At 71.2% G+C, this 54869-nt stretch carries 52 protein-coding genes (2 of these 52 only partly in view); 16 read left to right on the forward strand and 36 right to left on the reverse strand.

All coding sequences use genetic code 11. The features are described from left to right. Positions 1–531 carry the 3' portion of an Hsp33 family molecular chaperone HslO gene (gene hslO / locus KAK03_RS09475; protein ID WP_210853724.1) on the forward strand. 426 nt of this gene lie to the left of the window's left edge, so only the last 531 of its 957 coding nucleotides appear in the window; the start codon falls outside the window, past its left edge; its stop codon occupies positions 529–531. Here hslO and KAK03_RS09480 read toward each other — a convergent pair whose 3' ends face one another. The 13 genes from KAK03_RS09480 to KAK03_RS09540 form a co-directional block, all read right to left on the reverse strand. Continuing rightward, positions 532–1224: an AAA family ATPase gene (locus KAK03_RS09480; RefSeq protein ID WP_210853725.1), complete on the reverse strand. Its 693-nt coding sequence runs from the start codon at positions 1222–1224 to the stop codon at positions 532–534. Beyond that, positions 1211–1837: a nicotinamide riboside transporter PnuC gene (gene pnuC / locus KAK03_RS09485; RefSeq protein ID WP_210853835.1), complete on the reverse strand. Its 627-nt coding sequence runs from the start codon at positions 1835–1837 to the stop codon at positions 1211–1213. The genes KAK03_RS09480 and pnuC overlap by 14 nt, the downstream gene beginning before the upstream one ends. A 22-nt stretch (positions 1838–1859) precedes the next feature. Next, on the reverse strand, positions 1860–2138 hold the full coding sequence (ftsB, locus tag KAK03_RS09490) for a cell division protein FtsB (RefSeq protein WP_210853726.1): 279 nt from the start codon (positions 2136–2138) through the stop codon (positions 1860–1862). A gap of 28 nt (positions 2139–2166) precedes the next feature. Beyond that, positions 2167–3450: a phosphopyruvate hydratase gene (gene eno, locus KAK03_RS09495; RefSeq protein WP_210853727.1), complete on the reverse strand. Its 1284-nt coding sequence runs from the start codon at positions 3448–3450 to the stop codon at positions 2167–2169. Between the two features lie 91 nt (positions 3451–3541). Continuing rightward, positions 3542–3838, reverse strand: a complete 297-nt coding sequence (locus KAK03_RS09500; protein WP_210853728.1) for a DUF1330 domain-containing protein — start codon at positions 3836–3838, stop codon at positions 3542–3544. 5 nt (positions 3839–3843) lie between these two features. After that, complete coding sequence (gene kdsA / locus KAK03_RS09505) at positions 3844–4701, reverse strand: 3-deoxy-8-phosphooctulonate synthase (RefSeq protein WP_210853729.1); 858 nt, start codon at positions 4699–4701, stop codon at positions 3844–3846. 3 nt (positions 4702–4704) lie between these two features. After that, on the reverse strand, positions 4705–6366 hold the full coding sequence (gene pyrG, locus KAK03_RS09510) for a CTP synthase (RefSeq protein ID WP_210853730.1): 1662 nt from the start codon (positions 6364–6366) through the stop codon (positions 4705–4707). 109 nt (positions 6367–6475) lie between these two features. Then, a complete protein-coding gene (locus KAK03_RS09515; RefSeq protein WP_210853731.1) occupies positions 6476–7297 on the reverse strand; it encodes a hypothetical protein in 822 nt (273 codons plus the stop codon). A 33-nt stretch (positions 7298–7330) separates the two neighbouring features. Next, entirely contained in the window at positions 7331–8209 is an 879-nt protein-coding gene (locus KAK03_RS09520) for an alpha/beta fold hydrolase (RefSeq protein ID WP_210853732.1), read from the reverse strand. 201 nt (positions 8210–8410) lie between these two features. Beyond that, the gene (locus KAK03_RS09525) at positions 8411–10429 is read right to left on the reverse strand and encodes an AfsR/SARP family transcriptional regulator (protein WP_210853733.1); all 2019 of its coding nucleotides are present in this window, start codon (positions 10427–10429) and stop codon (positions 8411–8413) included. 21 nt (positions 10430–10450) lie between these two features. Next, complete coding sequence (locus tag KAK03_RS09530) at positions 10451–11275, reverse strand: proteasome-type protease (RefSeq protein WP_210853734.1); 825 nt, start codon at positions 11273–11275, stop codon at positions 10451–10453. Next, positions 11272–13818: a DNA mismatch repair protein MutS gene (gene mutS / locus KAK03_RS09535; protein WP_210853836.1), complete on the reverse strand. Its 2547-nt coding sequence runs from the start codon at positions 13816–13818 to the stop codon at positions 11272–11274. Before mutS ends, KAK03_RS09530 begins: the two co-directional genes overlap by 4 nt. Before the next feature lie 73 nt (positions 13819–13891). Then, a complete protein-coding gene (locus KAK03_RS09540) occupies positions 13892–14827 on the reverse strand; it encodes an inositol monophosphatase family protein (RefSeq protein WP_210853735.1) in 936 nt (311 codons plus the stop codon). A 141-nt stretch (positions 14828–14968) separates the two neighbouring features. On the opposite strand from KAK03_RS09540, the gene KAK03_RS09545 reads away from it, so the two are divergent. Both KAK03_RS09545 and cysE read left to right on the forward strand, forming a co-directional pair. Then, positions 14969–15739 carry an RNA methyltransferase gene (locus KAK03_RS09545; RefSeq protein WP_210853736.1) on the forward strand — a complete coding sequence of 257 codons (771 nt, stop codon included), beginning with the start codon at positions 14969–14971 and terminating at the stop codon, positions 15737–15739. Between the two features lie 71 nt (positions 15740–15810). Beyond that, on the forward strand, positions 15811–16590 hold the full coding sequence (gene cysE, locus KAK03_RS09550) for a serine O-acetyltransferase (RefSeq protein ID WP_210853737.1): 780 nt from the start codon (positions 15811–15813) through the stop codon (positions 16588–16590). A 27-nt stretch (positions 16591–16617) separates the two neighbouring features. On the opposite strand, the gene KAK03_RS09555 is transcribed toward cysE, so the two are convergent. From KAK03_RS09555 to yjgA, 3 genes are read right to left on the reverse strand one after another with little or no spacing between them, the layout of a single operon-like run. Continuing rightward, positions 16618–18234 carry a FecR domain-containing protein gene (locus tag KAK03_RS09555; protein ID WP_210853738.1) on the reverse strand — a complete coding sequence of 539 codons (1617 nt, stop codon included), beginning with the start codon at positions 18232–18234 and terminating at the stop codon, positions 16618–16620. Further along, complete coding sequence (gene mog, locus KAK03_RS09560; protein ID WP_210853739.1) at positions 18231–18821, reverse strand: molybdopterin adenylyltransferase; 591 nt, start codon at positions 18819–18821, stop codon at positions 18231–18233. Before mog ends, KAK03_RS09555 begins: the two co-directional genes overlap by 4 nt. Continuing rightward, entirely contained in the window at positions 18814–19395 is a 582-nt protein-coding gene (yjgA, locus tag KAK03_RS09565; RefSeq protein ID WP_210853740.1) for a ribosome biogenesis factor YjgA, read from the reverse strand. Before yjgA ends, mog begins: the two co-directional genes overlap by 8 nt. Before the next feature lie 95 nt (positions 19396–19490). On the opposite strand from yjgA, the gene pmbA reads away from it, so the two are divergent. Next, positions 19491–20861 (forward strand): metalloprotease PmbA, encoded by a 1371-nt coding sequence (gene pmbA, locus KAK03_RS09570; protein WP_210853741.1) that lies wholly within the window; start codon positions 19491–19493, stop codon positions 20859–20861. A 146-nt stretch (positions 20862–21007) separates the two neighbouring features. Further along, positions 21008–22090, forward strand: coding sequence for a TRAP transporter substrate-binding protein (locus tag KAK03_RS09575; protein ID WP_210853742.1), 1083 nt, complete (start codon positions 21008–21010; stop codon positions 22088–22090). A gap of 189 nt (positions 22091–22279) precedes the next feature. Here the strand turns inward: KAK03_RS09575 and KAK03_RS09580 are convergent, their stop codons facing one another. The 5 genes from KAK03_RS09580 to lysA form a co-directional block, all read right to left on the reverse strand. Beyond that, positions 22280–23995 (reverse strand): TRAP transporter large permease, encoded by a 1716-nt coding sequence (locus tag KAK03_RS09580; protein ID WP_210853837.1) that lies wholly within the window; start codon positions 23993–23995, stop codon positions 22280–22282. Then, positions 23995–24588, reverse strand: coding sequence for a TRAP transporter small permease subunit (locus tag KAK03_RS09585; RefSeq protein WP_210853743.1), 594 nt, complete (start codon positions 24586–24588; stop codon positions 23995–23997). Before KAK03_RS09585 ends, KAK03_RS09580 begins: the two co-directional genes overlap by 1 nt. 225 nt (positions 24589–24813) lie before the next feature. Further along, positions 24814–25155 carry a protein tyrosine phosphatase family protein gene (locus KAK03_RS09590; RefSeq protein ID WP_210803301.1) on the reverse strand — a complete coding sequence of 114 codons (342 nt, stop codon included), beginning with the start codon at positions 25153–25155 and terminating at the stop codon, positions 24814–24816. Between the two features lie 10 nt (positions 25156–25165). Continuing rightward, entirely contained in the window at positions 25166–25612 is a 447-nt protein-coding gene (locus KAK03_RS09595; protein WP_210853744.1) for a GatB/YqeY domain-containing protein, read from the reverse strand. 51 nt (positions 25613–25663) lie between these two features. After that, the gene (gene lysA, locus KAK03_RS09600; protein WP_210853745.1) at positions 25664–26902 is read right to left on the reverse strand and encodes a diaminopimelate decarboxylase; all 1239 of its coding nucleotides are present in this window, start codon (positions 26900–26902) and stop codon (positions 25664–25666) included. A gap of 71 nt (positions 26903–26973) precedes the next feature. Between lysA and KAK03_RS09605 the strand changes: the two genes are divergently transcribed. Beyond that, positions 26974–27882, forward strand: a complete 909-nt coding sequence (locus KAK03_RS09605) for a LysR family transcriptional regulator (protein WP_210853746.1) — start codon at positions 26974–26976, stop codon at positions 27880–27882. Between the two features lie 2 nt (positions 27883–27884). Here KAK03_RS09605 and KAK03_RS09610 read toward each other — a convergent pair whose 3' ends face one another. The 3 genes from KAK03_RS09610 to rpsU all read right to left on the reverse strand — a co-directional run bounded on the left by KAK03_RS09610 (position 27885) and on the right by rpsU (position 30458). After that, positions 27885–28946 carry an alpha/beta hydrolase family protein gene (locus tag KAK03_RS09610; RefSeq protein WP_247661058.1) on the reverse strand — a complete coding sequence of 354 codons (1062 nt, stop codon included), beginning with the start codon at positions 28944–28946 and terminating at the stop codon, positions 27885–27887. A 106-nt stretch (positions 28947–29052) separates the two neighbouring features. Next, a complete protein-coding gene (locus tag KAK03_RS09615; protein WP_210853747.1) occupies positions 29053–30159 on the reverse strand; it encodes an AraC family transcriptional regulator in 1107 nt (368 codons plus the stop codon). A gap of 86 nt (positions 30160–30245) precedes the next feature. Continuing rightward, positions 30246–30458: a 30S ribosomal protein S21 gene (gene rpsU, locus KAK03_RS09620; protein ID WP_012346814.1), complete on the reverse strand. Its 213-nt coding sequence runs from the start codon at positions 30456–30458 to the stop codon at positions 30246–30248. Between the two features lie 243 nt (positions 30459–30701). Here rpsU and KAK03_RS09625 point away from each other — a divergent pair, with 243 nt between their 5' ends. Further along, complete coding sequence (locus KAK03_RS09625) at positions 30702–31550, forward strand: 3-hydroxybutyryl-CoA dehydrogenase (protein WP_210853748.1); 849 nt, start codon at positions 30702–30704, stop codon at positions 31548–31550. An 8-nt stretch (positions 31551–31558) separates the two neighbouring features. Here KAK03_RS09625 and KAK03_RS09630 read toward each other — a convergent pair whose 3' ends face one another. Together KAK03_RS09630 and queF are read right to left on the reverse strand one after the other, a co-directional pair. Next, entirely contained in the window at positions 31559–31987 is a 429-nt protein-coding gene (locus KAK03_RS09630) for an SET domain-containing protein (RefSeq protein ID WP_210853749.1), read from the reverse strand. 11 nt (positions 31988–31998) lie between these two features. Next, positions 31999–32496, reverse strand: a complete 498-nt coding sequence (gene queF, locus KAK03_RS09635) for a preQ(1) synthase (protein WP_210853750.1) — start codon at positions 32494–32496, stop codon at positions 31999–32001. Between the two features lie 228 nt (positions 32497–32724). On the opposite strand from queF, the gene KAK03_RS09640 reads away from it, so the two are divergent. From KAK03_RS09640 to KAK03_RS09675, 8 genes are all read left to right on the forward strand, one after another. After that, on the forward strand, positions 32725–34209 hold the full coding sequence (locus tag KAK03_RS09640; RefSeq protein ID WP_210853751.1) for a DUF1800 domain-containing protein: 1485 nt from the start codon (positions 32725–32727) through the stop codon (positions 34207–34209). 11 nt (positions 34210–34220) lie between these two features. After that, positions 34221–35426 carry a DUF1501 domain-containing protein gene (locus tag KAK03_RS09645; RefSeq protein WP_210853752.1) on the forward strand — a complete coding sequence of 402 codons (1206 nt, stop codon included), beginning with the start codon at positions 34221–34223 and terminating at the stop codon, positions 35424–35426. A 175-nt stretch (positions 35427–35601) separates the two neighbouring features. Beyond that, positions 35602–39114, forward strand: coding sequence for a chromosome segregation protein SMC (smc, locus tag KAK03_RS09650; protein WP_210853753.1), 3513 nt, complete (start codon positions 35602–35604; stop codon positions 39112–39114). 16 nt (positions 39115–39130) lie between these two features. Beyond that, positions 39131–40192: a cell division protein ZipA C-terminal FtsZ-binding domain-containing protein gene (locus KAK03_RS09655; protein WP_210853754.1), complete on the forward strand. Its 1062-nt coding sequence runs from the start codon at positions 39131–39133 to the stop codon at positions 40190–40192. Positions 40193–40286: 94 nt separating this feature from the next. Continuing rightward, positions 40287–40901, forward strand: coding sequence for a c-type cytochrome (locus KAK03_RS09660; protein WP_210853755.1), 615 nt, complete (start codon positions 40287–40289; stop codon positions 40899–40901). Between the two features lie 27 nt (positions 40902–40928). Beyond that, entirely contained in the window at positions 40929–43025 is a 2097-nt protein-coding gene (gene ligA, locus KAK03_RS09665; RefSeq protein WP_210853756.1) for an NAD-dependent DNA ligase LigA, read from the forward strand. 2 nt (positions 43026–43027) lie between these two features. Beyond that, complete coding sequence (gene def / locus KAK03_RS09670) at positions 43028–43576, forward strand: peptide deformylase (RefSeq protein ID WP_210853757.1); 549 nt, start codon at positions 43028–43030, stop codon at positions 43574–43576. A 77-nt stretch (positions 43577–43653) separates the two neighbouring features. Further along, a complete protein-coding gene (locus tag KAK03_RS09675; protein WP_210853758.1) occupies positions 43654–45651 on the forward strand; it encodes a DUF6600 domain-containing protein in 1998 nt (665 codons plus the stop codon). A gap of 30 nt (positions 45652–45681) precedes the next feature. On the opposite strand, the gene KAK03_RS09680 is transcribed toward KAK03_RS09675, so the two are convergent. Further along, positions 45682–46341, reverse strand: a complete 660-nt coding sequence (locus tag KAK03_RS09680; protein ID WP_210853759.1) for an arylesterase — start codon at positions 46339–46341, stop codon at positions 45682–45684. Between KAK03_RS09680 and KAK03_RS09685 the strand changes: the two genes are divergently transcribed. Then, positions 46340–47014 carry an ABC transporter ATP-binding protein gene (locus KAK03_RS09685; RefSeq protein WP_210853760.1) on the forward strand — a complete coding sequence of 225 codons (675 nt, stop codon included), beginning with the start codon at positions 46340–46342 and terminating at the stop codon, positions 47012–47014. The two genes, KAK03_RS09680 and KAK03_RS09685, sit on opposite strands and share 2 nt — an antisense overlap. Positions 47015–47036: 22 nt before the next feature. Here KAK03_RS09685 and KAK03_RS09690 read toward each other — a convergent pair whose 3' ends face one another. The 9 genes from KAK03_RS09690 to KAK03_RS09730 form a co-directional block, all read right to left on the reverse strand. Beyond that, a complete protein-coding gene (locus KAK03_RS09690) occupies positions 47037–48260 on the reverse strand; it encodes a BaiN/RdsA family NAD(P)/FAD-dependent oxidoreductase (protein WP_210853761.1) in 1224 nt (407 codons plus the stop codon). Then, on the reverse strand, positions 48257–49072 hold the full coding sequence (locus tag KAK03_RS09695) for a sulfite exporter TauE/SafE family protein (RefSeq protein WP_210853762.1): 816 nt from the start codon (positions 49070–49072) through the stop codon (positions 48257–48259). The genes KAK03_RS09690 and KAK03_RS09695 overlap by 4 nt, the downstream gene beginning before the upstream one ends. Then, positions 49072–49518, reverse strand: a complete 447-nt coding sequence (locus KAK03_RS09700; protein WP_210853763.1) for an EVE domain-containing protein — start codon at positions 49516–49518, stop codon at positions 49072–49074. Before KAK03_RS09700 ends, KAK03_RS09695 begins: the two co-directional genes overlap by 1 nt. A gap of 272 nt (positions 49519–49790) precedes the next feature. After that, a complete protein-coding gene (locus KAK03_RS09705) occupies positions 49791–50114 on the reverse strand; it encodes a cell division protein ZapA (RefSeq protein ID WP_210853764.1) in 324 nt (107 codons plus the stop codon). Beyond that, a complete protein-coding gene (locus KAK03_RS09710) occupies positions 50111–50329 on the reverse strand; it encodes a DUF904 domain-containing protein (RefSeq protein ID WP_210853765.1) in 219 nt (72 codons plus the stop codon). Before KAK03_RS09710 ends, KAK03_RS09705 begins: the two co-directional genes overlap by 4 nt. 34 nt (positions 50330–50363) lie before the next feature. Next, on the reverse strand, positions 50364–51452 hold the full coding sequence (mltB, locus tag KAK03_RS09715) for a lytic murein transglycosylase B (RefSeq protein ID WP_210853766.1): 1089 nt from the start codon (positions 51450–51452) through the stop codon (positions 50364–50366). A gap of 8 nt (positions 51453–51460) precedes the next feature. Then, entirely contained in the window at positions 51461–53488 is a 2028-nt protein-coding gene (locus tag KAK03_RS09720) for a transglutaminase TgpA family protein (protein ID WP_247661059.1), read from the reverse strand. Further along, entirely contained in the window at positions 53485–54441 is a 957-nt protein-coding gene (locus tag KAK03_RS09725) for a DUF58 domain-containing protein (RefSeq protein WP_210853768.1), read from the reverse strand. The genes KAK03_RS09720 and KAK03_RS09725 overlap by 4 nt, the downstream gene beginning before the upstream one ends. Further along, positions 54438–54869: the 3' end of an AAA family ATPase gene (locus KAK03_RS09730; protein WP_375140974.1), read on the reverse strand. The gene runs 498 nt beyond the window's last position; 432 of the gene's 930 nt are visible here — the last part of the coding sequence; the start codon falls outside the window, past its right edge; the stop codon is at positions 54438–54440. The genes KAK03_RS09725 and KAK03_RS09730 overlap by 4 nt, the downstream gene beginning before the upstream one ends.

Here is a 54869-nt window from a genome sequence, read left to right on the forward strand (position 1 = left end):
CAGCGCGAGCCGCTGCAGCAACTCTCGCAGGTGCTGGAGCACTACATGCTGCAGTCCGAGCAGCTCGACACCCGTCTGGTGCTGGCCGCCAATGACGAGATCGCCGCCGGCCTGCTGATCCAGCGCCTGCCGGTGGAAGGCGAGGGCAACCTGGGGGGCCGGCGCAACGAAGACGAGATCGGCCTGTCCGAGGCCTTCAACCGCATCGCCCACCTCAGCGCCACGCTGACCGCCGAGGAGCTGCTGACGCTGGAGGCCGACACCATCCTGCGCCGGCTGTTCTGGGAAGAGACGGTGCGCCGCTTCGAGCCGCTGGCGCCGCGTTTTGCCTGCAGCTGCTCACCCGAGCGGGTGCGCGGCATGCTCAGCTCGCTGGGCCGCGAAGAAGCCGACTCGATCATCGCCGAGCGCGGCGAGATCGAGGTGGGCTGCGACTTCTGCGGCCGCCACTACCGCTTCGATGCGGTGGATGTGGGCGAGCTGTTCACGCCGGGCGCCCACCCGGGCGACGAGGGCGCGACCCGCCACTGATCAACGTGGCGCCAGCTGGCGCAGCGCGTGCTCGCAGGCTGGATCGTCGCAGTGCTCGCAGCGCCAGGCGCGGCCGGCGGGGCCGGCGTCGCGCTCGTCGAGGCGGCTGAACAGGCCGCGCCCCGGCGTGCGGCGCGCGCGCAGCAGCGGTGCCACCGCATCGACCGCCGATTCCAGCCGTTCGCGTCCGCTGCCGCGCACCACCGCGAAGGGCAGGCCAGCACCCACCAGCAGCCGACGCAGCCGGGCATCCACGGGCGCGCGCACCTGCGGGCCGTCGCGCTGCAGGCCGTCGGCCTGCCAGGGCAGGTCGAGTGCGGTCAGCAGCGTCAGCGCACAGTGTGTCTGCCAGGCCTGGGCCGGTGCGTCCAGCGTGTCGTCGCCAAACACCTGGTGGTGGTAGACCGCAGTCATCAGCGGTGTGGTGTCGGCCACCACCACCGCGTGGTTGGAACAGGCCTCGGCCAGACGGCGCGCCTGCTCGGCGGCGATGCCGTCCTGCTCGTGCTGGCGCGGCGTGCGGCCCTCGCGGTCGCACCATTCGCGCAGCACCTCGGCCACATGGGTGCAGGCCAGGCCGGTGTCGTCCACCAGGCGCTGCGCCAGTGCGGCGGCCAGCGTGCTCTTGCCGGTGCTCTCGGCGCCGACGATGGCCAGCAGCACCGCGCCGCGCGGCGGTTCAGGCCAGCGCATCGCGGCGCTCCAGCTGCAGCCAGGCGCGCCAGCCGGCCAGCGCCATCAGGGCGAACAAGGCGTACAGCGCGGTGGTCAGCCACAGCGCCTTGCTGGCGAACAGCAGCACGCTGACCCCGTTCACCGCCACCCACACCGGCCAGTTCTCAAGGGCCTTGCGCCCCAGCAGCAGCGTGCCGGTGATGCTGCCCACGGTGGGCAGCGCGTCCAGCCAGGGCGTGGTGCTGTCGGTGGCCACGATCAACAGGCCCGCCAGCGCCGGCCAGGCCAGCAGCGTGGCGCCAGCCACGCGCCAGCGCTGGCGGACACCGAGCCGGTGCACGCGCAGGGCCGCGCCGTCCTGGCCGGTGCCGCGCAGCCAGCACCACCAGCCCCAGGCAGCCATGCCGACGAAGAACAGCTGCAGCGCGGCCTCGCCATAGAGCTTCGAGCTGGCGAACAGCAGCGCATAGAGCAAGGAGCTGGCCATGGCCAGCGGCCAGGCCGCCGGGTGCACCCGCATGTTCAGCCACACCATGGCCAGCGCCAGCAGGGTGCCCAGCAGCTCGGCGCGGCTGACCGGTGAGCCGGCCAGCGTGAACACCGGTGCCATCAGCGGCGCGGCGGCCTGCATCAGGTCCACAGGACGGCCCGGTTCAGCGGCGGGTGCCGGAGACGACCACCAGGGTCTCGTCAGGGCGCACCATGCCCAGCTCGCGCCGGGCCTTTTCCTCGACCATCTCCAGGCCTTCCTTGAGGTCAGCGACCTCGGCCTGGGTGCGCTCGTTGCGGGCGCGCAGCACGTCGTTGGCCGCCTGCTGGGCGGCCAGTTCGGACTGCAGCGCCATCACGTGCGGCACGCCGCCCTTGCCCAGCCACAGCTCCGCCTGCACCAGCACCAGCAGCGCGGCCAGGACGAAGGGGACGAGTCGCATGGGCAGCTATTGTGCCGTTGAGTGCCGCTTACTTCAGGTTGTAGAAGGCGGAGCGGCCCGGGTAGACCGCGACATCGCCCAGGTCTTCCTCGATGCGCAGCAGCTGGTTGTACTTGGCCATGCGGTCCGAGCGCGACAGCGAGCCGGTCTTGATCTGGCCGGCGTTCAGGCCCACCGCGATGTCGGCAATGGTGGAATCCTCGGTCTCGCCCGAGCGGTGCGACACCACGGCGGTGTAGCCGGCGCGCTTGGCCATCTCGATCGCGGCGAAGGTCTCGCTGAGCGTGCCGATCTGGTTGATCTTGATGAGGATCGAGTTGGCGATGCCCTGGTCGATGCCCTGCTTCAGGATCTTGGTGTTGGTGACGAACAGGTCGTCGCCGACCAGCTGCACCTTCTTGCCCAGGCGCTCGGTCAGGTGCTTCCAGCCGTCCCAGTCGCCTTCGTGCATGCCGTCCTCGATCGAGACGATCGGGTACTTGTCGCACCAGGTGGCCAGGATGTCGGTCCACTCCGGCGCGGTCAGCTGCAGGCCTTCGCCGTCCAGGTGGTACTTGCCGTCCTTGTAGAACTCGCTGGCCGCGCAGTCCAGGCCGATGGCGATCTGCGTGCCGGCGGTGAAGCCGGCCTTGTCGATGGCCTCCAGGATCAGCTGGATCGCGGCCTCGTGGCTGGGCAGGCTGGGGGCGAAGCCGCCTTCGTCACCCACGGTGGTGCTCATGCCCTTGGCGTCGATGATCTTCTTGAGCGCGTGGAAGACCTCGGCGCCGTAGCGCAGCGACTCGCGGAAGCTCGGCGCGCCCACCGGGATGATCATGAACTCCTGCAGGTCCAGGCTGTTGTTGGCATGGGCGCCGCCGTTGATGACGTTCATCATCGGCACCGGCAGCTGCACCGCACCCATGCCGCCGAAGTAGCGGTACAGCGGCAGGCCGCTCTCTTCAGCGGCGGCGCGGGCCACGGCTATCGAGACCGCCAGCATCGCGTTGGCGCCCAGGCGGCTCTTGTTCTCGGTGCCGTCCAGGTCGATCAGGGTCTTGTCCAGGAAGGACTGCTCGGTGGCGTCCAGGCCCAGCACGGCTTCGCTGATCTCGGTGTTGATGTGGTTGACGGCCTTGAGCACGCCCTTGCCCAGGTAGCGGCTCTTGTCGCCGTCGCGCAGCTCGATGGCTTCGCGCGAGCCGGTGGACGCACCCGAGGGCACGGCGGCGCGGCCCAGCGTGCCGCTTTCCAGCAGCACGTCGCACTCGACGGTGGGGTTGCCGCGGCTGTCCAGGATCTCGCGGCCGACGATGTCAACGATGGCACTCATGCTTCATCACTTTCGTTTGCTAGGAATTCGGGTTGGCGGTGCGCAGCATGCCCGTTGCCGGTTACCTGCGCGGATCAATCGCTGCAGGGACTCACTCCGGACCGTCGACAACGATCATGCGCATCACGCCGGCGCCTGCGCGCACACGGCGTGCCTGGGTGTAGATCTCGCTGTCGTAAAACGCCTGGGCGGCAGCCCGGCCGGCAGCGAACTTCAGCACCACGATGCGGGTGGGGGCCCAGTCGCCCTCCATCACCGCGGGGGCGCCGCCGCGCACCACGATCTCGGCGCCGTGCTCGGCCATGGCGCGGCTGCTCCATTGCCGGTATTCGGCCATCTTCTGCTCGTCGGTGACGGTGACGTCGGCGATGATGTAGGCAGCAGGCATGGGTCTCAGGCGCTGAAATCCGTCTCCAGCAACGGCTGGCTCTTGACCACGCGGTCGAGCGCGACCAACTGCTCCAGCAGGGCGCGCATGTGGCGCAGCGGCACCGCGTTGGGGCCGTCGCTCCAGGCCTGCGCCGGGTCGGGGTGGGTTTCCATGAACAGACCGGCCACGCCGGCGGCCACGCCGGCACGCGCCAGCACCGGCACCATCTCGCGGGCACCGCCGCTGGAGCCGCCCAGGCCGCCGGGCTTCTGCACCGAGTGGGTCACGTCGAAGACCACCGGGGCGCCGGACTTTCGCATCTCGGCCAGGCTGGTCATGTCGGCGACCAGGTTGTTGTAGCCGAAGCTCACGCCGCGTTCACAGGCCAGGAAGCGGTCCTCGCTGAGACCCGCTTCACGCGCTGCGGCGCGGGCCTTGTCGATGACGTTCTTCATGTCCCAGGGCGCGAGGAACTGGCCCTTCTTGATGTTCACCGGCTTGCCGGACTTGGCCACGGCGCGGATGAAATCGGTCTGGCGGCACAGGAAGGCAGGGGTCTGCAGCACGTCGACCACGCTGGCCACCTCGGCCACCTGGGATTCATCGTGCACGTCGGTCAGCACCGGCAGGCCGGTCTGGCGGCGCACTTCATCGAGGATCTGCAGGCCCTTGTCCAGGCCCAGACCGCGCTGGGTGCTGCCCGAGGAGCGGTTGGCCTTGTCGAACGAGCCCTTGTAGATCAGCGCAATGCCCAGCGCGGTGCAGGCCTCCTTGAGCTGGCCGGCCACGTCGAGCGAGAGCTGCAGCCCTTCGATCGAGCAGGTGCCGGCGATCAGGAAGAAGGGCCGCTCCAGGCCGACCTCGAATCCGCACAGCTGCATGGCTCAGCCCTTCTTCGCGCGGGCGGCCTGGTGGTCCAGCGCCGCCTTGATGTAGCTCTTGAACAGCGGGTGGCTGCCCCAGGGCGTGGACTTGAACTCGGGGTGGAACTGCACGCCGACGAACCAGGGGTGCACCTCGCGCGGCAGCTCGACCATCTCGGTGAGCTTCTCGCGCTGGGTGATGGCCGAGATCACCAGGCCGGCCTTCTGCAGGGCATCGAGGTAGTGCTCGTTGGCCTCGTAGCGGTGGCGGTGGCGCTCGGTGACGACCGGGCCGTAGATCTCGTGGGCCAGCGTGCCGGGCTTGACGTCGGAGCTCTGCGCGCCCAGGCGCATCGTGCCGCCCAGGTCGGAGTGGGCATCGCGCTTCTGGATCGAGCCGTCCGCGTCCTGCCACTCGTCGATCAGGGCGATCACCTTGTGCGGCGCTTCGGGGTCGAACTCGGTGGAGTTGGCGCCTTCCAGGCCGGCCATGTGGCGGGCGTATTCGATGGTGGCGACCTGCATGCCCAGGCAGATGCCCAGGTAGGGCAGCTTGTGCTCGCGGGCGGCGCGGGCGGCCGAGATCTTGCCTTCCACGCCGCGCTTGCCGAAGCCGCCGGGCACCAGCACCGCGTCGTACTTGCCCAGCTCGGCGGCGGCGTTGTCGTCGGTGAGGGTTTCCGAGTCGACGTACTCGATCTTCACCCGCACGTGGTGCTGAAGGCCGGCGTGGCGCAGCGCCTCGTTGAGCGACTTGTAGGAGTCCGACAGGTCGGTGTACTTGCCGCACATGGCGATGGTCACCTCGCCGCGGGGCTGCTCGACCTCGCTGACCAGGCGGTCCCAGGTCTTCAGATCGGCCGGGCGGGTCAGCAGCTGCAGCTTCATGCAGATCAGCTCGTCCAGGCCCTGCTCGTGCAGCATGCGCGGCACCTTGTAGATGGTGTCGGCGTCCCAGACCGAGATCACGCCGTGCGGCGGCACATTGGTGAACAGCGAGATCTTCTCGCGCTCCTCGGCCGGCACCTCCACATCGGCGCGGCACAGCAGCGCGTCGGGCTGGATGCCGATCTCGCGCAGCTTCTGCACCGTGTGCTGGGTGGGCTTGGTCTTGAGCTCGCCCGCGGCCTTGATGTAGGGCACGTAGGTCAGGTGCACGAAGGCGGTGTTGCCGGCGCCCATCTTCAGGCTCAGCTGACGCACGGCTTCCAGGAAGGGCAGCGATTCGATGTCGCCCACGGTGCCGCCAATCTCGCAGATCGCCACGTCCACCGCCTCAGGGGTGCCGAAGCCGGCGCCGCGCTTGACGTATTCCTGGATCTCGTTGGTGACGTGCGGGATCACCTGCACCGTCTTGCCGAGGTAGTCGCCGCGGCGTTCCTTCTCGAGCACGCTCTTGTAGATCTGGCCGCTGGTGAAGTTGTTGGCCTTGCGCATGCGCGTCGTGATGAAGCGCTCGTAGTGGCCCAGGTCGAGGTCGGTTTCGGCGCCGTCGTCGGTGACGAAGACCTCACCGTGCTGGAACGGGCTCATCGTGCCCGGGTCCACGTTGAGGTACGGGTCCAGCTTGATGAGGGTGACCTTGAGGCCGCGCGATTCCAGGATCGCAGCCAGAGATGCTGACGCGATGCCCTTGCCCAGCGAGGACACCACACCGCCGGTGACGAAGACGAACTTGGTCATGTCGTGGGGCATCCGGCGACCCGCTGAGCAGCGGCCGGAGACGAATGCCGAGGTGGTAAAGCCCGATTATACCGACCGACGGCCCCCGTCTCCCTCCGATGGGGGGAGCTCAGGGCACGGTGCAGGGGCAGGGCAGGCGCCAGTCGACGCCGCTGTCGGTGCTCAGCGTCCAGTTGGTGTAGACCTGTCCAGACCAGTAGTCGCGCAGTTCGACCACGCCGTCCCACAGCAGCCCGCTGGCCGGTGTGCTGGCGCGGCCGGAGCCCGGCGCACCCATGGCGGCCACGCCGGAGCTGGCGGTGAGCGTGGCGGCCAGCCAGAACGGGGCGTCGTTGTTGATCAACAGGCTCACGCTGGCGGTGTCGTTGACGGCCAGGAACACATCGGGGGCGGCGATCTCGGAGCGGATGCTCCACTGGCGGCCGCCCACATGGGCGCCATCGGCAAACACCGCGGCGCCCAGCCCGGCAGACCCCGACAGGCCATGGGCTTCGAGCTGGCCCTGGACCTTCAGCCGCACGGTCAGGAGCAGGGCGGCGCGCGTGTCGACACCCGGCACTGAAATGGTCCAGTGATCGGCGAAGCCGGTCAGGCTGCGGTTGCCCTCGTCGGACAGGGTGCTGCTGCTGGCCAGCACGGCGCCCTTGCCAGCCAGGCTCTTGGCTTTGCCTTTGGAGCTGCCGCCGCTGACGCCGCTGTAGTGGCTCGCCGCCTTGCTGGCCAGTGCCGGCGCCACGCTGGACTCCTTGCACTTGAACTGGCCGGCGACGAAACCGTCCTGCAGGTTGATGCCGTTGTAGCCGTTGCCGTTGCCGCGGCCGGAGCAGCTGTAGGCGAAGTTGCCTGACTGCAGCAGCGACGGCGTGGCGTGGGCAACCTGCAGGCCCAGGGACAGCAGAACAGCGGTGCCGATGTGGGAAAGACGGGGCATGGCAATTTCCTTTGAATCGCGGCCCCGCGGTGTTCACACGGCAGGGGCCTCAGGGTGGGCAGGGGGAAGGGGTGAGGCGCTCAGGGCGCCAGGGTGCTCGAAATCCTGGAACAGCCGCAGGATCAGCTCGGCGGTGGCCTCGGGCCGCTCCATCGGGAACAGGTGGCTGCCCTCGAAACGCACGAAGCGCTCGCCAGCCAGCCGGCGCGAGGCGGCGTCGCCGCCCTGGCGCATCTCGGCGGACTGCGTGCCGGCGATGAAGCCCACCGGGCAGCGCAGCGGATGGCGGCGCAGCAGCGGGCCCAGGTGGTGCGGCAGGCTGTTGTAGATGCGGGTCTCGACCTCGCGCTCGAAGCGCAGGCGCACCTCGCTGCTGCCATGGCCTTCGGTGCCGGCGTCCACGTAGTCGCGCAGCACGCGCGGGTCCCAGCGGGCGAAGACCGGCTTGGACTGGAAGTGGGCCAGCGCCGCGTCGCGGTCCGGCCAGGCGTGGCGGCGGCGGATCGAGACCTGTCCCGGACCCAGGCGCTGCACCAGACCGACGCGCTTGATGGCGTGCAGCACCTGGGCGCGCCAGCCGGTGATGAGCGGTGAGTCCAGCAGCACCACGCCGGCGCACAGCGCGGGTCGGTGGCTGGCGGCCAGCATGCTGAGCAGGCCGCCCAGGGAATGGCCGACCAGCAGTACCGGCGCCTGGCCGGTGCCGGCAACGAAGTCGAGCAGTTCGTCGCGCAGGCCGCTCCAGCGCGGGCCCACCGGGTAGCGCGGGTCGTGGCCGAAACGCTCGGGGGCGTGGACGGTGTAGCCTGCGGCGCGCCAGCGCTCGAACAGCACGCGGTAGGTGCCGGCCGGAAAGCCGTTGGCGTGGGCGAAGACGATGGTGCGCGAAGGCGCAGCGGGGCGCGGGTCCAAGCGGTTTCCTGGGCAGACGGGGCACCCGATGTTGCCATGGGCGGCAGGCGAGGCGGAGGGCGCACAGTCTAGGTCCGGTGGTCGGCGGGTGAGCCCACTGTCGCCCAGCGGCGACCGACCCGCACCAACGGATGACCAACGGTTGGCGCACTTGAACCCCTGGATCCAAGGGGGGCGCGGCGTCTTCTGCAGGCGGACCGTTCAGGCCGGCAACTCAGGGGCGCCCGCTGCGCGGCCCAGCGCCTGGGTCTCGGCGCCGGGGCCCACGCCCAGCGCGCTGCCCAGGGCGTCGCAGCAGCGCCGGTAGGCGCGCAGCGCTTCAGCGCGTTCGCCATGCACCAGCAGGGCGCGCATCAGCGCGCGGTGCAACGGCTCGGCCAGCGGATCAACGCCCACCGCCTGGCGGTACAGCGCCAGCGCGCCCGGCCAGTCGCCGCGCGCCTCCAGTGCCTGGCCCCAGGCCTCGATCGACTGCAGGTAGGTCAGCGACAGGCGCTCGCGTGCCAGGCGCATCGGGCCGGTGAGGGTGTCGGTGCCCAGCAGGCGGCCGCGGTACAGGCCGAACAGGCGCCGGGCATCGTGCGCCAGGGCGTCCAGCGGTGCGTGGCCGGCGGCCAGACGTTCGCGCAGGCGGGCCGAAAGCTGCTCGAAGGCGACGGCGTCGCACCACACCAGGTCGGGGTCCAGGGCCACCGTGCCCTGGCTGACCAGCACCGCCTCGGGACACGCCAGCAGCTTGCGCAGGCGCGAGACGGCCATCTCGAGCGAGGCCTTGGGCGCGTCCGCCTCCAGCGAGGGCCACAGCGCATCGATCACCTGGTCGCTGCCCAGCGGCCCGCCGCCGTGGGCGGCCAGCAGCGCCAGCAGTTCCAGCGGCTTGCGCTGCGCCTTGCCAGCCGAGGCGATCGGCGTGCCCTGGCGGCTCAGGCCCATCGGCCCGAGCACCTGCACCGCCACCGGCCGGGGCCAGTCGGCGCGGGTGGGGTCGGGAGCGCTGAGGTGACGGTCGCGGATCACCGAGTGCACGAACTCGGGCTCGATGCCGGCGTCCAGCGCCAGCTGGCACAGGCGCGCCGACAGCGCCGGCGCGGTCATCAGGAAGCGGGTGTAGCCCAGGCGGGCGGCATCGGCCAGCGCGCTGCCCAGGCGGTCCAGCGCCACATCGGGCTGGGTGTCGAGCCGGGCGGCGACCTCGACGAAGGCCATCATGGCCTCCAGGATCTCGGCCTGGCTGCCCGTCTGGCTGGCGCGCAGGCCCTGCAGCACCCGCAATGCGTCGTCGAAGCGGCCGGTGGCGGCCAGGATGTTGGCGCGCAGGCCGTGGTAGGCGCCCTGGTCGCGCTCGGGCACCTCCAGGTCACCGCAGAGCGCCAGCAGGCGATCGGTCAGGGCCAGCGCCATGGCGTTGTCGCCGCGGAAGGCGCGGTAGCTGGCCTGGGCGCGCAGGCACTGGACCAGGAAGCCCGCGCGCAGCTCGGGCATCAGCCCTTCCAGCTCGCGGTCGATGCGGGCGGCGCGGTCGAGCTGGCGCTCGCGCAGCGCGAGCTGCATCTCGCCGCACAACTCGGCGGTGCGGTAGGCCTTCAGGCCATGGCGCTCCACCAGGGCTTCCAGCCGCTGGCGGGCCTGGCGGGCGGCCTCCATCTCGCCGAAGTACTCGGCATGGCCCAGCACCAGCAACCACCACTGGGCCTGTTCGGCCGGGCTCAGCGGGTCGAGCAGCAGGCGCTCCTGCTGCACCGCCTGCACGCGGCTGACAGCGGTGGTGTCGAGCTGCATCGAGAAGTGGTCGAACAGCACCTTGGCCAGCACCAGGCGCTGCGAGGGCGGCAGGCGCTCGCTGTGGTGCAGGCCGCGCAGCAGCGCCTGGGCCACCTGGTTCAGCCAGGGCGGGGGCAGCAGGGACGGGTCATCGGCGATGTAGGGCAGCACCAGCGCGGCGCCGCAGCGGCGCATCGCCGCGGGGTCGCCGGCGGCGGCGTGTGTCAGCAGCGCGGAGGCCTCGCTGGTGTCCAGGCGCTCGTGCAGGTAGCCGCACCAGCGCTGGCGGCCCCGGAAGTCGACGTAGTTCAGGCCGATGCCCAGCAGGATGCCGACCGCCGCCTCATCGGCCAGCGCGTCGTCGCGCTGCAGGGTGGCCTGGGCGAACAGCGCCTCCAGCGCCGCCCGGGCCCGCAACTCGTCGTCAACGAGCAGGGCGAGGGCGGCCGTCAGGTTCATCGCGCCGGCCCGCTCAGCCTCTCAGACGATCTTGTCTTCCGGCCGGGCGATCTTGCGCATCGGCTCGTAGCGCCCGGTGTCGGTCTTCAGCGGATGAGCGGCTTCGCCGCCGTCCCACTGTGGATCGTCGATGCCTTCGAACACCTCACGCAGCCGCTGGCCCCAGGTCTCGTGGATCATCCGGAAATACGGGTTCTCGTTGTCGATGCAGACGATGCGGTCGCTCTTCAGCCGGCCTTCCTCATAGACCAGCAGGTCCAGCGGCAGGCCCACCGACAGGTTGGACTTCAGCGTGGAGTCCATCGAGACCAGCGCGCATTTGGCGGCCTGGTCCAGCGGTGTGGTGGGGGTGAGCACGCGGTCGAGGATGGGCTTGCCGTACTTGCTCTCGCCGATCTGGAAGAAGCAGGTCTCGCGCGTGGCTTCGATGAAGTTGCCGGCCGAATACACCAGGAACAGGCGCATCGCTTCGCCGGCGATCTGGCCGCCGAAGATCATCGAGCAGTTGAAGTCGATGCCCGCCGCCTTCAGCGCCGGGCCATCCTGCTCGTAAACGCGGCGCACCGCGCTGCCCAGCACGCGGGCGGCGTCGAACATGCTGGTGGCGTTCCAGATGGTGATCGGCTCGTCATCGCCGTTGGCCAGTTTCTCGACCTGCAGGATCTCGCGCACCGACTGGCTGATGCTCAGGTTGCCGGCCGACAGCAGGGTCATGAAGCGCTCGCCCGGCTTCTCGTAGACGATCATCTTGCGGAAGGTGCTGATCGCGTCCAGGCCCGCGTTGGTGCGCGAATCGGAGAGGAAGACGAGACCGGCATTGAGCCGGATGCCGACGCAGTAGGTCATGGCGTAAAGCGGGTGTGGAGTTTCTTCAGCCGGTACAGCGCATCCAGCGCTTCCCGGGGGGTGAGGGTATCCGGATCGATGGCGGCCAGGGCCTCCTCGACCTCTGAACAGGTGACAGCCGGTGCGGCCGGCGGGGCGGCGAACAGGTCGACCTGCGACTCGCCGCTGCGCGACTGTGCCTCCAGCGCCTCCAGTGTGCTGCGGGCCTGGCGCACCAGGGCCGGCGGCATGCCGGCCAGGCGGGCCACCTGCACGCCGTAGCTGCGGCTGGCGGGGCCGGGCTCGATGGCGTGCAGGAAGACGATGTCCTCGCCGCTCTCGGCCGCACTGACATGCCAGTTCTGCGCCCGCTCATGGCGGCGCGGGAACTCGGTCAGCTCGAAGTAGTGGGTGGCAAACAGCGTGAAGGCCTTGTTGCGGTCGTGCAGATGGCTGGCTATCGCCGAGGCCAGCGCCAGGCCGTCGAAGGTGGAGGTGCCGCGGCCGATCTCGTCCATCAGCACCAGCGACTGCTCGGTGGCGCCGTGGATGATCTGCGCCGCCTCGGTCATCTCCAGCATGAAGGTGGACTGGGCATTGGCCAGGTCGTCGGCGGCGCCGATGCGGGTATGGATGGCGTCCATCGGACCCAGGCGGCAGCGCCGCGCCGGCACGCACGAGCCCATCGCCGCCAGCAGCGAGATCAGCGCCACCTGGCGCATGAAGGTGCTCTTGCCGCCCATGTTGGGGCCGGTGACGATCAGCATGCGGGTGCGGGCATCCAGGCGGCAGTCGTTGGCGATGAACTCGCCGCCGCCGGTCTCGGCCAGCCGCGCCTCGACCACCGGGTGGCGGCCGCCCTCGATCTCAATCGCCGGGTGGCGCACGAACTCGGGCGTGCACCAGCCCAGCGTGGCAGCACGCTCGGCCAGCGCGGCCAGCGCGTCCAGGCTGGCCAGCGCGTGGGCCAATGCGCTCAGCGGGCGCAGGTGGGCCTGCAGCTGGTCGAGCAGCTGCTCGAAGAGGAACTTTTCGCGCGCCAGCGCCCGGTCCTGGGCCGACAGCGCCTTGTCCTCGAAGGTCTTCAGCTCCGGCGTGATGAAGCGCTCGGCGTTCTTCAGCGTCTGGCGGCGCTGGTAGTCGACGGGCACGCGGTCCAGGCCGGAGCTGGTGACCTCGATGTAGAAGCCATGCACCTTGTTGAACTGCACCCGCAGGTTGGCGATGCCGGTGCGGGCGCGCTCGCGGGTCTCCAGGTCCAGCAGGAAGGCGTCGCAGTTCTGGCCGATCGCGCGCAGCTCGTCCAGCTCGGCATCGAAGCCGGTGGCGATGACGCCGCCGTCGCGCAAAAGCACGGCCGGTTCCTCGGCGATCGCGCGCAGCAGCAGCTCGGCGATGGCGGGCTCGGGCGACAGGTCGGCCAGGCACTGGTCGAGCAGCGCGGTGCCGAAGGGCACGACCGCGCGCAGCGCCGGCAGCGTGGCCAGCGTGTGGCGCAGGCCGGAGAGCTCCCGCGGGCGCACCTGGCGCAGCGCGATGCGCGCGGTGATGCGCTCGACATCGCTGACCTGGCGCAGCGCCTCGCGCAGCGACTCGAAGCCCGCTTCCTGCAGTGTGCCGATCGCCGCCAGCCGCGCGCTGGCGGTGCTGCGATCGCGCTGCGGGTGGGTCAGCCAGTGGCGCAGCGCGCGGCTGCCCATGCCGGTGCGGCAGGTGTCGAGCAACGACAGCAGCGTCGGCGCGCGCTCGCCGCGCAGCGTCTCGGTCAGCTCCAGGTTGCGCAGCGTGGCGGGGGGCAGCTCGATCAGGTCGGAGCTGCGCTCGACCGTCAGGGTCTGCACATGGGCCAGCGCGCGGCCCTGGGTGTGCTCGGCATAGGACAGCAGCGCGGCGGCGGCGGCGTGGCCGGTGCTCATCTCCTGCGCATTGAAGCCGGCCAGCGTGGCCACGCGCAGCTGCTCGCACAGCTTGCGCAGGCCCAGGCCGGCGTCGAACTGCCAGGCCGGCCGCATCGTGCGGGCGGCGGGGCATTGGCGCACGGCGGGTGGCAGGTCCTCGCGGTCGATCAGGATCTCGGCCGGGGCCAGGCGCGCCAGCCAGCCGGCCAGTTCGCGCTCGCCGCACTCGGCCAGACCCAGCTGGCCGCTGGCCAGACCCAGCCAGGCCAGGCCGAAGGTGGCCTTGTGGCGCGACAGCGCCAGCAGCAGGGTCTCGCTGCGCTCGTCGAGCAGCTCGGCGTCGGTGACGGTGCCGGGGGTGACCACCCGCACCACCTTGCGCTCGACCGGCCCCTTGGCGGTGGCGACATCGCCCACCTGCTCGGCCACGGCGACCGCCTCGCCCAGCTTCAGCAGCCGTGCAAGGTAGCTCTCGACCGAATGCACCGGCACGCCGGCCATGACCACCGGCTCGCCATTGCTCTGGCCGCGGGTGGTGAGGGTGATGTCGAGCAGGCGGTGCGCCTTGCGGGCGTCTTCGAAGAACAGCTCGTAGAAATCGCCCATCCGGTAGAAGAGCAGGGTCTCGGGGAACCCCGCCTTCAGGCGGAAATACTGGGCCATCATGGGCGTGTGGCCCGCGAACTCGTCGGCGCCCGGCGGCGCGTCGGCTGCCCTGCTCACGCTGCTGGGGCGGGCGTCAGAACGGGGCGTCGTCGCCCTGGGTGGGCTCGACGGCCTTCTTGCGCAGGCGGATCGGCTTGCGCTCGGCCGGCTTGGCGTCCGGTTCGGGGACCGGCGCCGGGGCGGGCGCGGCCTCGTCCTCGGTGATCACGCGGCTGAAGGGCGTGAGCAGCTGCACCAGCTGCGCATAGACCTTGGGGTTGCCCGCCACCACCTCGCGCTGGTGCAGGAAGTCGGCCTCGCCGGTGAAGTTGCCGATCAGGCCACCGGCCTCGGTGATGATCAGCGAGCCGGCGGCGATGTCCCAGGGCGACAGGCCGGTCTCGAAGAAGCCGTCGGTGTAGCCGGCGGCCACGTAGCACAGGTCCAGCGCGGCCGAACCGGGCCGGCGCACGCCGGCGCAGTGCGGCAGCACCGCCTCGAACATCTTCAGGTAGCGCTGGAAGTTGTCGCCCTTGCGGAACGGGAAGCCGGTGCCGATCAGGGCGTCGGCCAGACGGGTGCGGCGCGAGACGCGCAGACGCTTGTCGTTCAGGTAGGCGCCACGGCCCTTGGAGGCGATGAAGAGGTCGTTGCGGGTGGGGTCGTAGACCACCGCCTGCTCGATCTTGCCGCGGAAGGACAGCGCGATCGACACGCAGTAGACCGGGAAGCCGTGGATGAAGTTGGTGGTGCCGTCCAGCGGGTCGATGATCCAGACGAAATCGCTGTGCTTGGCGCCGTGGGTGCGGCCCGATTCCTCGGCCAGGATGCCGTGGCCGGGGTAGGCGGTCAGCAGGGTCTCGATGATGGCCTGCTCGGCGGCCTGGTCGACCTCGGTGACGAAATCGTTCGGGGCCTTGGTGTTGACCTTCAGCGAATCCACGTCCAATGACGCCCGGTTGATGATCGAGCCGGCCGCGCGGGCCGCCTTGACGGCAATGTTGAGCATCGGGTGGAGGGATTGCGACATGGGACTTCAGGCGGCAAGGGGACCGGCGCCAGCAGGCGCAGGCAGGACGTGGCGACGAGGATCAAAGAGCGCGGGCCCGCGCGTCCGGTGGCCGGACAGGCGCGACAATGCCCAGGGCAAACCCGCATTCTAGCCGCAGCCATGTCCGAACTGAGCGTTCTTCCGTCACACCCTGCCTGCCCGTCGGGCACCCGCTTCGTGCTGGTGGGCACCAGCCATGCCGGCAACGTGGGGGCGGCCGCACGGGCGATGAAGGTCATGGGCTTCCACGACCTGGTGCTGGTGGCGCCGCGCTGGCCCGATGTGTTGAACCGCGAGGAGACCGTGGCCCTGGCCAGCGGCGCCGACGACGTACTGCGCAGCGCGCGTGTGGTGGACACGCTGGTCCAGGCGCTGGACGGCATCACCTGGGCCTGTGCCACGGCGATGACCCCGCGCGATTTCGGCCCGCCCACCGAGGCGCCGCGCCCGCACCTGGCCGGCCTGGCCGGCAGCGCCCACCGCGTGGCCTTCGTCTTCGGCAGCGAGCGTTTCGGCCTGGGCAATGACGATGTCTACCGCTGCCACGCCTGCCTGAGCATCCCCACCGCGCCCGATTTCGGCTCGCTGAACCTGGCCCAGGCGGTGCAACTGATCGCCTACGAGTGGCGCCAGGCGCTGGGCAGCTTCCCGGTGCAGGCGCGGACCGCCCCGGTGCGCCAGGCCGATGCCACGATGGTGCAGGGCCTGCTGGCCCACTGGCGCGAGATGCTGGTGCAGATCGGCTTTCTGGATCCGGCCGCGCCCAAGAAGCTGATGCCGCGCCTGAACCAGCTGGCCAACCGCCTGCAGCCCACCGAGGAAGAGGTGCACATCCTGCGCGGTATTGCGCGCACCATGCAGCAGCGCGACGGCGGCGGGCGGGGGCGCTGACAGCAGGATTTCCGGCCGCGGGCTACACTGAGTGCGGACACTCACGTCCTACACGTCCGGTCCCCAACGCCATGTTCCACCGCCTGCGCGAAGACATCGCCTGCATCCTCGAGCGTGACCCGGCTGCCCGCAGCACCTGGGAGGTGCTGACCTGTTATCCGGGCCTGCACGCGCTGGTGCTGCACCGCCGGGCGAACTGGTGCTGGCGGCATGGCTTCAAGTGGCTGGGCCGCTTCATCTCGCATGTCTCGCGCTGGGCCACCGGCATCGAGATCCACCCGGGTGCCACGATCGGCCACCGGGTGTTCATCGACCACGGCATGGGCGTGGTGATCGGCGAGATGGCCGAGATCGGCGACGGCTGCACGATCTACCAGGGCGTGACGCTGGGCGGCACCTCGCTGGTCAAGGGCGCCAAGCGCCACCCGACGCTGGAGGCCGGCGTGATCGTCGGCGCCAACGCGGCGGTGCTGGGCGGTTTCACCGTGGGCGCGGGTGCCCGTGTGGGCTCGGGCGCGGTGGTGACCAAGCCGGTGCCGGCGGGCGCCACGGCGGTGGGCAACCCGGCGCGCATCATCCAGGCTGAAAAAGACCAGGAGCGCGAGGCCGCAGCCGCGCGCATGGGCTTCTCGGCCTATGGCGTGACCGCGGGCGATGACCCGGTGGCGCAGGCGATGAAGGGCCTGATCGACAACGCCTCGACCCACGAGCACCAGATCGCCCTGCTGTGGCAGGCGATCGAGAAGCTTTCGGCCCAGGCGCGCGAGTTGCCGGCCGCCGAATGCGTGCCGCAGGAAGCCCACACCACCGAGCAGTTCGACGCCGAGCGCCTGAACCGCCTGGTCAAGTGAGCCGGTCCCCGGCGCTGCCGGGAAGGATCACAGCGCGAACAGCAGCGGCAGCAGCAGACCCCAGGCGCCGCGCCAGTCGCGCGGCAGCTCGATCTTCTGCGTGCTGCTCCAGGGCGTGGTGAAGCCGTCGGGCTCGACCGTGCGGTAGCGGAAGTAGTAGGTGCCGGGCTGCTCGGGCTTGGCCAGCTGCCAGCGCGGCTCGCTCAGTTCGGCCTCGGCCACGCGGGTGGCGAAATCCGCCTCGCGCGCGAGCTGCACCTGCTGCTTGTCCTCGGGGCGGCCGCTCCAGGCCAGCGTCAGCGCGTTGCCGTCCAGCGCCAGGCTGGGCGGCGTGGGCAGCGCGCGCAGCTCGAACTGCTGCGCATCACCCCAGGGGCCGGCGCTGCCGTCGGCACGCAGGCTGGCCAGGCGCCAGTGGACCGTGCCGGGCTCGGACAGCGTCAGCGTGGTGCGCGCGCCGCTCAGGCCATCCAGGCGCTGCACGCCGGTGGCGAAGGCCGGGTCGCGCGAGAGCTCGATGCGGTAGCGCGCGGCGTCGGTGTTCTCGGCCCAGTTCAGGGCAACTTCCCCCACACTGAGCTTGCCCCGGTGCACCGGCGCCACTGCTGCGGGCGGCTCGGGGCGCGCGCGCAACTGCACCTTCAGCTGGGCGTTGCGGCCTTCCAGGCCCTGTTCGTTGCTGCGCCGCACACGCAGGTACCAGTCACCGTCGGGCAGGCCGGTCAGGCGCGCCTCGGCACCGGCCGCGAAACGCTCGTCGCGCAGGATGCGGCTGAAGCCGGCATCGGCGGCCACCTGCACGCGCAGCGGGTCATTGCCCGGGACCTTGAAGCGCAGCACCGGGCGCTCGAACAGCGTGGGCACCGACGACAGATCAGGCGCCGGTGGCAGGGCCACTGGCGCGGCGGTGAGGCCGGGCTGCAGCGCACTGCCGAAGCCGGCGTCGAGCAGCACGCTGCTGGCGCCCACGTCGGCCTGCACGCGGCCTTCCAGCACTTCGGCGACCGAGCGCTGGTCTTCGTGGCGCACCCGGTACTCGGTGCCGCGCACGCCGATCACGGCGGTGGGCGTGGTCACCTCCAGCGGCTTGGCCCGCTGCAGCTTGGTGGCCAGCACCTCCAGCGTGCCGCGCAGCAGGCGCATCGTGCCGGCGAACAGGCCTTCATCGTCGGGCTGGCTGGCGCGCAGCAGGTAGCGCTGGCTTTCGCTGAGTTCGCCCTGGCTCAGCGGCGCCAGCTGCAGGCGGCTGCCATCGGCCAGGATCAACACGGCGGAGCTGTTGGCCGCCACGTCCAGCGCCTGGCCGGGCAGCACCGTGTCGCCCGCGCGGGCCTCTCGGCCGGCCAGGCGCACGCTGCCCTCGATCGCGTCCAGGCGGGCCGGTGCCTGCGCCGAGCGCAGCAGGCGCAGCGGCATCTGCAGCACCTGGCCGGTGCGGATCAGGTTGGGGTTGGGCAGGCGGTTCAGGCGCGCCACCTCGGGCCAGGCCTGCGGGCTGATCAGCACGTCGCGGCCCAGGCCGATCAGGGTGTCGTGCGGCTGCACGGTGTAGGGCAGCACGGCCTCGGCGGCCAGGGCCTCGGCACCCAGCGCCAGCAGCAGCGCCGCCAGGGCGCCACCGACGGAGCGACGGCGCGTGTTCATCCGCGTGGCGGCCGTTGGGCCGACTTGGGTCGGAAGGCGACGATGACCTCGGGATCGGTCTCCATGTAGGGGCCACCGATCAGGTCAATGCAGTAGGGCACGGCCGCGAAGATGCCGGGGGCCGGCGGCTCGGCCCGGGGCAGGCCTTCCAGCGTCTCGGCGATGCTCTTGGGCTGGCCTGGCAGGTTGATGATCAGGCAGCGGCCACGGATCACCGCCACCTGACGCGACAGGATGGCCGTGGGCACGAAGCGCAGGCTGATCGCCCGCATCTGCTCGCCAAAGCCGGGCATCAGCTTGTCGGCCACATCCATCGTGGCTTCGGGCGTGACGTCGCGCGGCGCCGGGCCGGTACCACCGGTGGTCAGCACCAGGTCGCAGCCGGCCTGGTCGACCAGCTCGGTCAGCGTGGCGGCGATCAGCGGCCGCTCGTCGGGAATCAGCCGGGTCTCGAAGGTGATCGGGTTGCGCAGCGCGCGGCCCAGCCACTCGCGCAGCGCCGGGATGCCCTTGTCCTCATAGGTGCCGCTGCTGGCGCGGTCGCTGACCGAGACCAGGCCGACGCGCAGGTGGTCGGGCTCACTCATCATCGTTCTCCTCGGTGTCGTCGTCGGCCGCGTCGGCCTGGGCCAGGGCCTGCTTGATCAGCTGGAACAGTTCGCGGTAGGCCCGGCCGTGGCGCACGGCGCCGGTGGCGGTGTCGGGCTGCGCATCCTTGCGGGCGGCACGCACCAGGCTGCGCAGCTGCTGGGCACCGGTGTCGGGGTGCTCGGCCAGCCAGCGGGTCAGGGCGCTGTCGTCGGCCAGCAGCTGCTCGCGCCAGCGCTCGGCGGTGTGCAGGGCCAGCGACTGGCGGGCGCCGCCCAGGCGGAAATCGTCCACGGCGGCCTGCAGCGGCGCCGGATCGACCTGGCGCATCAGCTTGCCGATGTACTGCAGCTGGCGGCGCAGGCCTTCGTGCGAGCGGATGCGGCGGTAGTCGGCGATCGCCCCAGCCAGCGTTTCGGGCAGCGCCAGCGCCTCCAGGCGCGAGGCGGGCAGCTCGCTCAGCGCGCGGCCCAGCGCCTGCAGGTCATGGCTCTGGCGCTTGAGCGCCGACTTGCTGGGGCGGGCGCTGAAGTCGTCGTCGGGTGGGTCGAGGTGGGCGGGCGCGGAGCGCATGGGACAGGCCGGCGGTCGGGCGGTGTGGGTGTGGCTATGATTGTCCCCGCAATTCTGACCGGGCGGCGTACCGTCCACGACACCGACCACACCCGATGACCGCCACCGCCGCCCAGGGCTTTGCCTTCGACCGTGAACAATTTCAGCAGATCGTGGAGGATGTGCTGACGATGGCGCGCCACCTGGGGGCCAGCGACGCCGGGGTGGAGGTGTCCGAGGGCGCCGGCCTGTCGGTCTCGGTGCGCCGCGGCGAGGTGGAGCACGTCGAGCGCAACCGCGACAAGTCGGTGGGCGTGTCGGTCTACCTGGGCCAGCGGCGCGGCAATGCCAGCAGCTCCGATTTCTCGCGCCAGGCGCTGGAGCAGACGGTGCGCGCCGCCTACGACATCGCCCGCTTCACCGCCGAGGACCCGGCCGCCGGCCTGCCTGACGCCGAGGACCTGGTCAGCGCCGACGAGGCCGCGCGCGACCTGGACCTGTTCCACCCCTGGGCGCTCGACGCCGAAGGCGCGGCGCGCCTGGCCCGCCGGGCCGAGGACGCGGCCTTCGCCGTGGACAAGCGCATCACCAACAGCGAGGGCGCCTCGGTGTCGGCGCAGCAGTCGCACTTCTGGGCGGGCAACAGCCGGGGATTCCGGGGCGGCTATGCCAGCTCGCGCCATTCGCTGTCGGTCTCGCCAATCGCCGGGCGCGGCGCCGGCATGGAGCGCGACTACTGGTACAGCTCTGAGCGCGACGCGCTGCAGCTGGCCTCGCCCGAGGCGGTGGGCCGCTACGCCGCCGAGCGCACGCTGGCCCGGCTGAAGGCCCGCAAGATCGCCACCTGCGAGGTGCCGGTGCTGTTCGAGAACACCGCGGCCGCCGGCCTGCTGGGCTCTTTCGTGCAGGCCGTCAGCGGTGGCGCGCTGTACCGCAAGGCCAGCTTCCTGGTCGACAGCCTGGGCCAGCCGGTCTGGGCCGACCACATCGACGTCATCGAAGACCCGCTGCTGCCGCGCGGCAAGGCCAGCGCCCCGTTCGACGACGAGGGCGTGCGCACCCGGGCGCGGCGCGTGGTCGAGGGCGGTGTGGTGCAGGGCTATTTCCTGTCCAGCTACTCGGCGCGCAAGCTGGGCATGAAGACCACCGGCCACGCTGGCGGTTCGCAGAACCTGCGCCTGTCCAGCCGCCTGACCCAAGCCGGCGACCACCTCGACGAGATGCTGCGCAAGCTGGGCCGCGGCCTGTTCGTCACCGACCTGATGGGGCAGGGCGTCAATCCCGTGACCGGCGACTATTCGCGCGGCGCCGCCGGCTACTGGGTCGAGGGCGGACGCATCGTCCACCCGGTGCACGAGATCACCATCGCCGGCAACCTGCGGCAGATGCTCAAGGGCGTGGTGGCCGTCGGCGCCGACGCCTTCACGCTGGGTGGCAAGACCATCGGTTCGGTGCTGCTCGAGCGCATGAAGGTGGCCGGCAGCTGAGCGCGGTTCCGGCCAGGCCGGAAATTTCTTCCTGTCAGCCAGGGGGCGCTCGGGGGAAACCCGCCGCAGGGCTGTGAGGACCCACTCCTAGAATCGTCCGACCGACCCTCTTTCCGCGGTCGCTCTTTACTGAGGAGTTCACCTACATGGAACGTCGTTCCTTTGTCCGTGGTGCCGGCCTGGCTGGCGTGCTGGCGGCCGGTACCGCCCCGGCGATCGTGCAAGCCCAGGCCCAGATCCGCTGGCGCCTGGCTTCCAGCTTCCCGAAGTCGCTGGACACCATCTTCGGTGCGGCTGACGAGTTCGCCAAGCAGGTCTCCGCGCTGAGCGGCGGCAAGTTCCAGATCTCGATCCATGCCGGCGGCGAGCTGATGCCCGCGTTCGGCGTGGTCGACGGCGTGCAGAACGGCACCGTCGAGATGGCCCACACCGCGCCGTACTACTTCTTCGGCAAGGACGAGACCTTCGCCCTGGGCTGCGCCATCCCCTTCGGCCTGAACAGCCGCCAGATGACGGCCTGGATGTTCGAGGGCAACGGCCTGAAGCTGATGCGCGAGTTCTACCGCGGCTACAACATCGTCAACTTCCCTGGCGGCAACACCGGCGCCCAGATGGGTGGCTGGTACCGCAAGCCGATCACGTCGCTGGCCGACATGAAGGGCCTGAAGTTCCGCGTCGGCGGCTTCGCCGGCAAGGTGGTCGAGCGCCTGGGTGGCGTGCCGCAGAACATCCCCGGCGGCGAGATCTACCAGTCGCTGGAAAAGGGCACGATTGATGCCGCCGAGTGGATCGGCCCGTACGACGATCAGAAGCTGGGCTTCAACAAGGTGGCCCCGAACTACGCCTACCCGGGCTGGTGGGAAGGCGGCCCGCAGCTGGACTTCTTCGTCAGCTCCAAGGCCTACGACGCGCTGTCGCCTGAGTACAAGGCGATCCTGGAGTGCGCCACTGCCTACGCCCACGTCGACATGCAGGCCAAGTACGACGGCCGCAACCCGGCGGCGCTGCGTCAGCTGGTGGCCGGCGGTACCAAGCTGTTCCGCTTCCCGAAGGACGTGATGGAGTCGGCCTTCAAGGAATCGATGGCCCTGTACTCCGAGATCTCGGCCAAGAACCCGAACTGGAAGAAGGTGTACGACGACTACGCCAAGTTCCGCGCCGACCAGAACCTGTGGTTCCGCTTCGCCGAAGCCAGCTTCGACGAGTTCATGCACCAGCAGAAGCTGTGAGGACGGCGGCCGCCTAGTAGCGGCCTGCCCATCCCTCTCGAAGCCGAAGGGCCCTGCCACCGCAGGGCCCTTTTTTCATGCCTGAGACCTGCGGGATCCGATGGATCCTGGCCAAGAAAAAAGCCCGACGGCGTGGCTGCGCCGTCGGGCCTGGGGCGTCGCCATGGCCGGGCATGCCCGGCCATGGCCTCACTTCTTGAACGCGTCCATCGGGTCCGGCTCCTTGCCGCCTTGCGGGGCGCTGGCCGGCGTGCCGAACAGGGCGTTGGTGTCGATCTCCTTGTCCGGGGCGTTGTCGTTCGGCTGGACTTCGATGATCACGTTGCTGGTGTCCAGATCCGCCTTCTTGTCCAGGCCGCCGGAGACCAGGTTGGGGAAGGCGATGATCAGGCCGACCATGATGATCTGGATGATCACGAAGGGCACCGAGCCCCAGTAGATCTGGCCGGTGGTGACCGGTGCGATCTCGGCGTTGGTGACCTTGTCCTTGTACTTGTCCACCGGCGCCACGCTGCGCAGGTAGAACAACGCGAAGCCGAAGGGCGGGTGCATGAACGAGGTCTGCATGTTCACCGCCAGCAGCACGCCGAACCAGACCAGGTCGATGCCCAGCTTTTCGGCCACCGGACCCAGCAGCGGCACCACGATGAAGGACAGCTCGAAGAAGTCCAGGAAGAAGGCCAGCACGAAGACCAGGATGTTCACCACGATCAGGAAGCCCAGCTGGCCGCCCGGCAGGCTGGTCAGCAGGTGTTCCACCCAGATCGGGCCGTCAACACCCTGGAAGCTCAGACTGAAGACGGTGGAGCCCAGCAGGATGAAGACCACGAAGCAGGACAGCTTCATCGTCGAATCCATGGCCTGCTTCATCAGGTGCATCGACAGGCGGCGGCGCGAGATCGCCATGATCAGCGCACCAACGGCGCCCATCGCACCGCCCTCGGTGGGGGTGGCGATGCCCAGGAAGATCGTGCCCAGCACCAGGAAGATCAGGCCCAGCGGCGGGATCAGCACGAAGGTGACACGTTCGGCCATCTTCGACAGCAGGCCGCGGCCGGTGAGCTTGTTGAGCACCGCCAGCGAGAAGGCCACGCCCACGCCCACGCACATCGACAGCACGATCAGCTCGTCGGTGGGCATGGTGTCGGGGCGGCTCTTGGCGAAGGCCACGGCGGCAGCTACCGACAGCACGGTCAGCACGCCCAGCGAGCGCAGGCCGGAGCTGCCATCGGGCTCGCGGAAGGTGCGTGCCTCGGGCGGCAGGGCTGGCGCCCACTGCGGCCGGAACAGCGTGACCAGGATGACGAAGCCGACGTACAGGCCAGTCAGCACGAAGCCCGGCAGGAAGGCACCCTTGTACAGGTCACCCACCGACCGGCCGAGCTGGTCGGCCATGATGATCAGCACCAGCGAGGGCGGGATGATCTGCGCCAGCGTGCCCGACGCGGCGATGACGCCCGAGGCGATGCGCCGGTCGTAGCCGTAGCGCAGCATGATGGGCAGCGAGATCAGGCCCATCGAGATCACCGACGCCGCCACCACGCCGGTGGTGGCCGCCAGCATCGCACCGACGAAGATCACCGCGAAGGCCAGGCCGCCGCGCACCGGACCGAAGAGCTGCCCAATGGTGTCCAGCAGATCCTCGGCCATCCCGGATCGCTCCAGGATCAGGCCCATGAAGGTGAAGAACGGGATCGCCAGCAGCGTGTCGTTCTGCATGATGCCGAAGACGCGCAGCGGCAGGGCCTGCAGCAGCGAGGCCGGCAGGATGCCCAGTTCGACGCCGACGAAACCGAAGAACAGGCCGGCTGCGGCGAGCGAGAACGCCACCGAGAAGCCCATCAGCAGGAACACGATCAGGCCCGCGAACATCACGGGCGCCATGTTGTGGGTCAGGAACTCGATCACTTCGCGGCTCCTTCTTCACGGGCACGGATCACTTCGGCCAGCTCCTCTTCGGCCGATTTCTGCTGGTGGCGCTTGGTGGGGTCGTCGACCAGGCCTTGCAGGAAGGCGAAACGCTTGATCAGCTCGGACACGCCCTGCAGGCCCAGCAGCGTGAAGCCGATCGGCACCAGCGCATACACCGGCCAGCGGATCAGGCCGCCGGCGTTGCTGGACATCTCGCCGCTGGCGTAGGCCTTCAGCACCAGCGGCGTCACCAGCGTGATCACCTCGATCACGAAGGGGAACAGGAAGACGATGATGCCGAAGATCTCGACCTTGATCTGGGTGCGCTTGGAGAACTTGCCCAGGATGACGTCGATCTTGACGTGCTCCTGGCGCATCATGGTGTAGCCGGCCGCCAGCAGAAAGACGGCGGCGAACAGGTACCACTGGATCTCGAGAAAGGCGTTCGAGCCGATGCTGAAGACCTTGCGGACCACGGCGTTGCCGGCGCTGATCAGCACCGCGGCCAGGACCAGCCAGGATGTCCAGCGGCCGACGCGCTCACTGAGCGCGTCAATCAGCTTGGAGAGCTTGAGAAGTGCCGTCACGGTGACTCCATCGTTGGGCATGACAAACGAAGCGCCGCGCCGACTTGGGGCCGGCGTGGCGCGGGTGGCGAGACTGTAGCGGCTCGGCCCCGACCAGAGGGCACCGTGCCGGTGCCGATCAGGGGAAACGCTGAGGAATCAAGGCTGAAAAGTTTTCAGCCTGCATCGGAATTTCCGTCAGTGTCGCGCGTGGTCAATGTCGCGCGTGGTCAGTGTCGCGCGTGCTCAGAGGCTGATGGCCTGCTGGTACAGCCGCGTCGAGCGTGCCCCCGAGCGGCAGAAGCACAGCAGCGGTCGCGGCAGCTCCGCCAGCAGCGCGGCGAAGGCGGCGATCTCCTCGGGCGACTGGTAGCCACCGGCCACCGGCAGGTGGCGGTAGACCAGACCGGCCGCTTCAGCGGCGGCCTGGACCGCGGCGCTGGTGGGCTGGTCGGGGCCGTGCTCGAAGTCGGGGCGGTTGTTGACCACCGCCTTGAAGCCCAGGCGGGCGGCCTCGGCCATGGCCTCGGGGCTGAGTTGCGGGGCGACGCAGACGTCGGCGGCGATCTGTTGCAGCGGCAGGTTCACGGCGCGTTCCTCACTTCGACAGCGCGGCCTTGACGGCGGCCGACACCAGACCCATGTCGGCCTTGCCGGCCAGTTGCGCCTTCACGGCGCCCATCACCTTGCCCATATCGCCCGGGCCGGCGGCGCCAACCTCGGCGACGATGCGAGCCACCTCGGCGGCGATCTCGTCGGCGCTCAGGCGCACCGGCAGGTAGGCCTGCAGCACGGTGATCTCGGCGCTCTCCTTGGCGGCCAGGTCCTCGCGACCGGCCTGCTGGTAGGCGGCGACCGAGTCCTTGCGCTGCTTGATCAGCTTGTCGACCAGGCCGATCACCATCGCATCGTCCAGCGTCACGCGCTCGTCGACTTCCTTCTGCTTGCAGGCGGCCAGCAGCATGCGGATGGTGGACAGGCGCTCGGCCTCCTTGGCGCGCATGGCGGCCTTCATGTCCTCGGTGATGCGGTCTTTGAGACTCATGGCGACAGTGGATGGAATGTGGGGTCGGCGGATTGTCGCAAACCCCGCCGCTCAGACCACTTCCAGGGCCAGCAGTTCGCCGAAGGACTGGCGGCGGCGGATCAGCCGCGCCTGGCCGCCATCCACCAGAACCTCGGCGGCCAGCGGGCGGCTGTTGTAGTTGCTCGACATCGAGGCGCCGTAGGCCCCGGCGTCGTGCAGCACCAGCAGGTCGCCCACGCGCGCCTCGGGCAGCGCCCGGCGCTGCACCACGCCGCCGTCGCCCTGGGTGAAGACATCGCCCGACTCGCACAGCGGTCCGGCCACCACCGTGTCGACGGTGGCGCGTGGCGTGCCGTCCTGCGCGATCAGGCTCATCGCGTGGTAGGCACCGTACATCGAGGGGCGCATCAGGTCGGAGAAGCCGGCATCCACCAGGGTGAAGCGGTTGTCCCCCATGGGCTTGGTGGCGCGCACCTCGGTCAGCAGCACGCCACTTTCCGCCACCAGGTAGCGGCCGGGTTCGATCTCCAGGTGAACCCCATGGCCCAGGTGGGTGGCCACGGCCTGGCGGGCGGTGTTCCACAGGCTGAAGTAGTGGGTGGTGTTGATGCGCGCGTCGCCCTCGCGGTAGGGGATCGACAGACCGCCACCGGCCGAGATGGCCTGCAGGTCACAGTCGGCGCGCTTGACGAGATCCACCATGGCCTGGCAGACCTGCTGCAGGTGGCCGTAGTCCACGCCCGAGCCGATGTGCATGTGCAGCCCCACCAACTGCAGACCATGCTGGCGCACCGCGGCGAGTGCGGCATCCAGCTGCGCGTGCCAGATGCCGTGCTTGCTGTGCTCGCCACCGGTGTTGGTCTTGTTGCTGTGGCCGTGGCCGAAGCCGGGGTTGATGCGCAGCCACACCTTGTGGCCTGGCGAGGCCGCGCCCAGCTGGTGCAGCATGTCGATCGAGCCGGCGTTCACCGGCACCCGGTGCTCGACCACGGTGGCCAGCGTGGCGGCATCGAACAGGTCGGCGGTGAAGACGATGCCGCTGGCGCCGCAGGGCGCATCGTCGGCGCTGTAGCCGGCGGCCAGCGCGCGCAGGATCTCGCCGCGCGACACCGCATCCACCACCACCCCTTCGGCGCGCATCAGGCGCAGCAGGTGGGTGTTGGAGTTGGCCTTCTGGGCGTAGCGGATGGTGTCGAAGGCGCGCAGGTCGGCGATGCGCTGGCGGATCGTGGCGGCGTCGTAGACCCACAGCGGGGTGCCGTGCTGGCGCGCCAGGGCGCGCAGCGTGTCGTCGGTGAACGGGTTCATGGGGGGCGATCCTGCCGCAGATGGTGCATATTGCAAAATACTGATTCTTCTTGAATGCATTCAATGGTGATATGGAATTGACCCACCGCCAGGTCGAGGTGTTCCGCGCCGTGATGGGCACCGGCCATGTCACCCGGGCGGCCGAGCTGCTGCATACCTCGCAGCCCACGGTGAGCCGCGAGCTGGCGCGGCTGGAGCAGGTGCTGGGCTACGCGCTGTTCGACCGCGTGCGGGGCCGGCTGCACCCCACCACCCGCGCGCTGGCCTTGCTGGACGAGGTGAAGGCCTCGTATGTGGGCCTGGAGCGCATCGCCGCCACCGCACAATCGCTGAAGCACTTTGCCCAGGGGCGGCTGACTCTGGCCAGCCTGCCGGCCCTGGCCCACGCGCTGGTGCCCGAGGCGCTGGCCGGCTTTGCCCAGGGGCAGCCGCAGGCGCGGGTGAGTCTGGAAAGCCTGGAGTCGCCCCTGCTGGAATCGGCGCTGGCCGAGCAGCGCTATGACCTGGGCCTGGTCGAGCGGCATGAAGCCCCCGCCGCCTGCACGCTGCAGACGCTGCTGGTGGCCGACGAGGTGGCGGTGCTGCCCGCCGGGCATCCGCTGGCGGCGCGGGAGCGACTGACGCCGGCCGACTTCGCCGGCCAGCCCTTCGTCAGCCTGGCGCCCACCGACCCCTACCGCCAGCAGATCGACGCGCTGTTCGCGCAGGCCGGCATCGAGCGCACGCTGCGCCTGGACACGCCCAGCGCGGTGTCGGTCTGCGCGCTGGTGCGCCAGGGGCTGGGGCTGGGCATCGTCAACCCGCTGACCGCGCTGGAGATGGCCGGCCCGGCGCTGCTGGTGCGGCCGCTGAGCGTCTCGATCCCCTTCCATGTGGCGCTGGTGCGGCCCGCCTGGCGGGCGGTGCACCCGCTGCGGGCCGAATTGGAGGCGGCGCTGAGTGCCGCGGCACAGCGGCTGCAGCAGCGTCTGGGCGGCTGAGCTCAGCGCAGCAGGTGACGCTGGAAAAAGGCCACGGTGCGTTGTTCCACCGCGGGCACGGTGGCGGCGCGGTCGAAGCCGGGCGGATCGGCCAGCAGCCGGCCGGCCAGGCCGCCCACTGGCGGCGGCGGCGACAGCATCGCGCCGTGCCCGCCGTCGGGCAGGGTGGCCAGATCCTCACAGCCGGTGCAGCCCTGCAGCACGCGCAGACCATGCCAGGCCGGAAGCAGCCAGCGGTCCTGCGCGGCGTTGACCAGGCCCAGCGGCACCGCGGGCCGCTGCAGCGAGGCGGGGTCGAAATCGGCGGCCAGCGGCACCACGGCCACCACGGCGGCGATGCGCTCGTCGCGCTCATGGCGCCAGGTGGTGTCGCTGCCGAATCGGCTGTCCAGCGCGCGCGGCGCCAGCCAGCGCTTCAGGCCGTCGAGCGGGCCACCGGTGAGCTCGGCGTACAGGCCCACGCAGGCCGCGAAGTCCTCGGCGATGTGTTGCCGGCAATGCTCGGCGAACCGGGCGGGTGACCAGCGGCCGCCGGCCAGTTCCAGCGCCGTGTGGCCGCCGGCCGACAGGCCCCACAGACCCACGCGCCGGGCGTCCAGGCCGGGCCAGCGGCCATCGGCCAGCACGGCGTCGATCGCCCGCCGCACCTCGCCAGGGCGGCGGCTCCAGCTCTCGGGCCCTGGGGTGCCGGGATCCCCGGCGTGATCGCCCCGGTGCTGGGGCAGGGCCACGACGAAGCCGGCCTCGGTGAGCCGGCGCGCCAGGTCCAGGTGCACCCAGGGCGTGCCGCCCGAGCCGTGCGACAGCACCACCAGCCGGCCGTTGCCGGCAGCGGGCGGGGCGTCGGTGGCCAGCGGCACCGGCTGCCAGCCGGCCCACACCGGCCGTTCGGCCGCATCGCTGGGGTAGAAGACCGTGACCGGTCCGTCGTCGCCGCTGGCGGGCAGGCGGGTCATGCCCAGTCCCGCCCAGGCGGGGGACAGGGTGGCACCGGCGCACAGCGCCAACGCAGCCAGGAAACGGTCCAGGAAACGGCCCAGGGGCCGGGAACATGCAAGCGTCATCGTCAGCTCCTTGCGGCGGCGACGGCCACCGTGGAGCGCAGGGTCGCGCTGGCGGCTGCGGCGGTCTGCGCGATTCCTGCAAGCAGCCAGGCCGGGCTGGCCGATTTCAGGAATCGGCCAGCTGCTGGCGCCGGAACTCGGTGGGCGTCTGGCCGGTCGCGGCCTTGAAGGCGCGGTTGAACGGGCCGATCGACTGGAAGCCCACGTCCAGCGCGATCGCCAGCACCGCCTGGTCGCGCCGCGCCGGGTCGGCCAGCGCGGCCTGCGCGGCGGCAATGCGGTGGCTGTTGATGAAGGCGCTGAAATGGCCGTGGCCCAAGCGATCGCGGATCACCCGGCGCAGCCGGTACTCCGGGCAGCCCAGGCGCGCGGCCAGCGCGCCGATGCCCAGCTCGCCCTGGCGCCACAGCTGGTCCTGCTGCATCGCGCGCTGCAGCCGCTCGGCGGTCAGATCGTCATCGGGGTCGCGCGGCGCGACGGCCGCTGTGGGCGGAGCCACGTCGGGCGACGGGGGCGGTGCGGCCGGGGCGGCGGGCGCCGGACCGATGAACCAGCCCAGGTCGTCGCGCAGCCGGGCCATGCCCAGGACCACCGCGGCCAGCATGGCGGCCACCATGGCCGAGTCCAGCAGCGCCGCCCCGCCCACCAGCCGCCCGCCGGGCTGGCCCAGGCGCAGCGCCAGCTGGACCAGCGTGTAGGCGCCGCCGCCGGCGACGATCACCAGGCGCAGCCGGCGCCGGGGCTCGACAAGGTCGCCGCGCCAGTGCCGCAGCGCCACCCACAGCGCGCCGGCGGCACAGGCCAGCGGCAGCAGGCGCTGGGCCGCGGCGGCGGCTTGCGCCCAGCCCTCGTCGCGCCCGGTGCAGCCCAGCGACACGTTGAAGACGCCCAGCGCCACCGCCGCCAGCCAGGCCAGCGGCCAGTGCGATGGCGCCTGGCCGTCGGCACGGAACAGGGTCAGGGCCAGCGCCCAGAACAGCAGGGCGTTGGCCACCGCCACACCCACCAGCGGCGCAAGCGCGGCCCGCGACAGCGAGGATTCCACGCCGGGGTGGCCCGCCAGCGTCTGCACCACCAGGCCGGCCAGCAGCAGCCGGCCGATCCGCGCCGCCGGGCTGGTCGCGCCGGCACGCCACAGCCACGCTGCCAACAAGGCCGCCAGCGCGGCGGCGGCGCCGCGCAGCAGGGAATCCATCCAGGCCAGCCAGTCCATGGGGCGGCAGTGTCGGCGAAAAGGCGGGCACAAAAAAACCCGCAGCGGCGTCCCGCGGCGGGTTTTTCAGGGGAAGCGACTGAGGATCAGTACAGCTTCTTGGGCAGCTGCATGCTGCGCACGCGCTTGTAGTGGCGCTTGACCGCGGCGGCCTTCTTGCGCTTGCGCTCGGCGGTGGGCTTCTCGTAGAACTCGCGGGCGCGCAGTTCGGTCAGCAGGCCGAGCTTTTCGATGGTGCGCTTGAAACGGCGCAGGGCGACGTCGAACGGCTCGTTTTCCTTGACGCGGATGGTGGTCATTGACAGGGGGTTCCTAGGGGTAGTTGCGCTCGGTGTCCGGCGCCGGCCGGTGCAGGCTCTGCAATCAAAGCACCACACGGTTTCCGGAAAACTGCCAGGGCTGGATCGACACGCGGTTTGCCAGCAAAGACGGCGATTCTATGCCAAAACTCGCACGATCGGCAAATCGGGCGCCGAGGGCGTTGTCGACACTTCGGGCTGGGTAGACTGCGGGCATCCTTCTACAACCTCCGGAAACTCGACATGAGCATTCAGACTGTGGGCGTCGTCGGCGCCGGCACCATGGGCAATGGCATCGCGCAGGCCTGCGCGGTGGTGGGCATCGACGTGGTGATGGTGGACATCAGCGAGCAGGCGGTGGCCAAGGGCCTGGCCACGGTGGCGGGCAGCCTGGACCGCCTGATCAAGAAGGAGAAGATGACCGAGGCCGAGAAGGCCGCCGCGCTATCGCGCATCCGCGGCAGCACCGACTACGGCGCGCTGACCGGCGCCCAGCTGGTGATTGAGGCCGCCACCGAGAACGAGGCGCTGAAGGTGAAGATCCTGCAGCAGCTCGACGGCCTGCTGCCCGCCGAGACCCTGGTGGCCACCAACACCAGCTCGATCAGCATCACCAAGCTGGCGGCGGCGACGAAGCGCGCCGACCGCTTCATCGGCATGCATTTCTTCAACCCGGTGCCGATGATGGCCCTGGTCGAGATCATCCGCGGCCTGCAGACCAGCGACGCCACGCATGATGCGGTCAAGGCCATGGCGCTGCGCCTGGGCAAGCAGCCGATCACGGTGAAGAACGCGCCGGGCTTCGTGGTCAACCGCATCCTGGTGCCGATGATCAACGAGGCCTTCTTCGTGCTGGCCGAGGGCCTGGCCACGCCCGAGGAGATCGACGCCGGCATGAAGCTGGGCTGCAACCACCCGATCGGTCCGCTGGCGCTGGCCGACATGGTGGGCCTGGATGTGTGCCTGGCGGTGATGAATGTGTACTTCGAGGAGTTCGCCGACTCGAAGTACCGGCCGTGCCCGCTGCTCAAGGAAATGGTGGCGGCTGGCTGGCTGGGCCGCAAGACCGGGCGCGGCGTCTACACCTACTGAGAACCGGCTCAGAGCCGGCCCACGCAGCCGGGGGCGCCGCAGCGGCAGGTCAGCCGGCCCTCGTGGTGGGTCTCGCCGTAGTTGACGGTGATTTCCTCGCCGGGGGCGATGTCGCGCAGTGCGTAGAACTCGATGCGGCCGTCGCGGATCGTCAGCCGTCCGTTGGGCTGGCAGCTGTGGTTGGTGAAGCGCATCGGGTCGGTGGAACTGGCCAGGTCGACCGCCGACTTGTGGCTGACCTCGACGATCATGATGCGCGCCAGCGTGGCGGCGCGGCGGCGCGCTTCGGACACGCTGATCGCCTCGCCCCGCACCTCGCCGATCTTGTGGCCGCGCCGCGCCGGCTCCAGCGCGAAGACGCCGTAGCCGTCGATCGGGCTGCGGCGCACCGTGACGTCGACCTTCTGGTAGGGCTGGCGAACGAACAGGGCGCCCATCGCGGGGCGGCTCAGAGGCCGGTGGCCGTCGGCAGGTGCGGCGCGGGAACGACCGCGTCGCCCTTCCAGCCCTTCTTGCGGTGTTCGGCGATGACGTTGGTGTAGATGCCCCCGCGCACATACCAGCGCGCGGTGATGCGCGCGTAGCGCGGCTTCGTGGTGGCCACGATCTTGGACAGGATGTCGTTGGTCACCTTCTCGTGGAAGGCGCCTTCATGGCGGAAGCTCCACATGTACATCTTCAGGCTCTTGAGCTCCACGCAGAGCTGGTCGGCCACCATGTCGATCGTGAAGTGCGCGAAGTCCGGCTGGCCGGTCAGCGGGCAGTGGCAGGTGAACTCGGGCACCTGGAACTGGATCACATAGTCGCGCTCCGGCGCCGGGTTGGGAAAGACGTGCAGTTCCTTGCTGGGCGCGCTGGGCGGGTTCGGCGGCAGCGGGCGCTGCTGCGGTGCGGTGGCCTCGGCGCTGCGGGCGGGCTTCTTCGGGGTGGCGGCGGTGCGGGCCATGGTGAACGGTCGTGATCGGTCAGGGAAAGTGCGAATGCTACCATCGCCGCTACCCGGCAAGGGCTCAGGGGTGCTTGATTAGTTCAAATAAATCAAGGACTTAGATTCATCGAAGGGCGGCGACACCTCTGCTGACGGACGCCGCCCGGCGGCTTTGCAAAACTTGACCTGGCGCGCGGTCAACCACACTGACCCCGGCGCCGTCTGAGACATCGGAGGATCGACTGCATGCCCACCACCCGTGATGCCTACATCGCCGCTTTTCGCTTCGGCCTGGGCGAGGCCTCGCTGGAGGCCGTCGGCGCCGACCCGCGGGGCTGGTTGCTGTCCCAGGTCGGCCCGGCCGACCCGCCTGCCCGCGCGGTGCGCAACGCCGAGGACGTGCTGGCCGACCGTCACCGCGTGCACAAGCTGGCCCGCGAGCTCAAGCGCAGCAGGAAAGCGGCCGCGCAGGACCCCGGCCAGATGGCCATGGCGCCCGACGGCGCCGACCCCAACATGGGCCCGACCAAGGCCGCCAAGAAGGTCATCCGTGCCTCGGATGCCGGCAAGGACAGCGTGGACCTGAACCAGGCCACCCGCGACGACCGCTACATCCGGCTGCGCACCGCACTGGGCACCGGGCGACCCTTCGCCGAGCACCTGGTGTGGTTCTGGGCCAACCACTTCACCGTCTCGGCGGCCAAGGGCAAGGCGCGGGGCCTGGTGGGCAGCTTCGAGCGTGACGCGATCCGCCCGCACATTGCCGGCACCTTCGAGGCCATGCTGCGCGCCAGCACCACCCACCCGGCGATGCTGCAGTACCTGGACAACCAGCACTCGGCCGGTCCCAATTCGCCGCACGTGCAGCGGGCCCGGGGCGGCTACCGCACCGACAAGAACGTCGACAAGGTCCGCGGCCTGAACGAGAACCTGGCGCGCGAGCTGATGGAACTGCATACCCTGGGGGTGGCGCGCAACGATGGCAGCGCCGCCTACAGCCAGGCCGATGTCACCGCGATGGCCGCGGTGCTCACCGGCTGGCGGCCACCGCAGGACGTGCCCGGCCAGCGCGCGCGGCCGCTCTTCGACGCCAGCTGGCACGAACCGGGCAGCAAGCAGGTGATGGGCCGCAGCCTGCCCGAAGGCCCCGGCGCGCTGGACGAGGCGCTGCACATGCTGGCCACCCACCCGGCCACGGCGCGCCACGTCTGCGCGCGCATGGCCAGGCACTTCGTCGCCGACGAGCCGCCGCCGGCGCTGGTCGAGCGCATGGTCAGCGCCTGGCAGCGCAGCGGCGGTCAGCTGACCCAGGTCACGCAGGCCATGGTCACCGCGCCCGAGGCGTGGGTGAGCACGGCCGCCAAGCTGCGCACGCCGGAAGAGTTCGCGGTCTGCAGCCTGCGCATGCTGGGCCAGACCGGCGAGTCGGTGGCGGTGGCGGCTGATGCCGGCATCGTCGGCATGGGCCAGGAGGTGCAGTCCGCGCCGTCGCCGGCCGGCTGGCCCGAGCGCTCCGAGGAGTGGCTGGGGCCCGAGGCGATGTGGACCCGCGTGGAATGGGCCCAGCAGCTGTCGCGCCGCCTGGGCGGCCATCAGGATGCACGCGCCATCGCCCGGCAGGCGCTGGGCGAGGGGCTGTCCGAGCGCACCGCCCGCCAGATCAGCCAGGCGGCCGATGGCGAGCAGGCCTTGACCATGCTGTTGCTGGCCCCCGAGATCCAGCGCCGCTGAGGAGTACACAGATGAACCACGACGATCTGCCGCTGAACAACCTGTCCCGCCGCCGCTGGCTCGGGGGCGTGGCTGCGCTGGCCTCCACGATGGCCGTGCCGCGCCTGGTGATGGCCGGCGCGGCCGGACCCGAGGACCCGCGCATGGTGTTCGTCATCCTGCGCGGCGGGATGGACGGCCTGGCCGCGGTGCCGGCACTGGGCGACCCCGATTTCGCCTCGGCCCGCGGGCCGATGGCCCAGTACGGCCGGCCGACGCTGCCGCTGGAGCAGGGCTTTGCGCTGCACCCCGAACTGGGCAAGCTGCATGAGGCCTACAAGGCGGGCGAGCTGACGGTGGTCCACGCGGTGGCCCAGGCCTACCGCGAACGCTCGCACTTCGATGGCCAGCAGTTGCTGGAATCGGGCGGCTTGCAGCCCTACACGCTGCGTGACGGCTGGCTGGGCCGCGCGCTGAAGGTGGGCGGCCTGCGCAAGGGCCTGGCGATTGCCAATGCCGTGCCGCTGGTGCTGCGCGGCTCGCCGGGCGTGGACACCTGGGCGCCGTCGGCATTGCCCGACCCGCCCACCGAGTTGCTCGAGCGGCTGCGGATGCTGTACGCCGACGACAAGGAACTGCTCACCGCCCTGTCGCGGGCGCAATCGCTGCGTGACGACCAGGGCGGCAGCATGGCCTCGGTCGACCCGCGCAAGGGCGGGCACGACGCCTTCCGCAACCTGGCCAAACGCGCGGCCGAGTTCCTGTCGCAGCCCAACGGCCCGCAGATCGCGGTGCTGGAGCTGGGCGGCTGGGATTCGCACACGAACGCGGTGTCGCCCACCGGGCGCCTGGCGCACAACTTCAGCGTGCTGGATGCCGGCCTGGGGCAGTTGCGCGAGACGCTGCAGGCCTCCTCGGCCTGGCGGCGCACGGTGGTGGTGGCCGCCACCGAGTTCGGCCGCACCGTGGCCACCAATGGCACCCAGGGCACCGACCACGGCACCGCCAGCGCGGCCTTCGTGCTGGGTGGCGCCGTGCGCGGCGGCCGCGTGCTGACCGACTGGCCCGGTCTGGCCCCGGCCCAGTTGCACGAGCGGCGCGACCTGCGCCCCACCACCGACCTGCGCGCCGTCTTCAAGGGCGTGCTGGCCGACCACATGCGCCTGTCCACCCAGGCCTTGGCGCAGGTGGTGTTCCCGGACAGCGCGGCGATCGCGCCGCTGCGGCTGATCGCCTGAGCACGCGGGCTGCGGGCCGCCCGGCGCGGCGGCCCGCGGTGGTATCATCCGGGCCTTCCGGGCCACCCCGCGGTGGTTGAATTGTCTAAATAAATCAATGACTTAGAGCGACGGCTCGGTCGCTGCCAGGGCTTGCATGGCGAGGCCGGCCGGCCTGCCGTTCACGTCTTGTTTCATGCGGCTCAACCAGATCAAGCTCTCCGGCTTCAAGTCGTTCGCCGAGCCGACCACCTTCCAGTTGCCGGGCCAGCGCGTGGGCGTGGTGGGGCCCAACGGCTGCGGCAAGTCCAACATCATGGACGCGGTGCGCTGGGTGCTGGGCGAAAGCAAGGCCAGCGAGCTGCGTGGCGAGTCCATGCAGGACGTCATCTTCAACGGCTCGGGCAACCGCAAGCCCGCCAGCCGCGCCAGCGTGGAGCTGGTCTTCAGCAACGAGGATGGCCGCGCCGGCGGCAGCTGGAACCAGTACAGCGAGATCGCCGTCAAGCGCGTGCTCACCCGCGACGGCGCCAGCAGCTACTACATCAACAACCAGCCGGTGCGCCGGCGCGATGTGCAGGACGTGTTCCTGGGCACCGGCCTGGGCCCGCGCGCCTACGCCATCATTGGCCAGGGCACGATCAGCCGCATCATCGAATCCAAGCCTGAGGAACTGCGGCTGTTCCTGGAAGAGGCCGCGGGTGTCTCCAAGTACAAGGAGCGCCGCCGCGAGACCGAGAACCGGCTGAAGGACACCCGCGAGAACCTCACGCGGGTCGAAGACATCCTGCGCGAGCTGGGCAGCAACCTCGACAAGCTCGAGCGCCAGGCCGAGGTGGCCGCGCAGTACCGCGGCCTGCAGGAGCAGGGCACGCTGAAGCTGCACCAGCTGTGGTTCCTCAAGCACCGCGATGCCGCGGCCGAGGAGGAACGCGTCAAGCTGGCCGCGCTGGAAGCCACGAACGCGCTGGAATCGCGCCTGGCTGAGCTGCGCCATGTCGAGGCCGAACTCGAAACCATCCGCCAGGCCCACTACGCCGCCAGTGACGCGCTGCATGCGCGGCAGGGCGACCTGGCCCAGGCCCAACTGGAAGTCAGCCGGCTGGAAGAGCGCATCCGCTACGTCGTTGAAGGCCGCCAGCGTGCCCAGGCACGACTGGCCGAGCTGGTCGCGCAGAACGCCCAGTGGAGCGAGCGCCGCACCGAGGCCGAGGCCGAGCTGGAATCGATCGCCGAGCAGATCCTGGCCGCCGAGGAACAGGCCGAGGTGCTGGCCGCGCAGGCCGAGGAAGAATCGCTGAACGCGCCCACCCACGAGGATGCGGTGCGCGCGGCCCAGGCCCACGCCAACCAGCAGCGCCAGCAGGTGGCCCAGGTGCAGCAGCAGATCCAGCTGCTGGCCGCCGAGAGCCGCAACATCGACGAGCAGATGAAGGGGCTGCGCAGCCGCCGCGAGCGCCTGGCTGCCGAGCGCCAGGGCCTGGCCTCGCCCGATCTGGACAAGCTGGCCGCGCTGCGCGAGGACAGCGCCGCCGCCGACGAGGTGCAGGCCGAGGCCGAGGCCCGCGCCCAGGCCCTGGGCGACGAGGTCCCGCAGCTCGACGAGCGCCGACGCGCCCAGCAGGAGCTGGTCAACCGCGAATCGGCCCGCCAGGCCGACCTGAGCGCGCGCCTGGACGCGCTGCGTGCGCTGCAGGAAAAGGTGCAGACCGAGGGCAAGCTGAAGCCCTGGCTGGCCAAGCATGGTCTGGACGGCCTGGCCGGTCTGTGGACGAAGATCCACATCGAAGCGGGCTGGGAAGTGGCGCTGGAATCGGCGCTGCGCGAGCGCATGAACGCGCTGGCCGTGGGCCGACTGGACATCGTGCGCGCCTTCGCCGCCGATGCGCCGCCGGCCAAGCTGGCCTTCTACTCGCCGCCGGCTGCCGGCATTCAGAACACCCACCAGACACTGCCGCGGCTGTCCGATCTGCTGCGCCTGAACGACGCCGGCCTGAAGGCATTGCTGAACGACTGGCTGGAGGGCGTCTACACCGCCGACAGCCTGGACACCGCGCTGGCCCAGCGCGGCCAGCTGACCCACGGCGAGGTCATCATGACCCGCGAAGGCCATGCGGTCTCGCAGTTCGCGGTGGGCTTCTACGCCCCCGACTCCGAGCAGGCCGGGCTGCTGGCGCGGGCGCAGGAGATCGAGAACCTGGAGCGTGAATCGCGCGCCCAGCACCTGCTGGCCGACGAGGCCCGCACCGGGCTGGTCCGCGTCGAGGCGGCGTTCACCGAGGCCTCCAGCCGCCTGGCCCAGGCCCGCCGCGAGGCCACCGACGCGCAGACCCGTGCCCACCAGCTGCAGGTTGAACTGCTGCGCCTGTCGCAGCAGGCCGAGGCCTCGTCGGCCCGCCGTGGGCAACTCGACGAGGAACTGGCCGAGGTCGATGCGCAGATGGAGGAGCTGGCCGAGCGCCGCGCCACCGGCGAGGGCCGCTTCGAGGAACTCGACCTTCAGCTGGCCGAGACGCAGGAGCGCCATGCCCAGCTGGAGGAGGACGTGATCGCCGCCGAGCGCCGGCTGGCCGGTGCGCGCGAGCAGCTGCGCGCGCTGGAGCGCCAGGCGCAGGAGGCGCAGTTCCAGGCGCGGGCGCTGTCGGCGCGGCGCGGTGAGCTGCAGCGCCAGGTCGAGACCGCCGCGCAGCAGGTGCGCGCCAACGAGCAGGCCGGCGAGCAACTGCAGCTGGAGCTGGGCGCGTTCGACGACCAGGCCGCGCAGGCCGGGCTGCAGGACGCGCTGGCGCTGCAGGCCGAGAAGGCCGAGATCCTGGGCGCCGCCCGCAGCGAGTACGACGAGCTCAGCGCCAAGCTGCGCGCTGCCGACGAGCAGCGGCTGCAGTTCGAGCGCAGCCTGGACCCGCTGCGTGAGCAGATCACCAAGCTGCAGCTGGAGCAGCAGGCCGCCAGCCTGGGTGGTGCCCAGTACCTGGAGCAGCTCACCGCAGCCGAGGTGGACCTGGCCGCCTTGGCCCAGAGCATCGCGGACCACAACGTCAAGCTGTGGGGCCTGCAGGGCGAGATCGACCGCATCAACCGCGAGATCGCGGGCCTGGGCGCGGTCAACCTGGCGGCACTGGACGAGCTGACGGCGGCGCGTGAGCGCAAGACTTTCCTCGATGCGCAGAACGCCGACCTGATCGACGCCATCACCACGCTGGAAGACGCGATCCACAAGATCGACCTGGAAACCCGCGACCTGCTGATGACCACCTTCAACCTGGTCAACGAGGGCTTCGGACGCATGTTCCCCAGCCTCTTCGGCGGTGGCCAGGCCAGGCTGATCATGACCGGCGACGAGGTGCTTGACGCCGGCGTGCAGGTGATGGCGCAGCCGCCGGGCAAGAAGAACAGCACCATCCATCTGCTGTCGGGTGGCGAGAAGGCGCTCACCGCGATCGCGCTGGTGTTCGCGATCTTCCTGCTCAACCCGGCGCCGTTCTGCCTGCTCGATGAGGTGGACGCGCCGCTGGACGACGCCAACACCGAGCGCTACGCGCGCCTGGTCAGCGAGATGTCCAAGGGCACGCAGTTCCTGTTCATCTCGCACAACAAGATCGCGATGGAGATGGCCGAGCAGCTGATCGGCGTGACGATGCAGGAACAGGGCGTGTCGCGCATCGTCGCGGTGGACATGGAAGCCGCCGTCGGCATGGTCGAGGGATGACAGGAGTCGTCGAACAATGAGTCTGACCGTGGCACTGGCCATCCTGGCCGGCGTGGTGTTGCTGGGCGTGGTGGTGCATGGCGCCTGGACGACGCGCCGCGCCGGGCCGCGCCAGCCGCAGGTGGTGGACAACGCCGAGCCCGCACACCGGCTGGAGCCCACGCTGGGGGGCGTCGACCCCGCACCGGCCACGATCGACGGCGAGCCGGTGGTCGGCCTGCCCGACCCGGTGCGCACCGCGGTGGCCACGCGGCGTGCGGCACGCATCGATGCGCTGATCGACGCCATCGCCACCGTCGCACCGGAAACCCCCATCAGCGGCGAGTTGGCGCTGCAGCACCTGCCCACCACGCGCCGCGCCGGCTCCAAGCCCTTTCACATCGAAGGTCTGGACAGCGAGACCGGTGACTGGGAACAGCCCCAGGCCGGTCACCGCTACACCGAGTTCCAGGCCGCGGTGCAACTGGCCAACCGGCATGGCGCCCTCAACGAGATCGAGTACTCCGAGTTCGTGCAGAAGGTGCAGGCCTTTGCCGATGCTGTGGGCGCGATGCCCGATTTCCCCGACATGCTCGATGCCGTCGCACGCGCCCGCGAGCTGGACGCGTTCTCCAGCGCCCACGATGCCCAGCTGACCGCGGTGCTGCGCGCCAACTCGGTGGCCTGGAGCGTGGGCTACCTGCAGCAGTGCGCCGGCCGCCATGGCTTCGTGCCCGGCGTGGTGCCGGGTCGGCTGGTGCTGCCGTCGACCGAGGAAGGCGCGCCGCCGGTGCTGGTGCTGGCCTTCGACCACCAGGCCGCGCTGGCCGAGGATCCGGGTGAGGCGGCGCTGCGCGAAGTCACGCTGAGCCTGGACGTGCCGCAGACCCCCGAGGCCGCCGAGCCCTTCTCCGCCTGGCAGGAACAGGCGCGTCGCCTGGCTGACGATCTGGACGCCACGCTGGTGGACGACCAGGGCCAGCCGATCACGCTGCACGCGTTCGCCGCCATCGGCGCCGAACTGCTGCGCCTGTACCGCGCGCTGGAGTCCCGCGACCTGGCCGCCGGCAGCCTGGCCGCGCGACGACTGTTCAGTTGACGCCGCGCAGAGCCGCTGCGCGCGGCTGGCCGGTGGCAGCCAGGGCTGCCGGTATCATCGCCCATCCACATTGCCTGCCCGTACGGAGGCCTGCATGAGTCGTTGGGACACGCGCGCGCTGCGGCGCTGCGCCCTGGGTCTGTTCGCCTGCCTGGCCGCTGCCTCGGCCCCGGGCCAGACCCCTGCGCCCGACGCCAAGGCCCTGGAGCGCGGTGCCCGGCTGATCGGCTTCTGCGCCAACTGCCATGGCGCCAACGGCAATTCCACGGCGCCGGAGATTCCCAACCTGGCGGGCCAGAACCCGGCCTACCTGGACGAGCAGATGCGGCGCTTCATCGACGGCCGCCGCAAGGACCCGTTCATGAGCGGCCTGATCAAGGCCATGAGCCCGGCCGAGCGCGCCGATGCGGTGGCCTATCTGGCCGCCCAGACCATGCAGCCCAGCGCGCCGCCAGCGCCCGCCGCCCAGGTGGCCGAGGGCCGCGCCTACTACGGCAAGGTGTGCTTTCGCTGCCATGGCGAGCAGGCCCGGGGTGATGCCACCGTGCCGCGCCTGGCCGGCCAGCAGCCTGGCTACGTCGTCAAGAGCCTGAAGCGCTACCGCGACGGCACCGGCGAGCGGCTGGAGCCGGTGATGGCGGCCAACACGAAGATGATGAGCGACGCGCAGATCCAGGCCGTTGCCGCCTACGTGGCGAGCCTGCGATGAGGCGATCGGCTGCGTACACTCGCAGCCATGTCCCAGACGCCTGATCTTTTCGGCCCCAGCCCCGCCGAGCAGGCGGCTGCGCTGCGCGCGCAGCTGCACCACCACGCCCACCGCTACTACGTGCTGGATGCGCCGGAGATTCCCGACGCCGAATACGACCGTCTGTTCCAGGCGCTGCAGGCGCTGGAGGCGGAGCATCCCGAGCTGCTGACGCCCGACTCGCCCACGCAGCGCGTGATCGGCCGGGTGCTTGACGGCTTCGCGCCGGTGCGCCACGCGGTGCCGATGCTCAGCATCCGCACCGAGACCGACACCACGCCCGCCGGCGCCGAGGCCTTCGATGCCCGCGTGCGGCGCGAGCTGGCGCTGCCCGAAGAGGCCCCGCCAGTGGCCTATGCCGCCGAGCTGAAGTTCGACGGCCTGGCGATCAACCTGCGCTACGAGCGCGGCGTGCTGGTCCAGGCCGCCACGCGGGGTGATGGCGAAACCGGCGAGGACGTCACGCAGAACATCCGCACCGTCAACCAGATTCCCCTGCGCCTGCAGGACGCCGAGCCCGAGGTGCTGGAAGTGCGCGGCGAGGTCTACATGCGCCGCGATGACTTCGAGGCGCTCAATGAACGCCAGCGCGGCCTGATTGCCGCCGGCGCCAGGAACGAGAAGACCTTCGTCAACCCGCGCAATGCCGCGGCTGGCGCGGTGCGGCAGCTCGATCCGGCGATCGCCGCGAAGCGCCCCTTGAGCTTCTTCGCCTACGGCCTGGGTGAGGTGCGTGGCTGGGATGTGCCCGCCACCCACCATGGCCTGCTGGAGGCCCTGGCGGCGCTGGGCCTGCCGGTGTGCGAGCACCGTGCGGTGGTCGAGGGCGCGGCCGGCCTGTCGGCCTTCCACCAGCGCATCGGCGCGCTGCGCGACAGCCTGCCGTTTGACATCGACGGCGTGGTCTACAAGGTCAACGACCGCGCGCTGCAGGAGCGTCTGGGCTTCGTCACCCGCGAGCCGCGCTGGGCGGTGGCGCACAAGTACCCGGCGCAGGAGCAGATGACGCGTCTGCTGGACATCGACATCCAGGTCGGCCGCACCGGCAAGCTCACCCCGGTGGCCAAGCTCGAGCCGGTGTTCGTGGGCGGCACCACCGTCAGCAATGCCACGCTGCACAACGAGGACGAGGCCCGGCGCAAGGACGTGCGCGTGGGCGACACCGTGATCGTGCGCCGTGCCGGCGACGTGATCCCCGAGGTGGTGGGCGTGGTGCTGGAGCGCCGTCCGGCTGATGTGGGCGAGCCGTTTGATCTGTACCAGCGCCTGCAGGGCCGCTGCCCGGTGTGTGCCAGCCCGATCGAGCGCGAGGAGGGCAGTGCCGACTGGCGCTGCACCGGCGGCCTGACCTGCCCGGCGCAGCGCAAGCAGGCGCTGCTGCACTTTGCCGGCCGCCGGGCGATGGACATCGAGGGCCTGGGCGACAAGCTGGTCGACCAGCTGGTGGATGCCGGCATCGTCCAGGCGGTGCCTGACCTCTACAAGCTGGGCTTCACCGCGCTGGCCGCGATGGAGCGAATGGGCGAGAAGTCGGCGCAGAACCTGTTGGCCGGCATCGAGAAGAGCAAGTCCACCACGCTGGGCCGCTTCCTGTTCGCGCTGGGCATCCGCCAGGTGGGCGAGGCCACGGCCAAGGACCTGGCGCGCCACTTCGGCACGATCGATCGGCTGATGGACGCGCGGGTGGAGGAACTGCTGGAGGTCAACGATGTCGGACCGATCGTGGCCGAGAGCATCCGCCATTTCTTCGACCAGCCGCTGCACCGCGAGGTGGTCGAGCAGTTGCGCGCCGCTGGCGTTCACTGGCCCGACGAGCAGGGCACCGCCAGCGACGCGCCGCGCCCGCTGCTGGGCAAGGTGCTGGTGCTGACCGGCACGCTGCCCACGCTGGGCCGCGACGAGGCCAAGGACCTGATCGAGGCGGCCGGCGGCAAGGTCAGCGGATCGGTCTCGAAAAAGACAACCTGGGTGGTGGCCGGCGAGGAGGCCGGCTCCAAGCTGGACAAGGCGCGCGAGCTGGGCGTGCCGGTGATCGACGAGGCCGGCCTGCGTGCGCTGCTGGCCGGTGATGGACAGGAGCCCTGACGATGGCCGTGCGAGAGATCCTGAGAATGGGCGACCCGCGCCTGCTGCGCGTGGCGCAGCCGGTGACCGCCTTTGACACGCCCGAACTGCATGCGCTGGTGGCCGACATGGAAGAGACCATGGCGGCCGCCCGCGGCGCCGGGCTGGCCGCGCCGCAGATCGGCGTGGACCTGCAGCTGGTGATCTTCGGTGTCGAGCGCAGCGAGCGCTACCCCGATGCGCCCGCGGTGCCGCGCACCGTGCTGCTCAACCCGGTGATCACGCCGCTGCCCGGGCCCGATGGCGCGCCGGACGAGGAAGAGGGCTGGGAAGGCTGCCTCAGCGTGCCCGGCCTGCGCGGCGTGGTGCCACGCCACCGGCGCATCCGCTACAGCGGGGTCGACATCGCCGGCCGGCCGATCGAGCGCGAGGCCGAGGGCTTCCACGCCCGCGTCGTGCAGCACGAGTGCGACCACCTGATCGGCCGCCTGTACCCCACCCGCATGCGCGACCTCACCCGCCTGGGCTTCACCAGCGTGCTGTTTCCCGGCCTGGACGACGCCGACGACTGAGTGTGACGGGGCGCAACGCTGTCAGCCGCGCTGCCGCCGGGGGCGTTGATGTCCCTGGAGGCTTGATGACCATGTCCATGCAATTGATTGTTCGCACCCGGGCCAGCCGTTGGCTGGCGGTGGGTGTTCTGGCCCTGACCGGTCTGGCCGCCCAGGCCATGGACGACCCGCCGGGACGCGTCGGCCGCGTGGCCGACGTCCAAGGCCGGGCCTGGCTGCAGGAGGCCGGGCAGGGCGAGTGGATCGACGGCCTGCGCAACCGCCCGCTGACCAGCGGCGACCGCCTGTCCACCGACCGCGACGGCCGGCTGGACCTGCAGATCGGCTCCACCGCGCTGCAACTGGGCACCGGCAGTGAGCTGCAGGTGCTGCGCCTGGACGACGACCGCATCGAGCTGATGCTGGTGGCCGGCAGCCTGGGCCTGCGCGTGCAGGAGCCCGAGGTGGCGCGCGAGATCGAGTTGCGCGCCGGCGACTTCCGCTTCTTGCCGGTGTCGCCCGGCGCCTACCGCATCGACCAGGACAGCCGCAGCAGCCACGGCGGCGTGGGGGCCAGCGGCGAGTTGGCCTTTGAATCGCGCGACGCGCAGCTGAACCTGCGCGCCGGCCAGCGCGCCGAGTTCTGGCTCGACCCCTCGGATGGTCGCACCCACTACAGCTGGTCCACGCTGCCCGGCGACGGCCTGGCCGCCTGGCTGCAGCAGCCGGTGTGGGCGCCGGAGCGCCGCGCCGAGTCGCGCTATGTGTCGCCCGAAATGACCGGTGCCGACGACCTGGACCGCTACGGCCGCTGGGCCGACCACCCCGAATACGGCGCGCTGTGGACGCCGACCACGGTGGTCGCCGGCTGGGCCCCGTACCGCTACGGCCGCTGGGCCTGGGTCTCGCCCTGGGGCTGGACCTGGGTGGATGACGCGCCCTGGGGCTTCGCGCCCTTCCACTATGGTCGCTGGGTGTTCTGGGGCGGCCGCTGGTGCTGGGCGCCGGGCCGCTACATCCGCCGTCCGGCCTACGCCCCGGCGATGGTGGCCTGGGTGGGCAGTCCCGGCGTGAGCATCAGCGTGGGCATCGGGCCGCAGGTGGGCTGGGTGCCGCTGGCGCCGCGCGAGGTCTATTACCCCGCCTACCGGTACTCGCCGCGCTACCTGGAGCATGTCAACCACCCCTACGTCTACGGTCGGCCGGTGCCGCCGCGGCCGCCGCGTGAGCCGGTGATGTACTCGAACCGCGGCGTGCCGGGGGGCGTCACCATGGTGCCGTCCAACGCGCTGCAGCAGCGCCAGACGGTGGCGGTGATGCAGCACCGTCTGGACGACGTCCAGGTGCAGCGGGTGGTGCAGAGCCAGCCGGCGCGGTCCTGGCAGGCCGTCACGCCGCCGGCACCGCAGGGCGCGGTCCAGGCGCCGCGGGTGCTGCCCACCGCCTCGCCCGCCCTGGCCCAGCCGCGTTCGCCGGCCCAGCGCACGCTGCCCAGTGCCGCGGTACGGCCCGAGAACGAGGCCGACGGCAACAGCCGCCGCGACTACCCGCAGCGCATCGCGGTGCCGGAAGCGCCCGGCCGCGCCGAGGCGCCCGCCCGCGTCGAGCCGGCCAACCCGTCGCCCGCCGTGCGCAGCAGCCCGGCCGTGGTGGCGCCGCCCAGCCGCACGCTGCCGCCGGCCGAACCGGCAGTGCGTCCGATGGAGGCCCCGCGTGCACCGGCCGCCCCGGCCGCCCGCCCCGCCGAGGTGGAACGCCCGGTGGCCACGCCGCCCAGCCGCACGCTGCCCCCGGCCGAGCCCACCGTGCGTCCGATGGAAGCGCCGCGGGCGCCGGCCGCCCCGGCCACCCGCCCCGCCGAGGTGGAGCGCCCGATGGCCGTGCCGCCGAGCCGCACGCTGCCCGCCGAGCGTCCGGTGCCGGTTCGCCCGCAGGTCGAGCGTCCACAGGTCGAGCGCCCGCCCGTCGAACGCATGCCGGCCGAGCGCCCGCAGGTGGAACGCGCCCAGCCGGAGCGCCCGCAGGGCGAGCGCCCGGGGCGCCAGCGCGACGCCGAAGGCCGTGGCAACGGCCGACGCGACCGCGACGAACGCTGAACGGCGCCGTCCCGGTCCGCGCTGCCCCGCTCAGCGGGGCAGCAGTGTTTTCAGCGCCGGCCAGACGTTGTCCAGCATCAGCGGATGCGCCTTGGCCAGCGGGTGGATGCGGTCGCTCTGGAACCAGGCCTCGGCGTCCGGCCGGTCGGCCACGCCGGCCAGCAGGAAGGGCACCAGGCCGGCCCGGCGCTCGCGGGCCACGTCCTGGAAGCTGCGGGCGAACTCCTCGGTGTAGGCGCGGCCGTAGTTGGGCGGCACCTGCATGCCCACCAGCAGCACCTTGGCGCCGGCCTGCTGGGCGGCGCTGGTCATCGCCATCAGGTTGTCTCGGGTGCTGGTCACCGGCAGGCCGCGCAGCGCGTCGTTGCCGCCCAGCTCGATCACCACCACCGCGGGCTTGTGCTGCGCCAACAGGCCGGGCAGCCGGCTGCGGCCGCCGGCGGTGGTGTCGCCGCTGATGCTGGCGTTGACCACCTGCAGCGGCGACTTCTGGGCCTTCAGCCGCTCGGCCAGCAGTGCCACCCAGCCGCTGCCGCGCGCCAGGCCGTACTCGGCCGACAGGCTGTCGCCCACGACCAGCAAGACCGGCGCTGCCGTGGGGGCGGCGGTGGCCGCGCTACAGTCGGCGCCGATGCAGGCGATCAGGCCTGCCAGCAGCCCGGCGCGCCGCGCCCTTGAAACCAAGCTCATGTCTGAACCCATCATCGCTGTGGAGCATGTCAGCAAGCGCGTCACCGACGCCACTGGCACGCTGACGATTCTCCACGACATCGACTTCAGCCTGCAGCCGCGGGAGTCGGCCGCCATCGTCGGCGCCTCGGGCTCGGGCAAGAGCACGCTGCTGGCCTTGATGGCGGGCCTGGACGTGCCCAGCGAGGGCACGGTGCGTCTGGCGGGCACCGACCTGTTCGCGCTGGACGAGGACGCGCGCGCCGAGGTGCGGGCGCGCTCGCTGGGCTTTGTCTTCCAGAGTTTCCAGTTGCTGGCCAACCGCACCGCGCTGGAGAACGTGATGCTGCCGCTGGAGCTGGCCGGTGCGGCGCGGGCGCGCGAGCAGGCGGCCGAGATGCTCGACCGCGTGGGCCTGTCGCAGCGCCTGCGCCACTACCCCAAGGTGCTGTCGGGCGGCGAGCAGCAGCGCGTGGCGCTGGCGCGGGCCTTCGTCGTGCGGCCACAGCTGCTGCTGGCCGACGAGCCCACCGGCAGCCTGGACTTCGCCACCGGCGAGTCGGTGATGAACCTGATGCTGGAGCTCAACCGCGAGGCGGGGACGACGCTGGTGCTGGTGACGCATGACCGCGCGCTGGCGGCGCGCTGCGAACGCCAGCTGCACATCGAGGCCGGCCGCCTGATGCCGGCCTGATGCCCGCCTGATGCCCGCCTGATCAGGCCGGCGCGGCCATCGCCTCGGCGCAGGCCATGGCGCTGGCCCAGGCCCACTGGAAGTTGTAGCCGCCCAGCCAGCCGGTCACGTCGACCACCTCGCCGATGAAGTACAGGCCGGGGTGCAGGCGGCTCTCCATCGTCTGCGAGCTGAGGTCGCGGGTGTCGACCCCGCCGGCCATCACCTCGGCCTTGGCCCAGCCCTCGGTGCCACTGGGCGTGAGGGTCCAGTGCTGCAGGCTGTCGGCCAGGCGGCGCAGCGTGGCGTCGGGCACCTGCGGCATCGGCGTGTCGGCGGCGATGCCCTGCAACGCCAGCCAGGTGTCGGCCAGGCGCTGGGTCAGCAGCGCAGCCAGTTCGTTGCCCAGCTGGCGGCGCGACTGCCGCTTGAGCTGCTGCAGGGTCTCGAACAGGTCGGTGCCGGGCAGCAGGTCGATCTGGAGGGGCTGGCCAGGGCGCCAGAAGCTGGAGATCTGCAGCACCGCCGGGCCGCTGAGGCCGCGGTGGGTGAACAGCAGGTCTTCGAGAAAACTCACCGTGTTCGAGCGCTTGCCCTTGCCTGGCACGGCGGTGGAGATGGCCACCGGTCGCGCGATGCCCGCCAGCGGCACGAAGGGTGCCCAGCTGGCGGCGTCGAAGGTCAAGGGCACCAGCGCCTCGCGCGGCGCCACCAGGCGGTGGCCCAGGCGCTCGGCCAGGCGCAGGCCCCAGTCGCTGGCGCCGATCTTGGGCACCGGCAGGCCGCCGGTGGCCACGACCACCTGGCGGGCCAGCACATCGCCGCGGTCGGTGCGGGCGCGCCAGGCGCCGTCCAGCGGCTCCACGGCCTGCACTGCGCAGGGCTGCCAGCGCTCGACGCCGCCCGCCGCGCATTCGCGCAGCAGCAGCTCGATGATGTCCTGCGCCGAGTGGTCGCAGAACAGCTGGCCCTTGTGCTTCTCGTGGAAGGCGATGCCGTGGCGCTGCACCAGCGCGATGAACTCGGATGCCGGGTAGCGCGCCAGCGCTGAGCGGCAGAAGTGCGGGTTCTCGGACAGGTAGTTCGCCGGCCCGGCCTCGCGGTTGGTGAAGTTGCAGCGGCCGCCGCCGGAGATGCGGATCTTCTCGGCCAGCTTGGGCGCGTGGTCGACCAGCAGCACCTTCAGGCCGCGCTGGCCGGCCTGGGCGGCGCAGAACAGGCCCGCAGCGCCGGCGCCGATGACCAGCGCATCGAGCGCGGCGCTCAAGCCGTCAGGCCCTTCCAGAGCATGTAGCTGGCCAGGCCGTAGAGCAGCACCGCAAAGACCCGCTTGAGCTGCGCCACGTTCATCGCGTGGCTGGCGCGCGCGCCCAGCGGCGCCATGGTCACGCTGGCGCTGGCAATCACCAGCAAGGCCGGCAGGTAGAGGTGGCCCAGCGCACCGGGCAGCGCCGGCGGCAGGTTCCAGCCGCCCACCACATAGCCCACGGTGTTGGCCAGTGCGATCGGAAAGCCCAGCGCCGCGCTGGTGCCCACCGCCTGGTGGATTGGCACGTTGCACCAGGTCATGAAGGGCACGCTGACAAAGGCGCCGCCGGCACCGACCAGACCCGACAGGAAGCCGATGCCGGTGCCGGCCGCGCCCTGGCCCGGCGGCCCGGGCATCTGGCGGCTGGGCTTGGGCTGTCGGTTGCGCAGCATCTGCGTGGCCGAGAAGCCCACGAAGAGCGCGAAGCACAGCGCCAGCGCCTGCCCCTTGATCAGCGCGAACGCGCCGGCGCCGGCCAGCAGGCCGCCGGCCACGATGCCCGGTGCCATGCCGCGCACCAGGTCCCAGCGCACCGAGCCCTTCTTGTGGTGGGCGCGCACGCTGGAGATGGAGGTGAACATGATCGTGGCCATCGAGGTGGCGATGGCCATCTTCACCGACACGTCGGCCGGCACGCCGCGCTGGCCCAGGATGAAGGTCATGAACGGCACCATCATCATGCCGCCGCCCACCCCCAGCAGGCCGGCCAGGAACCCGGCCACCAGGCCCAGGGCCAGCAGCTCGGCGATCAAGGTCAGGGACAGATCCATCAACGGTCCAGCAGTTGCGTCACCACCGCCCACTCGGCGGCGCTGACCGGGGTGATCGACAGGCGGCTGCCCTTGCGCAGCAGCTCCATCGTGGCCAGGCGCGGTTCGGCGCGCAGCTCGGCCAGCGTCAGCAGCCGGGTCTTGCGCACGAAGCGCACGTCCACATGCACCCAGCGTGGCGCCTCGGGCGTGGCCTTGGCATCAAAGTACGGGCTGGCGGGGTCGAACTGCGTGGCGTCGGGGTAGGGTGCGCTGGCCACCTCGGCCAGGCCGGCGATGCCCGGCTCGGCGCAGGAGGAGTGGTAGTACAGCACGCCATCGCCCGGGCGCATCGCGTCGCGCATGAAGTTGCGCGCCTGGTAGTTGCGCACGCCGGTCCAGGGCACGGACTGGCCGGGGCGGCGCGCGAGATCGTCGATCGAGCACTCGTCGGGCTCGATCTTCATCAGCCAGCAGGATGGCATGGGGGCGGGGCGTGGGAGGAAAGGTGTCCACCACCAACCGTGGGCCGCATTCCTGAACCCAGGGGATTCAGGTGGGCGAGGTCAGCACGGCGTCGGGTTCATCTGACGCGAGACGATCACACCTGCCGAGCGATGTTCCAAGCCCTGGCTCGCGAGAGCATCGGTTCAAGGAAATATAAAACCCACGCGGAGGTGGCGGACGGCTTGATTCTAGGCCTTGGTCGGCCGCTGCGTGGCCGAGAAGCCCGTGAATTTCAGAGCAATTGCCCGTCGTGGCCCAGCGAGCCGTCGATGCGCTCGATCAGGCGCTGCACCACGGTCTCGTCGAGCGAGGCACCGCTGGCGTCTGACGGGGCTGCGGCGGCCGGGCGGGCGGCCGGCTTCTCGGCGAGGCGGTAGGCCAGGTTCAGCGCGGCCAGCACGGCCATGCGCTCGCGCGCCTTGACCCGGCCGGCGTCGCGGATCGCGCTCATCTCCTGGTCGACGGTGGCGACGGCCTGCTGCAGCAGCGCCTCGCCGCCCTCCGGGCAGCCCAGCAGGTAGCTCTGGCCGAGGATGGTGACTTCGATCTGCTTCATTCGCCGGCCTCGCGGGTCGGGGCCGGGTCGGCGGGCAGGCGCTCGAGCAAGGCGTCGATGCGCGCACGCGCCGCCGCCAGGCGGGACTTCAGGCTGTCACGCTCGCTGGTCGTGGCCTTGAGCTGCTGTTCGAGCAGCTCGTTCGTTCGCTGCAGCTCCTCGTGGCGCAGCACGAGTCGCTCGATGCGTTCGGCGAGATCCGGCAGACGGGACATGGGCCGTGGAACCTTGTCTGAAGCGGCGTGACCCTCATTGTAGAGGGGCCGACGCCACAGGCTGTGGCGGAGGTGGCCGCAGGCGCTTGATCTCGCGCGCCAGGTCGATCACGGCCATGGCGTAGTAGCTGGACCAGTTGTAGCGCGTGACCACCCAGAAATTGCGCGTGCCGGCCACGTAGCTGGGGGCGGCATCGCCGTTCTGCAGTTCGACCAGGGCCAGCGGGCCGGCATGGGCGCGGGCCGCCTCGTCGAGCACCGCGCCCAGCTCGGTCATGCGCTGGGCGCTGAAGCTGGGCTGGATGTCGGGTGCCAGCAGCGTGGCGCGGGCGCTGGTGTCGGTGGGCGCCTGCACGCCGTAGTGGGTGGGCAGGCCTTTCTCCCAGCCGAACTCGGCAAAGTAGCGGGCGACACTGCTGACCACATCGGCGGGGTTGTGCTCCAGGTCGATGTGGCCGTCGCCGTCGCCGTCGATCGCGTAACGACGGATGCTGCTGGGCATGAACTGCGGCAGCCCGATCGCACCAGCGTAGCTGCCCTTGACGCTGGTGGGATCGCGCTGCTCGGCGTGGCACCAGGTCAGGAAGGCCGCCAGCTCGTCGCGGTAGAAGCCGCTGCGGTCGGAGCGGCCGCTGGGGAAGTCCAGGCTCAGCGTGGCCAGGGCATCCAGCACCCGGAAGTTGCCCCGGATGCGGCCGTAATAGGTTTCGATGCCGACGATGGCCACCACCATCTCCGGCGGCACGCCCCAGCGCGCTTCGGCCTGGGACAGCCAGCGTTCGTTGGCCTGCCAGAAGCGCAGGCCCTCGGTCGCGCGGGCGGCATCGACCATGCGGGCCCGGTAGGCCGACCAGTTCTTCGCCGTGCCCGCCGGCGGCGGCATCACCAGGCGCGTGATGCTGGCCTGGAAGCGTGCCTGGGCCAGCGCACGCAGCACCCAGTCGGGGTCCAGCCCCTGGGCGGCGGCGATCGCCCGGCCCAGGGCCTGGGCGTCCTCGCGTCCCGCATAGCTGACCGCGGCAGCGGGTGGAGGGGAGGCGGCGCGCTGGGTGCGGTGGGGCGCTGCCTGGGCGGCCCAGGTGAACAGCAGCGCGGCGGCAGGCAGGAGCGGGGACCAGGACATGGGCGGGATTATCGGGAGCTGGCGTCAGGCAGGGCCACGGCCCGCCGGGCCTGGCGCAGGCGGCGCTGCCAATCGCGCCAGGACGCACGGGGCTGCGGCGTCCCCGCCACGGCGGGGGCGTAGCGCCAGGCCTGCAGGGCGTCGAGCTGCGCCACCAGTGGTGCTGCGGACGCGCCGTGCCGCTGCTGCAGCTGCCGGGCCATGGCCGCGGGGCTCATGGTGTCGTCGGCCACCACGTCCAGCCGGTCCAGTTCCTGGATCAGCCAGGCCTGCAGCCGTTGCCAGGGCGTGCGGCGGCGCCGGTCCAGCCAAACCCACACCGCGCCTGCCGTGGCCGCCAGGGCCATCAGCACCGCCAGCGCGCGGCCCAGCGTGGCCATGTCTGGCGTCTCGAAACCCAGGTCCTCCAGCAGCCGGTACTGTTCCTGGCGGCCATAGCCCAGCACCCACTGGTTCCAGCGGTTGTCCAGCGCCTCGGCCCATTGGCGCAGGACCAGGCTCAGGCCGGGACTGACCGTGTCCAGCGTGCCGGCCACCAGGCCGGTCGGGGCGGGCAGGGCGCGGCCACGTTCGATGCGCTCGGGTGCGACCGCGGCGGTGGGGTCGACGCGCAGCCAGCCCTGGCCCTCGACCCAGATCTCGGCCCAGGCGTGGGCGTTGCTTTGGCGGACCACCAGGTAGCCGTCCACCGGCTGGGGGTCGCTGCCCTGGTAGCCGGTGACGATGCGCGCGGGCACGCCCAGTGCGCGCATCGCCACCACGAAGGCCGAGGCATAGTGTTCGCAGAAGCCGGCGCGGCGGTCGAACCAGAACTCGTCGACCACGTCGCCCTCGTAGGGGCCGGGCGACAGCGTGTAGCGGAAGGGCTGTTCGCGCACATGGCGCAGCACCGTCTGCGCCCAGGCGAGCGGGCCGGCCTGCTGCAGGCTGGGCGAGGTGTCCAGCAGCGACTGGGCCCAGGCCCGCATGCGCGGGTGCGCGCCCGGTGCCAGCGACAGCAGCACGCGGCGCTCGCCGCGGCCCAGGTCGCCGCTCAGCCGGCCCTGCGGCCAGGCGCGTGCCTGCAGGCGCAGCCGCGCGCTGGTGGGCACGTTCAGGCTCCACTGCAGGCCCGGCTCCTGGCGCAGCTCGTTGGACAGCTCGGGGGGCAGGCCGGCGGGGGCATTGGGCGTCAGCTCCAGCAGGGGCAGCGAGCGCGTGCGGCCAGGCTCGATCGTGATCTCGTAGCCCAGTCCGGGGCCCTCGGTGCTCACGGTGGACGAGCGGCTCGACTCGCCCAGGCCCGGCGCGGTGCGCCAGCGTCGGCCATCCTGGCGCACCAGCACCGGCCCCCGCAGGTACAGCGACGCGGCCGGCGGCGGCCGACCCTCGAAGCGCAGGCGCAGCGCCACGCTGTCGTCCAGCGCCAGCTCGGCCACGTCGCCCGGCTGCATGCTGTCGGACAGGCCGGTGACCGCGCCGTCGCCGGGCACCGACCACAGCGGCGCCAGGCGCGGGAACAGCAGGAACAGCGCCAGCATCACCGGTGTGCCCCAGGCGGTGGCGCGCAGGGCCAGGCCGGCAGCCGACGCCAGCGTCGGCCGACCGGCCGGCATGTGGGCCAGGGTGAGCACCGTCAGCCAGCCCCACACCGCCAAGGCCATGGCCGCCGCCAGGGCCAGCGACTGCGAATACAGGAAATTCGTCAGCACGACGAAGAAGCCCAGGAAGAACAGCAGCATCGCGTCGCGCTGGGCGCGCATCTCCAGCGTCTTCAGGGCCATCAGCGAGACCAGCAGCAGCACTCCCGCGTCGCGACTGACCAGGGTGCGCTGGCTCTGCCAGGTCAGCACGCCCAGCAGCAACAGCAGCGCCAGCAGCACCCAGCGCCGGGGCAGTGGCGCCTGGCGCGCGGCCAGCCAGCCGCGCCAGAGCAGCACGCCCACGCACAGCACGGCCAGCCACAGCGGCTGGCGCCACAGGTGGGGCATCACCGTCCAGCCGATCAGGCCCAGCAGCAGCCAGGTGTCGCGGGTGTCGCGTGGCAATGGCGTCATCCGCGGTACTCCGCCAGCAGGCGCAGACCCTGCTCCAGGTGCACGGCGCCAACGCTGACCGGGCATTCGCGGCCGCCAGCGCGCAGACCCCAGGGGCGTTGGCTGCGTTCGCAGGCCAGGGCCCAGGCGGTAAGGCGCGACAGCCGGGCTTCGATGCCCGCGCCGGGCGTGTCGGCCAGATCCAGCCACAGCGGCGGTGCCTGCGGCTCGCTGCCCTCGCGGCTGACCCATTCGCCACTGTGCGCCAGCTTCTTCCAGGCGATGCGGCGCGGGCTGTCGCCACGGCGCCAGGGCCGCACGCCGTCGAACTCCCCCTGCTCGGCGCGGCGCCGCTCGCCGCTGTCGTCGCTGGCACCCGCGGCGACCGGCAGCGGCGGCTCGGGCTGCTCGGGCGCGGGCCAGACGCAGACCTGGCCGGCGGGCCGCCACAGCGACCAGGCACGGAACAGGCCGAAGGGGAATCGGCTTTCGATGCGCAGCAGCGGCAGCGGGTGCAGGCCGCGCTGGGGGCAGGCCAGGGTCAGGGTCAGCGCCGATTGGCCCTGGGCGCCAATCTCCGCCCAGGCCAGCGCGGCCGCCCCCGCATCCGGCTGCAGGCCCAGGCCCACGCCGTGGCGCTCGCGACCAGGATTGGCGATCTGCAGTTCCAGCGCGCTGGCCTGCCCGGCGTGGCAGGCGGCCACCGGGCGCAGGTGCAGGCTCAGGCCGCGCAGGCTGGCGTGGGTGATGTGCATCGACGCCAACGCCGCACCCGCCAGCAGGAAGGTCAGCGCATAGCCCAGGTTCAGCTGGTAGTTGATCGAGCCGATCAGCAGCAGCAGCAGCATGACGATGAAGGCCAGCCCCGCGCGCGTGGGCACGATGTAGATGTTGCGCTGGTTCAGCTCATGGCGCTCGCTGGCCCGGTGCCGCGCATGCCAGGCCTGGCGCAGGCGCTGTCGCAAGCCGATCAAGGCAGCGGCACCGCCTGCAGCATCGCGCGGACCTGCTCACGCCGACCGCGGCCCGCGCCCGACACCGGCTGCAGGCGGTGGGCAATGGCCTGCGGCAGCACCGCCTGCAGGTCATCCGGGGTGACGTGGTCGCGGCCCACCAGCAGCGCCCGGGCGCGCGCCACGCGCAGCACGCCGATGCCGGCGCGCGGCGACAGGCCATCGACGAACCAGCGGCCCGAGCGGGTGGCGGCGATCAGCGCCTGCAGGTAGTCCAGCAGCGGCTCGGACACATGGATCTGGCCGACCGCGGCCATGGCCTGCAGCAGCTCCTCAGGACCGAGCACCGGCTTCAGGCGGGCCAGCAGCTCGCGCCGGTCCTCGCCCGCCAGCAGGGCGCGCTCGGCCCGGACGTCCGGGTAGCCCAGGCTGATGCACATCAGGAAGCG

This window comes from Ideonella alba (assembly GCF_018069845.1).
In the GTDB taxonomy this organism is placed as follows: Bacteria; Pseudomonadota; Gammaproteobacteria; order Burkholderiales; family Burkholderiaceae_C; genus Ideonella; species Ideonella alba.

Excerpts from the sequence above, each read along its gene's own strand:
- def (WP_210853757.1), top strand. The coding sequence starts at position 43,028 with ATGGCCGTGCGAGAGATCCTGAGAATGGGCGACCCGCGCCTGCTGCGC.
- KAK03_RS09575 (WP_210853742.1), top strand. The coding sequence starts at position 21,008 with ATGGAACGTCGTTCCTTTGTCCGTGGTGCCGGCCTGGCTGGCGTGCTG.
- KAK03_RS09530 (WP_210853734.1), bottom strand. The coding sequence starts at position 11,275 with ATGACCTACTGCGTCGGCATCCGGCTCAATGCCGGTCTCGTCTTCCTC.
- KAK03_RS09685 (WP_210853760.1), top strand. The coding sequence starts at position 46,340 with ATGTCTGAACCCATCATCGCTGTGGAGCATGTCAGCAAGCGCGTCACC.
- eno (WP_210853727.1), bottom strand. The coding sequence starts at position 3,450 with ATGAGTGCCATCGTTGACATCGTCGGCCGCGAGATCCTGGACAGCCGC.
- KAK03_RS09625 (WP_210853748.1), top strand. The coding sequence starts at position 30,702 with ATGAGCATTCAGACTGTGGGCGTCGTCGGCGCCGGCACCATGGGCAAT.
- KAK03_RS09480 (WP_210853725.1), bottom strand. The coding sequence starts at position 1,224 with ATGCGCTGGCCTGAACCGCCGCGCGGCGCGGTGCTGCTGGCCATCGTC.
- KAK03_RS09555 (WP_210853738.1), bottom strand. The coding sequence starts at position 18,234 with ATGAACACGCGCCGTCGCTCCGTCGGTGGCGCCCTGGCGGCGCTGCTG.
- KAK03_RS09700 (WP_210853763.1), bottom strand. The coding sequence starts at position 49,518 with ATGAAGATCGAGCCCGACGAGTGCTCGATCGACGATCTCGCGCGCCGC.
- KAK03_RS09630 (WP_210853749.1), bottom strand. The coding sequence starts at position 31,987 with ATGGGCGCCCTGTTCGTTCGCCAGCCCTACCAGAAGGTCGACGTCACG.
- KAK03_RS09540 (WP_210853735.1), bottom strand. The coding sequence starts at position 14,827 with ATGTCGCAATCCCTCCACCCGATGCTCAACATTGCCGTCAAGGCGGCC.
- queF (WP_210853750.1), bottom strand. The coding sequence starts at position 32,496 with ATGGCCCGCACCGCCGCCACCCCGAAGAAGCCCGCCCGCAGCGCCGAG.
- lysA (WP_210853745.1), bottom strand. The coding sequence starts at position 26,902 with ATGAACCCGTTCACCGACGACACGCTGCGCGCCCTGGCGCGCCAGCAC.
- kdsA (WP_210853729.1), bottom strand. The coding sequence starts at position 4,701 with ATGCAGCTGTGCGGATTCGAGGTCGGCCTGGAGCGGCCCTTCTTCCTG.
- mog (WP_210853739.1), bottom strand. The coding sequence starts at position 18,821 with ATGAGTGAGCCCGACCACCTGCGCGTCGGCCTGGTCTCGGTCAGCGAC.
- ftsB (WP_210853726.1), bottom strand. The coding sequence starts at position 2,138 with ATGCGACTCGTCCCCTTCGTCCTGGCCGCGCTGCTGGTGCTGGTGCAG.
- KAK03_RS09655 (WP_210853754.1), top strand. The coding sequence starts at position 39,131 with ATGAGTCTGACCGTGGCACTGGCCATCCTGGCCGGCGTGGTGTTGCTG.
- KAK03_RS09695 (WP_210853762.1), bottom strand. The coding sequence starts at position 49,072 with ATGGATCTGTCCCTGACCTTGATCGCCGAGCTGCTGGCCCTGGGCCTG.
- pyrG (WP_210853730.1), bottom strand. The coding sequence starts at position 6,366 with ATGACCAAGTTCGTCTTCGTCACCGGCGGTGTGGTGTCCTCGCTGGGC.
- KAK03_RS09595 (WP_210853744.1), bottom strand. The coding sequence starts at position 25,612 with ATGAGTCTCAAAGACCGCATCACCGAGGACATGAAGGCCGCCATGCGC.
- KAK03_RS09525 (WP_210853733.1), bottom strand. The coding sequence starts at position 10,429 with ATGAACCTGACGGCCGCCCTCGCCCTGCTCGTTGACGACGAGTTGCGG.
- yjgA (WP_210853740.1), bottom strand. The coding sequence starts at position 19,395 with ATGCGCTCCGCGCCCGCCCACCTCGACCCACCCGACGACGACTTCAGC.
- KAK03_RS09720 (WP_247661059.1), bottom strand. The coding sequence starts at position 53,488 with ATGACGCCATTGCCACGCGACACCCGCGACACCTGGCTGCTGCTGGGC.
- KAK03_RS09710 (WP_210853765.1), bottom strand. The coding sequence starts at position 50,329 with ATGTCCCGTCTGCCGGATCTCGCCGAACGCATCGAGCGACTCGTGCTG.
- pnuC (WP_210853835.1), bottom strand. The coding sequence starts at position 1,837 with ATGCAGGCCGCCGCGCCGCTGATGGCACCGGTGTTCACGCTGGCCGGC.
- KAK03_RS09660 (WP_210853755.1), top strand. The coding sequence starts at position 40,287 with ATGAGTCGTTGGGACACGCGCGCGCTGCGGCGCTGCGCCCTGGGTCTG.
- KAK03_RS09705 (WP_210853764.1), bottom strand. The coding sequence starts at position 50,114 with ATGAAGCAGATCGAAGTCACCATCCTCGGCCAGAGCTACCTGCTGGGC.
- pmbA (WP_210853741.1), top strand. The coding sequence starts at position 19,491 with ATGACCGCCACCGCCGCCCAGGGCTTTGCCTTCGACCGTGAACAATTT.
- ligA (WP_210853756.1), top strand. The coding sequence starts at position 40,929 with ATGTCCCAGACGCCTGATCTTTTCGGCCCCAGCCCCGCCGAGCAGGCG.
- KAK03_RS09545 (WP_210853736.1), top strand. The coding sequence starts at position 14,969 with ATGTCCGAACTGAGCGTTCTTCCGTCACACCCTGCCTGCCCGTCGGGC.
- KAK03_RS09675 (WP_210853758.1), top strand. The coding sequence starts at position 43,654 with ATGCAATTGATTGTTCGCACCCGGGCCAGCCGTTGGCTGGCGGTGGGT.
- KAK03_RS09500 (WP_210853728.1), bottom strand. The coding sequence starts at position 3,838 with ATGCCTGCTGCCTACATCATCGCCGACGTCACCGTCACCGACGAGCAG.
- mltB (WP_210853766.1), bottom strand. The coding sequence starts at position 51,452 with ATGTCCTGGTCCCCGCTCCTGCCTGCCGCCGCGCTGCTGTTCACCTGG.
- KAK03_RS09605 (WP_210853746.1), top strand. The coding sequence starts at position 26,974 with ATGGAATTGACCCACCGCCAGGTCGAGGTGTTCCGCGCCGTGATGGGC.
- rpsU (WP_012346814.1), bottom strand. The coding sequence starts at position 30,458 with ATGACCACCATCCGCGTCAAGGAAAACGAGCCGTTCGACGTCGCCCTG.
- mutS (WP_210853836.1), bottom strand. The coding sequence starts at position 13,818 with ATGATGGCCCAGTATTTCCGCCTGAAGGCGGGGTTCCCCGAGACCCTG.
- KAK03_RS09610 (WP_247661058.1), bottom strand. The coding sequence starts at position 28,946 with ATGACGCTTGCATGTTCCCGGCCCCTGGGCCGTTTCCTGGACCGTTTC.
- cysE (WP_210853737.1), top strand. The coding sequence starts at position 15,811 with ATGTTCCACCGCCTGCGCGAAGACATCGCCTGCATCCTCGAGCGTGAC.
- KAK03_RS09515 (WP_210853731.1), bottom strand. The coding sequence starts at position 7,297 with ATGCCCCGTCTTTCCCACATCGGCACCGCTGTTCTGCTGTCCCTGGGC.
- KAK03_RS09645 (WP_210853752.1), top strand. The coding sequence starts at position 34,221 with ATGAACCACGACGATCTGCCGCTGAACAACCTGTCCCGCCGCCGCTGG.
- KAK03_RS09615 (WP_210853747.1), bottom strand. The coding sequence starts at position 30,159 with ATGGACTGGCTGGCCTGGATGGATTCCCTGCTGCGCGGCGCCGCCGCC.
- KAK03_RS09640 (WP_210853751.1), top strand. The coding sequence starts at position 32,725 with ATGCCCACCACCCGTGATGCCTACATCGCCGCTTTTCGCTTCGGCCTG.
- KAK03_RS09680 (WP_210853759.1), bottom strand. The coding sequence starts at position 46,341 with ATGAGCTTGGTTTCAAGGGCGCGGCGCGCCGGGCTGCTGGCAGGCCTG.
- smc (WP_210853753.1), top strand. The coding sequence starts at position 35,602 with ATGCGGCTCAACCAGATCAAGCTCTCCGGCTTCAAGTCGTTCGCCGAG.